At 55.4% G+C, this 57,671-nt stretch carries 47 protein-coding genes and 1 tRNA gene (2 of these 48 only partly in view); 16 read left to right on the forward strand and 32 right to left on the reverse strand.

What is annotated here, in order from left to right; translation table 11 throughout:
• Together FOM92_RS05920 and FOM92_RS05925 are read right to left on the reverse strand one after the other, a co-directional pair.
• Positions 1 to 127 carry the 5' end (the start) of an ACP S-malonyltransferase gene (locus FOM92_RS05920; RefSeq protein WP_143775842.1) on the reverse strand. Its footprint begins 908 nt before the window's first position, so the window shows 127 of its 1,035 coding nt (coding positions 1-127); its start codon is at positions 125 to 127; its stop codon lies off the left edge, out of view.
• The gene (locus FOM92_RS05925; RefSeq protein WP_143775843.1) at positions 124 to 2,316 is read right to left on the reverse strand and encodes a thiamine pyrophosphate-dependent enzyme; all 2,193 of its coding nucleotides are present in this window, start codon (positions 2,314 to 2,316) and stop codon (positions 124 to 126) included. The genes FOM92_RS05920 and FOM92_RS05925 overlap by 4 nt, the downstream gene beginning before the upstream one ends.
• 221 nt (positions 2,317 to 2,537) lie before the next feature.
• Between FOM92_RS05925 and FOM92_RS05930 the strand changes: the two genes are divergently transcribed.
• Positions 2,538 to 5,120 carry a TonB-dependent receptor gene (locus FOM92_RS05930; protein WP_170226795.1) on the forward strand — a complete coding sequence of 861 codons (2,583 nt, stop codon included), beginning with the start codon at positions 2,538 to 2,540 and terminating at the stop codon, positions 5,118 to 5,120.
• 170 nt (positions 5,121 to 5,290) lie between these two features.
• On the opposite strand, the gene FOM92_RS05935 is transcribed toward FOM92_RS05930, so the two are convergent.
• The 4 genes from FOM92_RS05935 to acs form a co-directional block, all read right to left on the reverse strand.
• Positions 5,291 to 7,486 (reverse strand): 3-hydroxyacyl-CoA dehydrogenase NAD-binding domain-containing protein, encoded by a 2,196-nt coding sequence (locus FOM92_RS05935; protein WP_143775845.1) that lies wholly within the window; start codon positions 7,484 to 7,486, stop codon positions 5,291 to 5,293.
• A 13-nt stretch (positions 7,487 to 7,499) separates the two neighbouring features.
• Positions 7,500 to 8,714, reverse strand: a complete 1,215-nt coding sequence (locus tag FOM92_RS05940) for an acetyl-CoA C-acetyltransferase (RefSeq protein ID WP_143775846.1) — start codon at positions 8,712 to 8,714, stop codon at positions 7,500 to 7,502.
• Between the two features lie 9 nt (positions 8,715 to 8,723).
• The gene (locus FOM92_RS05945; protein WP_143775847.1) at positions 8,724 to 9,872 is read right to left on the reverse strand and encodes a CaiB/BaiF CoA transferase family protein; all 1,149 of its coding nucleotides are present in this window, start codon (positions 9,870 to 9,872) and stop codon (positions 8,724 to 8,726) included.
• Positions 9,873 to 9,966: 94 nt separating this feature from the next.
• Positions 9,967 to 11,919: an acetate--CoA ligase gene (acs, locus tag FOM92_RS05950; RefSeq protein WP_143775848.1), complete on the reverse strand. Its 1,953-nt coding sequence runs from the start codon at positions 11,917 to 11,919 to the stop codon at positions 9,967 to 9,969.
• Positions 11,920 to 12,081: 162 nt separating this feature from the next.
• On the opposite strand from acs, the gene FOM92_RS05955 reads away from it, so the two are divergent.
• Positions 12,082 to 12,864, forward strand: coding sequence for an SDR family oxidoreductase (locus tag FOM92_RS05955; protein ID WP_143775849.1), 783 nt, complete (start codon positions 12,082 to 12,084; stop codon positions 12,862 to 12,864).
• A gap of 67 nt (positions 12,865 to 12,931) precedes the next feature.
• Here the strand turns inward: FOM92_RS05955 and FOM92_RS05960 are convergent, their stop codons facing one another.
• The 3 genes from FOM92_RS05960 to FOM92_RS05970 all read right to left on the reverse strand — a co-directional run bounded on the left by FOM92_RS05960 (position 12,932) and on the right by FOM92_RS05970 (position 15,900).
• The gene (locus tag FOM92_RS05960; protein ID WP_143775850.1) at positions 12,932 to 13,657 is read right to left on the reverse strand and encodes a hypothetical protein; all 726 of its coding nucleotides are present in this window, start codon (positions 13,655 to 13,657) and stop codon (positions 12,932 to 12,934) included.
• A gap of 96 nt (positions 13,658 to 13,753) precedes the next feature.
• The gene (prfB, locus tag FOM92_RS05965; protein ID WP_143775851.1) at positions 13,754 to 14,881 is read right to left on the reverse strand and encodes a peptide chain release factor 2; all 1,128 of its coding nucleotides are present in this window, start codon (positions 14,879 to 14,881) and stop codon (positions 13,754 to 13,756) included.
• 89 nt (positions 14,882 to 14,970) lie between these two features.
• A complete protein-coding gene (locus FOM92_RS05970) occupies positions 14,971 to 15,900 on the reverse strand; it encodes a DUF3137 domain-containing protein (RefSeq protein ID WP_143775852.1) in 930 nt (309 codons plus the stop codon).
• A gap of 63 nt (positions 15,901 to 15,963) precedes the next feature.
• Between FOM92_RS05970 and FOM92_RS05975 the strand changes: the two genes are divergently transcribed.
• Positions 15,964 to 16,521, forward strand: coding sequence for a LemA family protein (locus tag FOM92_RS05975; RefSeq protein ID WP_143775853.1), 558 nt, complete (start codon positions 15,964 to 15,966; stop codon positions 16,519 to 16,521).
• A 33-nt stretch (positions 16,522 to 16,554) separates the two neighbouring features.
• Here FOM92_RS05975 and FOM92_RS05980 read toward each other — a convergent pair whose 3' ends face one another.
• Both FOM92_RS05980 and FOM92_RS05985 read right to left on the reverse strand, forming a co-directional pair.
• Entirely contained in the window at positions 16,555 to 19,074 is a 2,520-nt protein-coding gene (locus tag FOM92_RS05980) for a penicillin-binding protein 1A (RefSeq protein ID WP_143775854.1), read from the reverse strand.
• Between the two features lie 71 nt (positions 19,075 to 19,145).
• Complete coding sequence (locus FOM92_RS05985) at positions 19,146 to 20,228, reverse strand: N-acetylmuramoyl-L-alanine amidase family protein (RefSeq protein ID WP_143775855.1); 1,083 nt, start codon at positions 20,226 to 20,228, stop codon at positions 19,146 to 19,148.
• 344 nt (positions 20,229 to 20,572) lie between these two features.
• Here FOM92_RS05985 and FOM92_RS05990 point away from each other — a divergent pair, with 344 nt between their 5' ends.
• The 3 genes from FOM92_RS05990 (at position 20,573) to FOM92_RS06000 (ending at position 25,516) form a co-directional block, all read left to right on the forward strand.
• Positions 20,573 to 23,155, forward strand: coding sequence for an Rne/Rng family ribonuclease (locus FOM92_RS05990; protein ID WP_143775856.1), 2,583 nt, complete (start codon positions 20,573 to 20,575; stop codon positions 23,153 to 23,155).
• Positions 23,156 to 23,271: 116 nt separating this feature from the next.
• Complete coding sequence (locus FOM92_RS05995) at positions 23,272 to 24,639, forward strand: M48 family metalloprotease (RefSeq protein ID WP_143775857.1); 1,368 nt, start codon at positions 23,272 to 23,274, stop codon at positions 24,637 to 24,639.
• 55 nt (positions 24,640 to 24,694) lie between these two features.
• On the forward strand, positions 24,695 to 25,516 hold the full coding sequence (locus FOM92_RS06000; RefSeq protein WP_143775858.1) for a DsbA family protein: 822 nt from the start codon (positions 24,695 to 24,697) through the stop codon (positions 25,514 to 25,516).
• Between the two features lie 30 nt (positions 25,517 to 25,546).
• Here the strand turns inward: FOM92_RS06000 and FOM92_RS06005 are convergent, their stop codons facing one another.
• Positions 25,547 to 26,233, reverse strand: coding sequence for an RlmE family RNA methyltransferase (locus tag FOM92_RS06005; protein WP_143776342.1), 687 nt, complete (start codon positions 26,231 to 26,233; stop codon positions 25,547 to 25,549).
• 1 nt (position 26,234) lies between these two features.
• Positions 26,235 to 27,263, reverse strand: a complete 1,029-nt coding sequence (locus FOM92_RS06010) for a Ppx/GppA phosphatase family protein (protein WP_246087218.1) — start codon at positions 27,261 to 27,263, stop codon at positions 26,235 to 26,237.
• Between the two features lie 365 nt (positions 27,264 to 27,628).
• Between FOM92_RS06010 and FOM92_RS06015 the strand changes: the two genes are divergently transcribed.
• Positions 27,629 to 27,702: transfer RNA gene (locus tag FOM92_RS06015), tRNA-Gln, on the forward strand.
• Between the two features lie 1,140 nt (positions 27,703 to 28,842).
• Here FOM92_RS06015 and FOM92_RS06020 read toward each other — a convergent pair.
• The 7 genes from FOM92_RS06020 to FOM92_RS06050 all read right to left on the reverse strand — a co-directional run bounded on the left by FOM92_RS06020 (position 28,843) and on the right by FOM92_RS06050 (position 36,508).
• Positions 28,843 to 29,565: a hypothetical protein gene (locus tag FOM92_RS06020; RefSeq protein ID WP_143775860.1), complete on the reverse strand. Its 723-nt coding sequence runs from the start codon at positions 29,563 to 29,565 to the stop codon at positions 28,843 to 28,845.
• A 676-nt stretch (positions 29,566 to 30,241) separates the two neighbouring features.
• Positions 30,242 to 30,688: a hypothetical protein gene (locus tag FOM92_RS06025; RefSeq protein WP_143775861.1), complete on the reverse strand. Its 447-nt coding sequence runs from the start codon at positions 30,686 to 30,688 to the stop codon at positions 30,242 to 30,244.
• A gap of 51 nt (positions 30,689 to 30,739) precedes the next feature.
• Positions 30,740 to 31,339 (reverse strand): hypothetical protein, encoded by a 600-nt coding sequence (locus tag FOM92_RS06030; RefSeq protein ID WP_143775862.1) that lies wholly within the window; start codon positions 31,337 to 31,339, stop codon positions 30,740 to 30,742.
• Positions 31,339 to 33,489 carry a peptidase domain-containing ABC transporter gene (locus FOM92_RS06035; protein WP_143775863.1) on the reverse strand — a complete coding sequence of 717 codons (2,151 nt, stop codon included), beginning with the start codon at positions 33,487 to 33,489 and terminating at the stop codon, positions 31,339 to 31,341. Before FOM92_RS06035 ends, FOM92_RS06030 begins: the two co-directional genes overlap by 1 nt.
• A complete protein-coding gene (locus FOM92_RS06040; protein ID WP_143775864.1) occupies positions 33,486 to 34,730 on the reverse strand; it encodes an HlyD family secretion protein in 1,245 nt (414 codons plus the stop codon). The genes FOM92_RS06035 and FOM92_RS06040 overlap by 4 nt, the downstream gene beginning before the upstream one ends.
• Before the next feature lie 378 nt (positions 34,731 to 35,108).
• Positions 35,109 to 35,837: a hypothetical protein gene (locus FOM92_RS06045; protein WP_143775865.1), complete on the reverse strand. Its 729-nt coding sequence runs from the start codon at positions 35,835 to 35,837 to the stop codon at positions 35,109 to 35,111.
• 92 nt (positions 35,838 to 35,929) lie between these two features.
• Positions 35,930 to 36,508 carry a hypothetical protein gene (locus FOM92_RS06050; protein ID WP_143775866.1) on the reverse strand — a complete coding sequence of 193 codons (579 nt, stop codon included), beginning with the start codon at positions 36,506 to 36,508 and terminating at the stop codon, positions 35,930 to 35,932.
• Between the two features lie 376 nt (positions 36,509 to 36,884).
• Between FOM92_RS06050 and FOM92_RS06055 the strand changes: the two genes are divergently transcribed.
• The 3 genes from FOM92_RS06055 to FOM92_RS06065 all read left to right on the forward strand — a co-directional run bounded on the left by FOM92_RS06055 (position 36,885) and on the right by FOM92_RS06065 (position 39,346).
• Complete coding sequence (locus FOM92_RS06055) at positions 36,885 to 37,499, forward strand: hypothetical protein (RefSeq protein WP_143775867.1); 615 nt, start codon at positions 36,885 to 36,887, stop codon at positions 37,497 to 37,499.
• A gap of 54 nt (positions 37,500 to 37,553) precedes the next feature.
• On the forward strand, positions 37,554 to 38,423 hold the full coding sequence (locus FOM92_RS06060) for a Clp protease/crotonase-like domain-containing protein (protein WP_143775868.1): 870 nt from the start codon (positions 37,554 to 37,556) through the stop codon (positions 38,421 to 38,423).
• A gap of 182 nt (positions 38,424 to 38,605) precedes the next feature.
• On the forward strand, positions 38,606 to 39,346 hold the full coding sequence (locus FOM92_RS06065) for a hypothetical protein (RefSeq protein ID WP_143775869.1): 741 nt from the start codon (positions 38,606 to 38,608) through the stop codon (positions 39,344 to 39,346).
• Between the two features lie 240 nt (positions 39,347 to 39,586).
• On the opposite strand, the gene FOM92_RS06070 is transcribed toward FOM92_RS06065, so the two are convergent.
• Positions 39,587 to 39,814 (reverse strand): hypothetical protein, encoded by a 228-nt coding sequence (locus tag FOM92_RS06070; protein ID WP_143775870.1) that lies wholly within the window; start codon positions 39,812 to 39,814, stop codon positions 39,587 to 39,589.
• Between the two features lie 256 nt (positions 39,815 to 40,070).
• Here FOM92_RS06070 and FOM92_RS06075 point away from each other — a divergent pair, with 256 nt between their 5' ends.
• Positions 40,071 to 41,393, forward strand: a complete 1,323-nt coding sequence (locus FOM92_RS06075; protein WP_143775871.1) for an MFS transporter — start codon at positions 40,071 to 40,073, stop codon at positions 41,391 to 41,393.
• Between the two features lie 8 nt (positions 41,394 to 41,401).
• Here FOM92_RS06075 and FOM92_RS06080 read toward each other — a convergent pair whose 3' ends face one another.
• The 7 genes from FOM92_RS06080 to FOM92_RS06110 all read right to left on the reverse strand — a co-directional run bounded on the left by FOM92_RS06080 (position 41,402) and on the right by FOM92_RS06110 (position 49,744).
• Positions 41,402 to 42,523, reverse strand: a complete 1,122-nt coding sequence (locus FOM92_RS06080; RefSeq protein WP_143775872.1) for a DUF1501 domain-containing protein — start codon at positions 42,521 to 42,523, stop codon at positions 41,402 to 41,404.
• Positions 42,524 to 42,527: 4 nt separating this feature from the next.
• Entirely contained in the window at positions 42,528 to 43,967 is a 1,440-nt protein-coding gene (locus tag FOM92_RS06085) for a DUF1800 domain-containing protein (RefSeq protein WP_143775873.1), read from the reverse strand.
• A 159-nt stretch (positions 43,968 to 44,126) separates the two neighbouring features.
• The gene (locus tag FOM92_RS06090) at positions 44,127 to 45,566 is read right to left on the reverse strand and encodes a S41 family peptidase (RefSeq protein WP_143775874.1); all 1,440 of its coding nucleotides are present in this window, start codon (positions 45,564 to 45,566) and stop codon (positions 44,127 to 44,129) included.
• Between the two features lie 43 nt (positions 45,567 to 45,609).
• Complete coding sequence (locus FOM92_RS06095; RefSeq protein WP_143775875.1) at positions 45,610 to 46,047, reverse strand: response regulator; 438 nt, start codon at positions 46,045 to 46,047, stop codon at positions 45,610 to 45,612.
• Positions 46,032 to 47,987, reverse strand: a complete 1,956-nt coding sequence (locus tag FOM92_RS06100) for a sensor histidine kinase (protein ID WP_143775876.1) — start codon at positions 47,985 to 47,987, stop codon at positions 46,032 to 46,034. Before FOM92_RS06100 ends, FOM92_RS06095 begins: the two co-directional genes overlap by 16 nt.
• Before the next feature lie 3 nt (positions 47,988 to 47,990).
• Positions 47,991 to 48,671 carry a response regulator gene (locus FOM92_RS06105; protein ID WP_246087162.1) on the reverse strand — a complete coding sequence of 227 codons (681 nt, stop codon included), beginning with the start codon at positions 48,669 to 48,671 and terminating at the stop codon, positions 47,991 to 47,993.
• A complete protein-coding gene (locus FOM92_RS06110) occupies positions 48,638 to 49,744 on the reverse strand; it encodes a sensor histidine kinase (protein ID WP_143775877.1) in 1,107 nt (368 codons plus the stop codon). Before FOM92_RS06110 ends, FOM92_RS06105 begins: the two co-directional genes overlap by 34 nt.
• 192 nt (positions 49,745 to 49,936) lie before the next feature.
• On the opposite strand from FOM92_RS06110, the gene FOM92_RS06115 reads away from it, so the two are divergent.
• Complete coding sequence (locus tag FOM92_RS06115; RefSeq protein ID WP_143775878.1) at positions 49,937 to 50,521, forward strand: phosphoribosyl-AMP cyclohydrolase; 585 nt, start codon at positions 49,937 to 49,939, stop codon at positions 50,519 to 50,521.
• A gap of 92 nt (positions 50,522 to 50,613) precedes the next feature.
• Positions 50,614 to 51,294 carry an OmpW/AlkL family protein gene (locus FOM92_RS06120; protein ID WP_143775879.1) on the forward strand — a complete coding sequence of 227 codons (681 nt, stop codon included), beginning with the start codon at positions 50,614 to 50,616 and terminating at the stop codon, positions 51,292 to 51,294.
• Between the two features lie 88 nt (positions 51,295 to 51,382).
• On the opposite strand, the gene FOM92_RS06125 is transcribed toward FOM92_RS06120, so the two are convergent.
• The 3 genes from FOM92_RS06125 to FOM92_RS06135 form a co-directional block, all read right to left on the reverse strand.
• Positions 51,383 to 52,138: an SDR family NAD(P)-dependent oxidoreductase gene (locus FOM92_RS06125; RefSeq protein WP_211347352.1), complete on the reverse strand. Its 756-nt coding sequence runs from the start codon at positions 52,136 to 52,138 to the stop codon at positions 51,383 to 51,385.
• A gap of 55 nt (positions 52,139 to 52,193) precedes the next feature.
• Entirely contained in the window at positions 52,194 to 53,090 is an 897-nt protein-coding gene (locus FOM92_RS06130) for a haloalkane dehalogenase (RefSeq protein ID WP_143775881.1), read from the reverse strand.
• Between the two features lie 85 nt (positions 53,091 to 53,175).
• Positions 53,176 to 53,784, reverse strand: coding sequence for a TetR/AcrR family transcriptional regulator (locus FOM92_RS06135; RefSeq protein ID WP_246087163.1), 609 nt, complete (start codon positions 53,782 to 53,784; stop codon positions 53,176 to 53,178).
• Positions 53,785 to 53,897: 113 nt separating this feature from the next.
• Here FOM92_RS06135 and FOM92_RS06140 point away from each other — a divergent pair, with 113 nt between their 5' ends.
• The gene (locus FOM92_RS06140) at positions 53,898 to 54,161 is read left to right on the forward strand and encodes a hypothetical protein (RefSeq protein ID WP_143775882.1); all 264 of its coding nucleotides are present in this window, start codon (positions 53,898 to 53,900) and stop codon (positions 54,159 to 54,161) included.
• Positions 54,158 to 54,787 (forward strand): hypothetical protein, encoded by a 630-nt coding sequence (locus tag FOM92_RS06145; RefSeq protein ID WP_143775883.1) that lies wholly within the window; start codon positions 54,158 to 54,160, stop codon positions 54,785 to 54,787. Before FOM92_RS06140 ends, FOM92_RS06145 begins: the two co-directional genes overlap by 4 nt.
• 17 nt (positions 54,788 to 54,804) lie before the next feature.
• Here the strand turns inward: FOM92_RS06145 and FOM92_RS06150 are convergent, their stop codons facing one another.
• Positions 54,805 to 57,147, reverse strand: a complete 2,343-nt coding sequence (locus FOM92_RS06150) for a transketolase (RefSeq protein ID WP_143775884.1) — start codon at positions 57,145 to 57,147, stop codon at positions 54,805 to 54,807.
• A gap of 131 nt (positions 57,148 to 57,278) precedes the next feature.
• Between FOM92_RS06150 and FOM92_RS06155 the strand changes: the two genes are divergently transcribed.
• Positions 57,279 to 57,671, forward strand: the 5' portion of a protein-coding gene (locus FOM92_RS06155) for an Lrp/AsnC family transcriptional regulator (protein WP_143775885.1). The gene runs 87 nt beyond the window's last position; 393 of the gene's 480 nt are visible here — the first part of the coding sequence; it begins with the start codon at positions 57,279 to 57,281; the stop codon falls past the right edge of the window.

Below are 57,671 nucleotides of genomic sequence, written 5' to 3' on the forward strand. Positions count from 1 at the left end.
AACGGCGGAGAGCGTCGAGCTGCTCAACCATGGCCCAGCGGTCGGCATGATGGGTTTTCAGGTAACCCAGTTCCGGCGCATTATAGGTTCCACGCCCGGGGCAGACGACAAGTGCGGTCTCTTTCATGCGACGGCTGCCATTGCTGCTGCGATGATCGATTCCCGGCTCGGCAAAACCAGCTCTGCGGCGGGACCCAGGGGTATGAAGCAATCCTCTGCGGTAATCCGGTGCGTCACATCGCCGCGTCCGGCTTCGGCCAGGATCGTCATCAGTTTCTCGCTCAAGCTGCCCGTCCGGCGGCTTTCGTCAACGATCAGGATATTCTGGCAATCCGCGATAGCCGCAACAATAGCGGCATCGTTCAGCGGGTGCAGCCAGCGCAAGTCGATAATCCGCAGATCAATGCCCGCTGCACGCAGTTCAGCCTCCGCCTGCCGCGAAAGAAAATAACCATTTCCGTAGGTTATGATCGCAAGTTCCGAACCATTCCCATGCTGATGCAACGCACCGAAAGGAATGCTCGTCGCTTCTGCCGGCGCGACATAGGGCGCTGTCCACGCCCCGTCATTTGCCTCTGCCAGATCCGTTGTGTGATAGAGCGCAATGGGTTCGACGAATATGACGACCTTGCCATCCTCATGCGCCATCCGCACGGATTCGCGCAGCATAGCGGGCGCATCGGCGGCATTTGACGGACAGGCAACGATGATGCCCGGAATGTCGGTCAACACTGCGAGGCTGTTGTCGTTATGGAAGTGCCCGCCAAAGCCCTTTTGGTAGGGAAGTCCTGCGATGCGGACGACCATCGGGTTGCGATATTGGCGGTTGGAGAAGAAGGATAGCGTCGCCGCCTCCCCGCGGATCTGGTCCTCGGCATTGTGCAGATAGGCGAGAAACTGGATTTCCGGGATGGGAACAAAGCCATTATGTCCCATGCCGATCGCAAGGCCCAATATGGTCTGTTCGTCCAGCAATGTATCGAACACCCGCGCCGCGCCGAACTTCTCCTGCAAGCCCTGCGTTACCCCATATACACCGCCCTTGCGCGCCACATCCTCGCCAAACAGCGCGATATTCGGGTAGCGCTGCATGAGGTCGGCAAGCGCAAAGTTTATCGACTTCGCCAGCGTTACAGGCTTGGCCAAATTACGCTGGTCCTTGGCGAACAGAGCGTCACGGGCCGGTTTATCGGGCAAAGGCGGCGACGTTTTGAAACCTTCGACGGGGTCAATCGACGCCATGACGTCAGTCGCCGTCTCGATCCGCGGCTTTGCCAGCGCATCCTGCGCCACATGGTCGACACGGGCGCGCATATCCTGATAGCGGTGGACTATCTCGTCCCCTGAAAGCCCCGCCTGTTCGTGCAAGATGCGCGCGCTGTGCAGCAGGGGGTCCTGCGCCTCGGCCGCCTCGATATTGGCGAGTGCGGAGTAGCTAGCCTCAACATCCGCGCCGGCATGCCCCATCAACCTGACGGTGCGCATATGCAAAAATACCGGTTTGCGTCGCGCCCGCGCATAGTCAACCGCCTCGCGGCACCCGCGCAGCGCATCGTTCAGGTCCGCCCCGTCGCATTGGATATAATGCAGAACCGGACGGTGCGCGAAGTTCGCTTCGATCCAGCCACCGGGTGTACGCACCGATATCCCGATGCCATTATCCTCGCACAGGAAGATGATCGGCATCGGTAAATGCTGATAGGCAGCCCAACAGGCCGAGTTGAACGCCCCTTGCGACGTCGAATGGTTTGCCGAGGCATCCCCGAAGGAGCACAGGATCACCGCATCGTGTGGCAGGATAGCGTCCTCAAGCTTCAACCGCTGTGCCATCCCAAGGGAGTGCGCCGCACCCACGGCCTTGGGCAGGTGCGAGGCGATGGTGCTGGTTTGCGGCGGCACGAACGTATTGGCGCAGCCCAAAACCTTGTGCCGGCCACCCGATATGGGATCGTCGGCAGAGGCCGCAAAGGACAGCGCCATGTCATATAGCGGAGTCAGGCCGCCGAACTGCTTCTTCCGCTGGATAAGGAACGCTGCGTCGCGATAATGCAGGAAGGCCATATCGCCCTGCCGCGTCGCGGCGGCCATCGCCGCAGTTCCTTCATGGCCCGAACTGCCGATCGAATAGAAAGTCTTCCCCTTGGACCGCCGCGCCCACAAATCGAGATGGCGGCTCATGATCTGGCTGTCGAACAGATCGACAAGTTGATGGGCAGGTGCAGTAACGGGAACCGAATTGCTGCGCGGTGCCGGAAAGTCATGGGCGGCGACGCGGCGCACAAAGGCTTCGTCAATGATGGCGGGACGGTCAAACATGACCAAGGGCTATAATATGCTGCGCGACGGAAAAGCCACAGTTATTTGGCAAATTCAATCGCGCGATTAAATTGCTGGATTTGCCAAAATTCGTTGATAGGATGGTGCCTGAGAGAGAGCTTATTCCCCAGGAAGTTATCCGAGTGAATATGTAATTGGCGGTTTGGCAAAGATGAACAGGAATGTCGCCACCCGATCCGCCGCTTAAGGAGGAGAGAGAAATGCGTCGATTTAATCAAATACTTACGGCTGCCTTGTGCAGCACGATGTTCGTTCCGGCTGTTTATGCCCAGGAAGCCCCACAGGCTGAAGAGGATAGCGGCAACGAACCGATCATCGTGACGGCTACGCTGCGCGCGATGGATGTTCAGGACATTCCATTGGCCGTTACCGCAGTCGCCCCGGAAGCGCTTGAGCGCGAAGGTGTCTCCGACATCAAGACGCTCTCCTCGATCTCGCCAAGCTTCAATATCCAGTCTTCACAGACTGAAACACAGGGCACGTCGATCAAGATCCGCGGCGTCGGTACCACCGGTAACAATACCGGTCTGGAAAGTTCGGTCGGCGTATTCATCGACGGGGTCTATCAATCACGCCCTGGTGTCGCACTGGGCGACCTTGTCGATCTGGAGCGTCTGGAAATCCTGCGCGGACCGCAGGGCACCTTGTTCGGCCGCAACACATCTGCCGGTGCATTGAATATCTCCACCAAGCGCCCCAGCCTTTCGGAATTCGAAGGTTTTGTGAACGCCAGCTATGGCAATTACGACTTCATGAATCTGCAAGGCGGCGTCAGCGTTCCGATTGCGCAGGATGTGGCCGGTATCCGCCTGTCCGGTACGTGGCGTAAGCGCGATGGCTATCTCAAGAGCACAACGGGTGCGGAAAGCAACAACCGCGACCGGTACATGCTGCGCGGACAGCTCTATATTGAACCCAATGCTGATGTCAGCATCCGCCTGCTCGCCGATTATTCGAAAGTCGACGAAAACTGCTGCGACGCAGTTGTCGTGCGCGAAACAGAGCTGGCACCCTTCTTCGCATTCCATGGCTTGACGACGGATGGTGTGGACGTATCGGGCCCGAGCGCGCTGAAAGGTCTCGATACCAACAGCCAATTGTTCAAAAATGGTGCCGAACAGTGGGGCGTATCGGCTGAACTCAAGTGGGATTTTGGTGGCGCGAAGCTGACTTCAATTACCGCTTATCGTGATTTCCAGTCCAGCTCGACACAGGAATCGGACTTTACCAGCCTGAATATATTTACCTCGGGTGCTGGTGGCTCCAATTCGCGACCCGGCATCCTGCCCAATGGCGACATCATCAAAACCTTCACGCAAGAACTTCGCTTGCAGGGAACCGCTTTTAACGACCACCTCGACTGGTTGGTCGGTGCCTTCTATTCAAAGGAAGACATCACATCGAACCAGTCAATGACCTTTGGTGCAGATTATCAGCGTGCAAATAGCGCGTTCAACTTTGCAAATGCCTTGGGCGTCAACCCGCTCTTTGCGCTGACGGCTTTGGGCAATGGTGGCATTCCGGTGAATTCGGCGGGGTCGTTTGCAGAAAATGTCTTCTCACAAAGTGCGAAGAGTTTTTCATTCTTCACGCATAATGTCATCAACTTCACCGATAAACTGAGCCTCACACTCGGCGCACGTTATGTCGATGAAAAGAAGACTGCATCCTTTGACCAGCTCAACGCCAGCAACGGCGCATGCCAAGCAAGCGTCAACGGTGTTCTGACCGGTGCCTTCACGGCAGCCTTGCTGCCCGGCGCCGTGCAGTCCGGCGTGGTTGGCCTGAACTGCTTCCCCTTCGCGGCACCGGTCACTTTGACCGCACCGGCCGGATTGGGCGGCGGTCTTGCAAGCCGCTTCCTGCCGCTGCCACGCGAATGGGCAAACGTCTTCAAGGATGACGAAATCACCTACACCGCGCAGGTAGGTTACAAGGCCAATCCGGACCTGCTGATTTACGCCGGTTACAGCCACGGCTTCAAATCCGGTGGTTTCAACCTTGATCCCACCGCTGCGAACCTGACCAACTCGGCTGCTGTTTTGGCCGGCGGTGGTACCGTTGCACCGGTCTTTGCCGATCCACGCTTTGAATCGGAAAAGGTCAACCAGATCGAAGTCGGCGTCAAAGCGACCTTCGGCCCGATCAAGGCGAACCTCGCCCTGTTCGACATGAAAATGAGCGACTTCCAGGTCCTGGAATTCACCGGTGTCCAGTTCCTGACCTTCAACGTCAATTCGGCCCGTTCCACTGGCGCCGAGCTCGAACTGTTCGGTGATTTCGGCAACTATGTAACCGGTAATCTTGCCATGACATATGCCGATGCCCGCTATCCGAGCGATTGCGCCGTTGGTGTTGCCCCGGGAGCATTGGGTTCGGTCACCCGCCTTTGCGGTCAGGATCTGACCAACGCACCGAAGTTCACCAGCGTGGTTGGTTTGACCTATGACGGCCCACTCAACAACTCCGGCTGGGGACTGCTGGTCAACGGCAGCATGAACTATTCGGACAGCCGTACCACACGGACAATCGATCTTGATACGAACGGTCTTCCTGTCCCGCTCGCGCGGCAGGAAAACTACTTCAAGATGAACGCACGCATCGGTCTCACAACACCGGACGAGCGCTTCACCTTTGAATTGTGGGGTACCAACCTGACCAACGAAATCACACGCGGCATCACTGCCAACACCCCGCTCCGCGGTGGTGCGGGCACACGTTCGCTGATCGGTTTTGTCGAAGAACCCCGCATGTACGGCCTGACCGTCCGCGCCAAGTTCTAAGAATCCAAATCAAAAAGGGGCGGCCTTCCATGGGGAGGCCGCCCCTTTTTTGTCGATATTCCGTTCGGGAAATTGTCGCCCTGCCACAGGTACAGGGTGACGGGAAACACGTTGACGGGGTGAGAGGAAGACGGTTTTCAAAAACCGCCGCCCTACCCTGTATAAAAAGCTTACGCCGCCGCCTTGTATAGCGTCGCGCCCTTGTCGGCCATTTCCCGGAAGCTTTTGGGCGGCGCGAAACGGCTGCCGAAACGCTGGGCGAGGCTGTCGGCGGTGCGGACAAAGTTTTCGAGGCCCACCGTGTCGATATAGCTCATCGGTCCGCCGGTATAGGGTGCAAAACCCCAACCGAAAATCGCTCCCAGATCCGCGCTTTGCGGGTCGCGAACGACTTCTTCCTCATAACATTGCGCGGTTGCAATCAACTGGATGTAGAGAAGGCGCTGCTTGACCTCTTCCACGGTTGGCTGGTTTTCCGCGAGCGGATAATGGTCGGCCATTCCCTGCCACAGGGACAGGCGCTCGCCCTTTTCATCATAGTCGTAGAAACCCGAGCCGAAGCGGCGGCCTTTGCGGCCCAGCTTCACCACCATCAGTTCCATGAACTCTTCGGTACCGCTCGGCTGGTAAGCATCGCCCAGTTCTTTCTTGGTCGATTGCATCACATCATAGCCAAGCTGCAAGGTGGTCTCGTCCAGCAATGCAAGGGGACCAATGGGCATACCGAGCGACTTTGCCGCATTTTCGATCAGGGCAGGCTTCACGCCTTCGGTCACCAGCTTCATCGCCTCGCCCATATAGGGTGGGAAAACGCGGTTGGTGAAGAAACCGCGTACGTCTTTGACGACGATCGGGGTCTTCTTGATCTTTGCATTATAGTCAAATGCCGCGGCCAATGCGCGGTCGCCCGACAATTCGCCCGGAATGATTTCGAGCAACGGCATCTTTTCGACCGGCGAAAAGAAGTGCAGCCCGATGAAAAGCTCCGGCCGGACGGAATTTTTCGCAAGTCCGGTAATGGGCAAGGTCGAGGTGTTGGAAGCAAACACGACGTCCGGACGAATGACGGCCTCCGCCTTTTTGATAACATCTGCCTTCACATCCGGGCGTTCGAACACGGCCTCGATAATCAGGTCAACATCCTTCAGATCGTCATAATTGTCCGTCGGTTTGATGCGGGCCATGAATGCCTCGCCTGCTTCCTTGGACATTTTACCGCGACCAACGGCCTTATCGATAATCTTGCGGCTGTAATCGACCGCCTTGTTGGCATCTTCCAGGCTACGATCAAGAACAACGACATCCATGCCGCCCTTCACCGTGACATGGGTGATGCCCGACCCCATCAGGCCGCCGCCCAATACGCCGACTTTCCTGATTTCCACAGGTGGCACATCCTTGGGACGACCCGCGCCCTTTTCCGCGGCCTGCTTGTTGATGAAAAGCGTGCGGATCATGTTTTTGGCCTGGCTGCCCGACAGCAGCTTTGTGAAATATTTGGATTCCACGCGAAGTGCCGTGTCGAAAGGAAGAATCGAGCCTTCGTACAGGCAGGACAAAATGGCCTTTACCGCGTCGAAATTGCCCTTGCTTTCCTTGTGCGCCATGGCGTTGAGGCCGATGAAAAGCTGGACCGAGCGTGGGTCCATAGCCCCTGCACCGCCCGGGAATTTGAAATCCTTCTTATCCCAGGGTGCGGTCGCCTTCGGATTGGCTTTCACCCATGCCTTGGCATTGGCGATCAGGTCCGCAGCAGGAACCACCTCGTGAACCAGACCCTGCGCCTTTGCCGTTGCGGGGTCGAGCGACTTGCCCTGAATGATCATCATGGCTGCATTTTGCAGGCCGATCAGGCGTGGTGTACGCTGGGTACCGCCGCCGCCGGGCAGCAGGCCGACCAGCACCTCAGGCATGCCGAGCTGGATTTTCGGATTATCGGCCACCACGCGGTAATGGCACGCGAGCGCGAGTTCCAGACCGCCGCCCAGTGCTAGGCCGTTCAGTGCGCAGGCGACAGGCTTGGCCGACGCCTGACCGCTGGCCAATGCCTTGGCTGTCTTGCCGCCCGACTCCATCTTGCGCAGCAAGGCATTCAGGGCAAATGCCTGATCAAAGGCTTCTTTCGTGCTGTTCGCCTTTGCGCCGCCCAGCATGGTAAGGTCCGCGCCCGCCAGAAATCCGGTGGGCTTGCCCGATGTAATGACAGCCCCCGTAATCGCGTCATTGGTGGTAAAATCATCCACCCATGCGCCGAATTCGGAGATCAGGTCACCATTCCAGACGTTCATGGTCGCGCCGGGAAGGTCGATGGTGACAAGCGCAATGCCGTCGCTGTCGATGTCGACTGAAAAACTTTTGTAGGTCATGTCTAAATCCCGATCAATTCACGCGTTCAATGATGGTCGCAGTGCCCATGCCTGCGCCGATGCACAGGGTGGTCAGTGCGGTCGATTTGCCGGACCGTTCCAGTTCATCCAGAACGGTGCCCAAAATCATTGCACCGGTCGCGCCCAGCGGGTGACCCATTGCGATTGCGCCACCATTTACGTTGATATCGCTATGGTCGATATTGAGCGCTTCCATGAAGCGCAGGACAACCGAAGCAAAGGCTTCGTTCAGTTCCCACACGTCAATGTCGCCCTTGTCCATGCCCGCACGTGCCAGCGCCTTTTGCGCCGCAAATTCGGGGCCGGTCAGCATAATGGCGGGTTCCGAACCGATGGATGCCATCGAAACGATCCGTGCGCGGGCCTTCAGCCCGTATTTCTCGCCAGCTTCCTTGCTGCCGATCAGGACAGCGGCAGATCCGTCCACAATGCCCGAGCTATTACCGGCATGGTGGACATGGTTGATCTTTTCGACTTCGGGATAGCGCATGATGGCAATGTCATCGAAACCGGGCATCATTGTGCCCATCATCTGGAACGCCGGAGCGAGAGAGCCCAGCGACTGCATATCGGTCTCCGGACGCATCAGTTCGTCATGATCCAAAACGATTTCGCCGATGACATCATGGATCGGCAGGATGGACTTGGCGAACCGCTTTTCGCTCCATGCCTTGGCAGCGCGCTTCTGGCTTTCGACGGCATAGGCGTCCACATCATCACGGCTGTAGCCATATTTGGTGGCGATCAGATCGGCAGAGATACCCTGCGGAATGAAATAGTTGGCAATCGCCGAACGGGGATCGATCGGCCAGGCGCCGCCATCGGACCCCATGGGCACGCGGCTCATCGACTCAATACCGCCGCCAATGGCCAGATCGCACTCGCCCGACTTGACCTTGGCCGCCGCGATATTGGACGCTTCGAGGCCCGAACCGCAAAAGCGGTTTACCTGAATACCGCTGGTCGTATGCGGATAACCTGCAGCCAGTACAGCGGTGCGCGTGATAACTGCGCCCTGTTCGCCGACGGGAGACACGCAGCCAAAGGCCACATCTTCGATTTCGTCGCCCGCAAGACCGTTGCGGTCGCGGATCGAGGCGAGCACTTGCGCGGCCAGATCCACCGGTGTGATTTCGTGCAGCGCGCCATCGGGTCGCCCCTTGCCCCGGGGGCTACGCACCGCATCATAAATATAGGCTTCGGTCATGGTATCTTCCTAGTTGGCAATTACGGCGCCTGCCGCAATCAGTTGGGATATATCGCTCTCGCCAAAGCCTGCTTCGGCAAGGATGGCAGCATAATCGCTGCCTTTTGTTGCAATTTCGAAATGGGTAGCCAGCGGCTGCGTTGCAAGACGTGGCGCGATTTGCGGATGCAGCCAGCGACCGTCCTGGACGACTGCCTGCCGTTCCGCGTTGGCGGGGTGAGACGCAGCCTCGACATAATCCAAGACCGGCGTCACGCAGGCGTCGGTACCGGCGAAAATCGCCTCCCACTCGTCACGTGTCTTGGTCGCAAAGACATCTTCCAGCATCTCGTGCTGCTTTGCCCATGCACCGAAATCAAGTTGCGCCCCGAATGCGTCGGCATCGATGGGCAGACGCTCCATCATCGCTGCAAAAAACTGAGGCTCGATGCAGCCCACCGCCATGAATTTCCCGTCGGCCGTCATGTAGCAGCGGTAGAAAGGAGCCGCGCCGTCGAGCAGGTTGGATTCACGCTTGGTCTGCCACTGGCCAACCCCGGCCATGCCGTGGACAAAGCTCATCAGGCTGTGCGTGCCGTCGATGATGGCTGCATCAACCACATTGCCCTTGCCCGTCCGTCCGCGCTCGATCAGCGCGGCCAATATGCCCGTCACAAGGAACATCGATCCACCGCCAAAGTCACCGACCATGTTGAGCGGCGGCACAGGCGGCTGTCCGTCCTTGCCAATGGCGTTCAGGACGCCGGTCATGCTGATATAGTTGATGTCATGGCCGGCCATCTGGCTCCACGGCCCGCTTTGGCCCCAGCCGGTCATGCGTCCATAGATCAGCCCCGGATTGATGGCGTGGCACGCATCGGGTCCGACACCCATGCGTTCGGTAACGCCCGGACGCAACCCTTCGATCAGGACATCCGCCTTGGCGACCAGTTTCAGCAAGGCGTCGACCGCCTCCGGCTTTTTCAGGTCGAGCACAATCGACTTCTTTCCGCGACCGTCCACAGCCTTGGGCAAGGACCGGCCCGGCCGGTCGATGACGACTACATCGGCGCCCATATCGGCAAGCAGTTGTCCGGCGTAGGGGCCGGGACCAATACCGGCGAGTTCAACAACCATGATGCCGGCCAACGGGCCGGTCTTGACAGGGGAATCAGTCATGGCATCCTTCCGTTACGGAATAGCGGCAGAGATATTTAACCGCACGATTAACCGCGGCCTTCTACTCCGTCCCGCAGGTTGACGCAAGCGTCAACTAACGGTTTTGACGCCCCTCAATCAGCGCGTCAACCACCGTCGGATCGGCCAACGTCGACGTATCACCCAAAGCAGCGAAATCATTCTCGGCAATCTTGCGCAGGATGCGCCGCATGATCTTGCCCGACCGCGTCTTGGGCAAGGCCGTGGTGAAGTGGATATGGTCGGGCGAGGCAATGGGGCCGATCTCGGTCCGGACCTGCTGCCGCAACTCGGCGTGCAGTTCGTCCGAAGGCTCCTCCCCCATATTCAGTGTGACATAGCAATAAATGCCCTGCCCTTTGATATCATGCGGAAACCCGACGACCGCCGCCTCGGCGACCTTGTCATGAAGGACCAGCGCGCTTTCGACTTCGGCGGTGCCCATGCGATGGCCGGACACGTTGATAACGTCGTCCACCCGTCCCGTAATCCACCAATAGCCGTCTTCGTCCCGGCGACAGCCATCGCCGGTGAAATATTTGCCCTTATAGGTCGAAAAATAGGTCTGCACAAAACGGTCATGGTCGCCATAGACGGTGCGCGCCTGCCCCGGCCAGCTATGTGTAATACACAAATTGCCGCTGGTGGCGCCGCCAATCTGTTCGTCGGCGAGCACTCCGCCTTCGGCATCGACCAGTTGCGGGCGGATACCGAAAAAGGGCCGGCCAGCGCTGCCCGGTTTCATGCCATGCGCACCGGGCAGGGTCGTGATCATCACGCCGCCGGTTTCGGTCTGCCACCAGGTATCGACGATGGGCAGTTTCCCCTCACCCACGGTCGCATGGTACCAGCGCCATGCTTCGGGATTGATAGGCTCGCCAACCGTACCCAAAAGCCGGAGCGATTGCCGCGATCGTGCCTTTACCGGCCCATCGCCATCGCGCATCAGAGCACGCAACGCCGTCGGTGCGGTGTAGAAGATATTGACCTGATGCCGGTCAATAATATCCCAGAACCGCCCGCTGTCAGGATAGCTCGGAATTCCTTCGAAGATCAGGCTGGTCCCGCCATTTTGCAGCGGGCCGTAGACAACATAGCTGTGCCCCGTGACCCAGCCGATATCGGCCGAACAGAAAAACACCTCGCCGGGTTTGTAATCGAAAACATAATGGAATGTCGTTGCGGTCCAGACCGAATAGCCGCCCACCGTATGCAGCACACCTTTGGGCTTTCCGGTCGAACCCGATGTGTAAAGGATGAACAGTGGGTCTTCCGCATTCATGGGTTCGCAGGGACAATCGCCCGAAACCTGCATGTCGTGGAACCAGTGATCACGACCCTCGCGCATGGCGATGTCCTCGCCAGTGTGCCGAATGACCAGCACAGCATCGACACCGGTCACCTTTTCAAGCGCAGCGTCGATATTCGCCTTCAATGGAACCGACTTGCCGCCCCGGACGGCGCTGTCGGCGCAAATCACAAAACGGCTGGCACAATCTTCGATGCGCCCCGCGATCGCTTCGGGCGAAAAGCCGCCAAAGACCACGCTATGCACGGCGCCGATGCGTGCGCAGGCAAGCATGGCCACCGCGCCTTCGACGCACATGGGCATATAGATTGTCACCCGCTCGCCCTTGGTAACGCCCAGTTGCTTCAGCGAATTGGCCATGCGGATGACATCGGCCTGCAAATCGGCATAGCTGACGCGGCGGGCATCTTGCGCGGGATCGTCCGGTTCAAAGATGAAAGCCAGTGCATCCCCGCGCCCTGCGGCAACATGACGATCCACCGCATTGTGGCACAGGTTCAGGACGCCATCTTCATACCATTTGATGTCGACCGGGTCATAAGACCAATTGGCGATTTTGGAAGGAGCGGTGAACCAGTCGAGCCGTTCGGCCTGCCTCGCCCAGAATCCGTCCGGGTCCGTAATGCTTTCGGCATAGAGACGGTCATAATCGCCTGCGGAACAATATGTGTGCTCGGTTGCGCTTTCGGGGACGGGAAACCAGTCCTGTTGCTCACTCACTTGCTCTCTCCTGCGCTGGGCCTTATGCTGCTGTCTGCTTAAGTGGAGTATGTCCGGTGATTCAAGGGTAAAGAGCAGAGCGCCTCTCGAAAAATCGTCCGTCGGTCTGAACCGGATTCGGCACGACGGTCGCCTTGAAGTCGAGTTTACAGGATTACCCCTATGCCCAAATTACAGAATAAATCCGCCCTCGTGACAGGGGGTGCACGCGGAATTGGCGAGGCCATTGCCCGTCGCTTTGCCCTTGAAGGTGCCGATGTCATCATCGGCGATATCGATGCCGAGACAGGATCTGCGCTGGCTGCCGAAATCGGCGGCCGTTTTTTCCCGCTCGACGTGGCATCAGAAGCAGACTGGACCAGTCTCGCAAGCACATTTCCCACGATCGACATTGTCGTGAACAATGCCGGTATTACCGGTTTCGAGGACAGCCCCGGACCGCACGACCCCGAACATGCAACATTGGCCGAATGGCACCGCGTCCACGCCGTCAATCTGGACGGTACTTTTCTGGGATGCCGCTATGCGATCGGCGCGATGCGGGCAAAGGAGGCAGGATCGATTATCAACATGTCCTCGCGCTCCGGCCTTGTAGGAATACCGGGTGCCGCGGCCTACGCCTCGTCAAAGGCGGCCATTCGCAACCACACAAAATCCGTCGCGCTTTATTGTGCGCAGCAGGGCCTCAACATCCGCTGCAATTCAATCCATCCGGCGGCCATTTTGACGCCCATGTGGGAAGCATTGATCGGAGACGGCCCGGACCGCGAGCAACGCATGGCAGCGATGGTAGCGGATACGCCGTTGAAACGGTTCGGTACGGTAGAGGAAGTCGCCACCATCGCCCTGATGCTGGCATCGGATGAGGCCGCCTATATGACCGGCAGCGAGATTCATCTGGACGGCGGACTTCTGGCCGGCTCAGCAGCGTCGCCGGGCGGGTAACGGACTTGTCAATGTAACGGGAGCGAACGGATATTATTCCGGCCGCTCCCGCCAACAAAATGGCATTTTATTCCATGCGCTCTGCGAAGCATTTTTTCAAAGCTGCCTGTTCCAGCTTCGCATCGCCCAGACCTTTGGCGGATGCACGGCATCTGCGGAACGGAGTGCTGGCATCAGCCAATTTCATCGCGGCAGCAGCGTCGTACCTTGGGGATAGCTTGCCATCGGCACCAAATGCGACATTCTGCGCAACTTGTGCCATCAGTTCACGGCCAACGGGCAGACGTGCACGCTTGCCGGTGATGAATCCGGCAAAAACCCCGATGGCGATCACGCCAACACCGGTTGCGACTGTGTTGCCTTCACCTTCCTGCCGGAAACTGCCGGACAAGGGAACTTGTGTTCCGTCCAGATAGATGCTCCGGAGCTCAAATTCCATTTTGCCGGACTTTCCAAATGCCCCCTTGCCTGTCCGCCAGGTAATTTCCGCGGTTGCCGGTGTCCCGCGCGGGATCACAACAGTTTGTCCAACAGTTACATCGTTCAGAACGGTCAGGCGAAATTCGTCGCCTTCCTTATGCGTACTGCTGTTGACTTCTTCCGTTACGGCGAGAGTGATGGGCGTTCCCGCATTAAGGACAAGATCCTTGGGCGCCTGTGGTTCGGCAATTATTTGAGCCGGTTCCGAATTTGCCTGTGCTGTACCCGGATTTACTTCCTGGGCGGAAGCTATTGTGGACAACGCACAAAGACTGACCGCGCACAAATAATGTGCCGCAAAATTGAATTTCATAAATTTCCCCATTTTTACACTGGATGATCCAGATGTTTAACGGGATAGACGGCCCCGGTTAGCTGTCAACAACAGACTGTTTGGACGCTGTGTAAATTAATCCACATCCTCGACCGCAACCGCCTCGCCTGTCACGCGTTGTGCCAGCGCGGCGGCGATGAAATTGTCGAGGTCCCCGTCAAGCACGTCCGACGGCGTGGGCGATGTGACGCCGGTGCGCAAATCCTTCACCATCTGATAGGGTTGCAGAACATAGGACCGGATCTGGTGGCCCCAGCCGATTTCGGTCTTGGCCGCATATTCCCCGCTCGCCGCCTCTTCCCGCTTGCGCAATTCCGCTTCGTACAGGCGGGCCTTTAGCATGCCCATGGCGGTCGCGCGGTTTTTGTGCTGGCTGCGGTCGTTCTGGCTGGCGACGACAATGCCCGAAGGTTTGTGGGTGATACGGACCGCAGAATCGGTGGTATTAACATGCTGTCCACCCGCACCCGATGCGCGGTAGGTGTCAATTTTCAGGTCACCTTCATTGATTTCGATATCGATATTGTCGTCAATGACGGGATAGACCCAGACGCTCGAAAAGCTTGTATGCCGCTTGGCCGCGCTGTCATAGGGCGAAATGCGAACGAGACGATGCACACCGCTTTCGGTCTTTGCATAGCCATAGGCGTTTTCGCCCTTCACCAGCATCGTGGCCGACTTGATACCCGCCGTGTCGCCTGCCTGATAATCGACCATTTCGACCTTGTATCCGCGCTGTTCGGCCCAGCGATAGTACATACGCTGCAGCATTTCGGCCCAGTCCTGGCTTTCGGTGCCGCCGGCGCCTGCGTGGATTTCGATGAAGGTGTCGTTGCCGTCCGCCTCGCCCGACAACAGGGCCGAAACCTTGTCGCGGTCGGCACGGTCGGCCAACGCCTTCAGCGATGCCGCGCCTTCATCGGCAAGGGCGGTGTCGCCTTCCATCTCGGCAAGCTCGATCAGCTCTACCGTACCACTTTTGTCGGCGTCGATTTCGCGCACGGTCGCGATGGCCGCATCCAGACGGCGGCGTTCGCGCATTACCTCTTCGGCTGCCTTGGGATTGTCCCAAAGAGTGGGATCTTCGACCTTGGCGTTTAGTTCGTCCAGACGACGCAGGGCGCGGTCCCAATCAAGCGACATCTTGACCAGATTAAGGGCAGCATCAATGCGGGCAACATAGCCTTCTGCGTCGGCGCGCATGGGGAAACTCCAAAAGGGAATGAAATCAGGTTGGCGGCCTTTAGCCGATTAGCGGCCCAAGTCAAAGGTGGCTTGACTAATGTTGAGGGTCAGGACCTTGGCCTTTCATTGAGCAGTTTGACCAATTTTGTGATCGAACCGAATTGCGCAATGGTTTTACCCAGCAATTCACGGTCGCGTTTGGGGTTGAGCGTAGCGCTTTCAAACATGTTGCCCGTCTGCAGGGTCACAATCAGGTCACCGCCCAGAAACAGCGCGGCCAATCTGTCACCTTCAAATTCCCGCTCCAACTCGATCAGCCGTTCGCAATAGGCAGGGTGGACAAGATAGCGGGCCTCCACCTGATCGGTGCCGTAGACGTCGAACGCATCTTCGAACCGCGGATCGACCATCTTGATCCGTTCCAGCGTCTGGCCATTATAACTTTTGCTGTCCCCGAACAGGGTGATCTTGAACCCGTCGCGGCGGACAAGGGTTGTACCCATGAAAGGCCGTGCAAACTGGAACCGCAGCACGACGCCTTCGAATTTGGTGACGGTGCGCCGGTTCTTTCCCGACCCCTGCTCTTCGGTCAGCTTGGCTTCGTATAAAAGGAAGTCGGTGCCGTCGATTGACCCGTGCCACTGGTCTTGCAGATATTTGCCGTCATAGGTCGGCAACAAGCCATAGGTCCGGGCATTTTCGAATTCCTGTCCGGAAAAGGCGGCGACCGAATAGTCCAGTTGCAAGCTGCGGGCGAGCGCGCCGTTCATTTCATGCTTGAGCGAATTGATCATCTTCTGCCGGATGTTGCTGGCCCACGCCAATGCGCCACCCCCCACGACACTCGCCGCAAAATAGCCGATTTCCGACAGCCCGAAGATGTGGAAAATAAACCCGACCAGCACCGCAGAAACAATGCCGCCCGCGCCGGTCCAGATCATCTTTTCCTTCGCCTTGGCCCGTTCCGCCATCAGGGAATCAAGCCGACCCTGCAGGCCGTCCGCCATCAGCGTGTCGACATCGGGCAACGCTATCATCTTTGCTTTCCCCCTTTCCCCGTGATAACCGATGCTATCGATCGTTACAGGGGGAGTAAAGCGATGGGATTGGTCATCATTGGTATTGTCGTTTTTTTGGGGTTGATTGCAATCCTGATCTATAACCGGCTGGTCGGTTTGCGGCAAAATGTGCGGCAGGGTTGGGCCGATATCGACGCCCAGTTGCGCCAGCGGCACGACCTGATTCCCAATCTGGTCAATACGGTCCAGGGCTATGCCACGCATGAAAAATCGACACTGGATGCCGTAATTTCCGCCCGCAACTCCGCCTTGGGCGCCGCAAACCCCGCTGCTGCGGCGGCTGCGGAAAACGGACTTTCGGGTGCATTGAAAAGCCTGTTTGCCTTGGCGGAAAACTATCCGGACCTGAAAGCCAACCAGAATTTCCAGACCTTGCAGCATGAACTGGCTGATGTGGAGGACAAGCTGGCGGCGGCACGCCGGGCCTATAATGCCGTTACGGCCGACTATAATGGCGCACGGCAGGCTTTCCCCGCCGTGCTGTTCGCCAGTGCGTTCGGTTTTGGCGAGGAGAAATTCTGGGAATTGGGCGCAGAAGAACGCCCAACGATCAGCGCCGCTCCGGAAGTTAAATTCTAGGCAGTCTGTATAAATACCGGCAAGGGGCGGTTATCAGTAAATCCCGCCTTCTTGCTGGATAAATTCCTGATCGCGCTTGGTTGCCGAGCTTGGCCCCTGCCCTGTGTTGGCATTGCCGGAACCGCTCTTGGAATCCGAAGATTCCTTCTTCTTGGGCTTATCGCCGCGGGCCGCCAGTTCATCCTGCCTTATGGAGCGTTTGGGCTCCGTCTCCGCCTTGAACGCTTCCCAGATCACTGCGCTTTTGGGATCATCCCCCGGCCATGCGCCATAGACGCGCTTACCGCTTTTGCGGTCGATCCGCACGAGGCGCGTGCCTGCGGGCGCAATGAAGGGCGTCTTGGGCATGCCGGCCATGGCGACACGCGCAAATTGTTTAAACACAGGCGCCGCTAAGGATCCGCCCTGGGCATAGCCGCCCATATTGCGCGGCTGATCAAAACCCAGATAGAGCCCCGCCACCAATTGCGGTGAGCCACCGATAAACCACACATTGGTCGGCCCGGTCGTGGTTCCGGTTTTGCCGAACAGGGGACGGTCGAGATCGCGCAAAATCGTCGCTGTCCCGCGCTGGATGACGCCTTCTAACATATGGACGGTCTGATAGGCGGTTATCGGATCCATCACCTGCTTACCCGACGCAGCAAAACGCGGCATGGGCTTGCCATCCCAGTCTTTCGCCCGGCACCGGTTGCATGGTTTCCAGTTCTCCGGAAAGATAACCTTCCCTTTCCGGTTCTGCGCATAATCGATCAAGGTCGGCTTCAGTTCCCGGCCATGGTTGACGAGCATCGAATAGGCGTTGACCATCTTCAGAACGGTCGTTTCCCCTGCACCCAAGGCATAGGACAGATAGTCGGGATAGTCGCCGATCCCCATCGCCCGGAATGTATCGGTCACATTATCCATCCCGGAATCCGCCGCGGCACGGACGGTCATCAGGTTGCGCGACTGTTCCAGACCCCAGCGCATCGTCTGCGGCCCTGCCCCGCCACCACCAAAGTTGCGGAAGCATTTTTGGCCCAGCGATGCGCCTTGCCAGACACAATAGGGGCCATCGACGATGATCGAGGTCGGAGTCATACCGTTGTCGAGCGCAGTCGCATAGACGAAGGGTTTGATCGTTGAGCCCGGCTGGCGCTGCGCCTGGGTTGCCCGGTTAAAGCTGGATATCCGGTTATCGAAACCGCCCTGTATGGCAAGCACCCGGCCGTTCAGCGGGTTTTGCACCACCATACCGCCGCCCACTTCAGGCACGGAACGGACGGAGAAGCTGTTCGCACCATTGGGCACAACGGCGATGACATCGCCTGCCTTCATGGCTGCAGGGCCGCCGTTCAGCAGGCCGACCGTACCGTCTGCAAAGCCGACCCGGCCTTTTCCAAGCGCAACACCTGCGCGCCAGTTGGCGTAATCGATGCTGATATTGGTTGACGCAAACCGCGATGCCCATTTGTCATCGGACACATCGATCGTGCCCATATTGGCTTTCCATGCCTTGCCCGCATTATAACGCAGCAGCCCATCGCGCAGCGCCTGTGTCGCGGCCAACTGATATTCCGGGTTCATGGATGTACGAACCCATAAGCCACCGGCATAGACGCTATAGGGACCATCCTTGTCGGTCTCGCCGAATTTCTCGATCAACTGGCGGCGGACTTCTTCGGTGAAATAACCGCCGATATTCTTGTAACCCGTCCCGCGCTGCGCAATCAGTCCCAGGGGCATGGCCCGGGCATCGGCCATCTGCTTTTCGGTGATCCAGCCATTGGCGAACATTTCGCCCAATACCCAGTTGCGTCGCGCGATTGCCGCGTCCGCATTTTTGGCGCGGCCATAACGCTCCGGTGCCTTTGGCAAAATGGCGAGAAACGCCATTTCATGCAGTTGCAACTGGTCGACGCTCTTGCCGAAATAGGCCTGCGCTGCCGCTTCAACGCCGAACGACTGACGTCCAAGCGCAATTTCGTTGAGGTAAAGCGACAAAATCTGCGGCTTGGTCAGCGCGCTTTCGATCCGCTTGGCAAGGATCGCCTCCTTCACCTTGCGTGTGTAGCTATATTCATTGGTGAGAAGCAGGTTTTTGGCCACCTGCTGCGTAATTGTCGACGCCCCGCGCGAACGGCCACTGCTGAACATATTATCGAAAACCGCCGAGGCGATGCCCGGATAGTCGATACCGCCATGGCTGAAAAAGGTCTTGTCCTCCGCCGCCAGATAGGCGCGGATCAGCAACCGGGGGAAATCGGCATATTCCAACTGGACCCGGCGTTCGCGCGCATAGCTTTGAAAGGGTTCGCCATGTATATCGCGCACTACGGTGGGCAACGGCGATTCATATTCGATCAAAGCATCCGCATCAGGAAGGTTACGTGCAAAAACCACCCAGAAAAGCAAAAGCAGAAGAAAGGCGGCACCCGCGGCGTAAACCATCCAGCGGAAACGCTTGCGCTGCCACCATATTTGCCATTTGCCGATAAAACCATCGACGTCGCGCTTCAGTTTGTAACTGATGTTTGTCGGTTCTTCGGGCGGGGTCACGGCTTCGGTCATTACCGGCTCTCTCTAGCCGATTTGTTGCCAAGGTCCAGAATGTTAATCTGGAACCCGGCCTGTTTTTACCTCTATTGCGACGCAAGCCGACGGGCGAAATGGATCTGGATCGCGTTCGCGACACTGCGGGCAACCTTTTGCCTTCCGGATTCAGAACCCAAAAATTCCACATCCTCTTCATTGCTGAGATAGCCTGTTTCAAACAGGACCGACGGCGTGTCGGGTGCTTTCAGCACAACAAATGAGGCAAAGCGGTGCGAATTGGTTCGTATTCGCATATTTGGCCGCGATTCGCGCAGCAGCAATCGGGCAAATTCCGCAGACACGTTCATCGTTTCGCGCTGCGTCAAATCGATCAGGATCGACGACACATCCGCATCCGCACCGCCCAGATTGACGCCGTTGATGATGTCGGACTTGTTTTCACGGGATGCGAGCCGCTGCGCCTCACGGTCCGAAGCGACTTCGGACAATGTGTAGACCGTTCCCCCGCCCGCCTCGGGATTTTCGGCGCTGTCGGCATGGATCGAGATAAACAGGTCCGCGTTCATTTTCCGCGCGATTCCGTAACGGTCCTGCAGCACCAGAAACTTGTCGGAATCGCGGGTTAGCGCGACGCGGATGCGCCCGCTTTTCAAAAGCTCGCTGCGGATTGCCCTTGCAATCGCCAGTGTCACGTCTTTTTCGCGCTTCCCGCCATGCGGGCTGATCGCGCCCGGGTCATGCCCGCCATGTCCGGCATCAAGCACGACCAGAGGCAGGCTTTTGTCCTTGGGGCCGCTGATAACCGGCAACCCTTTGCCGATACGCGAAACAATCGGTGCTGACACTTCATAACGCCGTTTCGGCGGCTCGGCGCGAAAAGCCTGCTTTTGGGTGGACAACAATGTTTGCGGCGCAACAACCGGCGCAACCTGGTCCCGGACAGGATGTACCGGCGGGAAAGACATGGCCATATAAAAGGCAGGCAGGATCGCTACGGAGAGCATGTCGGCCTTATGCGTTTTTGACAGGCACACGGTCCAGAATTTTCTTTCATGCACGATTGTCCGGCATGAATATCCCCGGAACAGGCGGGGTTCCTGTCCCAATCGGTTGCAGAAGTCGAAGCAATCCTGCATCCAATCACATTCGCGCACATGGATTTCACGCATTCCCTTGCCGTTAGGTCAAACGGGTGCTAGCTATGCGGTGTGGGGCTTATATTCTTTGGTCCCTTTTATCGGGGCCACATCGTTTCGTGGCCGTTTAACAGGTTGACGCTGCATGAAGCATGATATTTCCGCCACCGCCGCCCTTGAAGGGAACGGCGTATGGGCTGGAAATCAAGCGCGCGCGAAATTCGCCCGCCATGCGCAAGCAGCAGACGCAATTTTTTCTTATCCACCATATCGCCATGCCGACGCCGACGCCCCGCGTCCGATGCGGCCTGGCATCAACAATAGGGCGGGCGGCCGACGGCTGACAACCGGAGCGGTCACTCGCTGGAGTAAATTCAATGACCACGCGTATGCTCATCGACGCGCGTCACCGGGAAGAGACCCGGGTCGCCGTCGTTACAGGAAACCGGATTGAGGAGTTTGATTTTGAGTCAGCCGAGCACAAGCAGCTCAAAGGCAATATCTATCTCGCAAAAGTAACCCGGGTCGAACCGTCGCTTCAGGCGGCATTCGTCGATTATGGCGGCAACCGCCACGGATTCCTGGCTTTTGCCGAAATCCATCCTGACTATTACCAGATACCGAAAGAAGACCGCGAGCGTCTCTTGGCCGAAGAAGCCGAGGCTGCTGCGGAAGAAGCCGCACTTCGCGAGCAGGAAGAGGAAGAGAGCGAAGAGCCTTCCGACATCATGCAGGGTTCGGAAGAGCGCGAAGACGAAGTATCCGATTTCATCGAGATCGAGAGCGACGACAGCGTCGAAACCATCGACATGAGCGAGGGTGAAGAGCCTGATCTCAGCACCAATGGCGACGATACCGCAGAAGAAAATGCGCGTGACGAAGCCGGTTCGCGCAACAACCGCCGCCGTCGTGGCCGCGGCGGACGCAATGGCGGCGAAGGCCGTGCGCCCAAGGCGAGCGACGAAGTACGTGCCAAGCGCATGAACCTGCGTCGCCGTTACAAAATCCAGGACGTTATCCACCGCCGCCAGGTGTTGCTGGTCCAGGTCGTCAAGGAAGAGCGTGGAAATAAAGGCGCGGCGCTGACCACCTATCTCAGCCTTGCAGGCCGCTATTGTGTCCTGATGCCCAACACCTCGCATGGTGGCGGCATCAGCCGCAAAATCCACAGCGCCGCCGACCGCAAGCGCCTGAAGTCGATCATTTCCGACCTCACCCTGCCCGCGACCATGGGCTGCATCATCCGCACCGCCGGACTTGCCCGGACAAAACCCGAGATCAAACGCGATTTCGATTATCTCGCACGTTTGTGGGATGAAATCCGTGAGCGTACGCTGCGCGGTTCCGCGCCCATGCTGATCCACACCGACAGCGATCTGATCAAGCGCGCCATCCGCGACATCTATAACAAGGATATCGAGGAAGTTTTTGTCGAAGGCGCCGAAGGATATAAGGCGGCCAAGGATTTCATGAAGTTGCTGATGCCAAGCCACGCCAAGCGTGTGCAGCATTATGCGGACCCCGTTCCCTTGTTCCAGCGCTACCATGTCGAAGACCAGCTGAACGCCATGTATCAGCCGATCGTGCAGTTGAAGTCGGGCGGCTATATCGTCATCAACCCGACCGAAGCGCTGGTGTCCATCGACATCAACTCGGGACGGTCAACCAAAGAGCATGGCATTGAAGCCACCGCGCTTTCCACCAACCTTGAGGCCGCGCGCGAAATTGCCCGCCAATTGCGTTTGCGCGACATGGCCGGTCTGGTCGTTATCGACTTTATCGACATGGAACATCATTCCAACGCCCGCAAAGTAGAGCGGGCAATGAAGGAAGCGCTGAAACACGACCGCGCGCGGATCCAGGTTGGCCGCATCTCGGGCTTCGGCCTGATGGAAATGAGCCGCCAGCGTCTGCGGACCGGCGTGCTGGAGGCATCGACCCGCCAATGCCCGCATTGCGAAGGCACAGGCCTTGTCCGCACCGCATCGTCCGCCGCCTTGTCCGCCCTGCGCCTGATCGAAGAGGAAGCCGCAAAGGGCAATGGCAGCCAGATTGTCCTGCAAGCCAGCCAGGAAGCGACGATTTACTGCCTCAACAACAAGCGCAGCGAACTGGCAGATATCGAGGAACGCTATCATGTCCGCGTTCTGATCGTCCCCAATGGCGAAACCGAAGGCGCGAAGCTGGCTGTCAGCAGTTCCGGCCCGCGGCCGGAAGCTCCTGTTGCCTTGCCGCCTATTGTCGACCTCGAAGAGGATGATTTCGAAGAGGAAATCGACGACACCGAAGGTGACGATGAAGAAGTCAGCGAACCGCGCCGTGCACGCGACGACCGCCCCCGCGAAAATGGCGAAGGTGGCGAAGGTCGCCGTCGCAAGCGTCGCCGTGGCCGCCGGGGTGGCAAATCGCGCGATCGCGAGGAGCGTCCCGAAAATGGCGAAACCCAGAGCGATGCTGCTGCGGAAAGCACCGAACAAAATGATGCAGCAGAAGCACCGGCATCTGAAGAGTCGAAGCCAAAGACGCGCCGTGGCCGCAGAGGCGGACGCGGCCGTGACCGTGGCGAGGCCGAAACGGGTGTAACCGAGGCGGAAACCAGCGAGGCACCGGCCGTCGTTGCGGCAGAACCGGAAGCTGCCGAACCGGTTGCCGACGAAAAGCCGAAGCGCCGTAGCCGGGCAAAGCCGAAAGCCGAAAAGGCTGTCGCAGCGGAAGCTGCCGAAGCGCCGGCAGAGGCCGAGCCTGCCAAAAAGGCGGCGCCGAAGAAGCGCGGTAAGGCAAAAGCCGAAACGCCCGCCGCTGAACCGGAGGCCGTTGCAGAAGAAGCAGCGCCTGCAAAAGCCAAAGCGCCCCGTAAAAAAGCCCCTGCAAAGGAGGCGAAAGCAGAGCCCGCCGCTGAATCAGCGGCAGAGAGTGACGCACCGCCGCGCACCGGCTGGTGGCAGCGTACATTCGGTTGATTAAACCGGCCCTACACAAAGATTACCCCGCCTGTGACAACCGGCGGGGTTTTCTTTGTGGTGCCCAAACCGATTCTTCATTGCCTGTTCACTTTGTTGACGCCACAACGGCGCACATGTTGAGCATATCACTTCGCCATCTGCGGGCACTTTTGGCGTGCATCCTCGCCCTGACCCTGTGCGTGCAGCCAGCGATGGCGCAATCCATTCTGCGCGATGCCGAGACCGAAGCCTTTTTCGAAGAAATTTCAGCGCCGCTTATCCGCGCGGCTGGCCTTGATCCTGCCAATGTCGACATTGTCCTGATCAACGACCGGTCGATCAACGCCTTTGTCGCGGGCGGGCAGATTGTCTATATCCACAGCGGTCTTATCGAGGCGGCCAAAACGGCCAATGAAGTGCAAGGCGTTATCGCCCACGAACTCGGCCATATCGAAGGTGGCCATGTTATCCGCTATTCCGACGGTGCAAGTGCAGCCGGCGGGATCAGCATCGCCACACTGATCTTGGCGGCCGCCGCCATTGCCGCAGGTGCGGGCGAAGCCGGCATGGGAATCATGGCCGCGGGACAGCAGGCCGCTCTAGGCAAGTTTCTGGCGTTCAGCCGTGCGCAGGAAGGTACCGCAGACGCCTCCGGTGCGCGCTATCTTTCCGCCGCCGGGATTACGGGCAAAGGTTCGATCAACTTTTTCAAAACGCTCCAAAATTATGAATTCCGCCTCGGCATTCCGCAGGAGGATAGCTACGGCCGCACGCACCCCTTGTCGGGCGAGCGTATTTCGGTGCTGGAAGATACCTATTCAAAGGACCCCGCCTGGAACAAACCGCTCAACCAGAAATGGGAAGATGACTTTAAACGCATCAAAGCCAAACTGACGGGCTTTTTGGCGGATCCCAAGGCAACGATGCGGGACTATCCCGAAAAGGACAAGAGCGTCCCTGCCCGCTATGCCCGCGCCTATGCCTGGCATAAGGGCGCCTATCCGCAAAAGGCGCTGGAGGAATCCTCGTCGCTTGTCGCAGCCGCGCCCAATGATCCTTATTTCCTCGAACTTCATGGCCAGATCCTGCTGGAGTCCGGAAAGCCGGCCGAAGCGGTGCAGCCGCTCCGCAAGGCGGTCGAACTGACAGGTAACCAGCCGTTGATTGCCGCGATATTCGGCCATGCGCTGATCGCCACCGAAGACAAATCGAACCTGGATGAGGCAGCGACCGTTTTGAAGGCTGCGGTCACCAAAGATAACCAGAACCCCTTTGCCTGGTACCAGTTGGGCGTTGTCTATGAACAAAAGGGCGATACCGCACGGGCCGCGCTTGCCAGCGCCGAACGGTATCTGATGGAAGGTGCACCCCAATTTGCATTACCAAATGCGCAGACGGCGATGGCGGGACTGCAGGAATATACGCCCGACTGGATCCGTGCGCAGGACATCAGCATGGTTGCCGAAGCACAACTGGCGCAACTGAAAAAGCGGCGGCGTTAAATCCCGCACCCTGTGAACCCTGGCCAATTTTCCCTTTTCGCGTAAAGCCCCCGACATGAACGACACCGTTAAAAACAACCGCATCCCCCTGATTATCGCAGCATTGGGGGCTCTCGTGCTGATCATCGTCGGCCTGTACCTGTTTGACCGTCCATCACCGGACACCTCTGCCACCGCCGGGGCAAAGGCAGAGCTAGCCGCAATCGCCGCAGATTCCGCCGTAGCCGCAGCCGGGATGTCGGATGCGCAGCGCGAAGCGACCAAGGCGCTTGTCCGGGCCACTTTGCTGGAAAATCCCGAAATCATTACCGAAGCGGTCGAAATCCTGCAGCAACGCGAATCTGCCAAACGGCTTTCATCGGTTCAGGACAAGGTGACCACGCCCTTCCCCGGTGCCGAAGCGGGCAATCCGAAGGGTGATGTCACATTGGTCGAATTTACCGACTATAGCTGCGGATTTTGCCGCGCGAGTGTCGCCGACGTGAAGCGTCTTTTAAAGGATGATGGCAATATTCGCCTGATTTATCGCGAGCTTCCCATTTTGTCGCCCGCCAGCCGCGAAGCAGCGGCATGGGCCCTCGCCGCCGCGGCGCAGGGCAAGCATCAGGCGTTTCACGACGCGATGTTCGCCGCAGGCCCGCCAAGCCCGGCCACGATCAGGGCTGCCGCAACAAAGGCGGGGCTGAACATGGCCGCGGCCCAAAGCTTTGCCGCATCACCCAAGGTCAAGGCCGAGATAGAAGGCAATCTGGCGCTGATGCAGCAGGTGGGTTTCAACGGCACGCCCACATTTGTGATCGGTAGCCAGATCCTTGAAGGTGCCTTGGGCTATGATGCGCTGAAAGACGCGGTTGCCAAGGCACGCAAACAGAAATGAGGATGACGGCTGACGCGTGAAAGACAGGCGTCAGGCTTTCTTCCCCTGCGCAATCACATACCATTCGACCGAGCCCTTGCGGCTGGCGGGTGGTTTGGCGTGTTTCACCGTCGTGAAGTTGTTTTTTAGGATCGACAGCAAGGCAGGGTCGGTGCCGCCTGCAAAAACCTTGGCAACGAAATCGCCACCGGGTTTCAGCACGTTGACGGCGAAATCCACAGCCGCCTCGACCAGCCCCATCGTCCTCAGATGGTCGGTCTGCTTATGTCCGACAGTATTGGCCGCCATATCCGACAGGATCAGGTCCGGCGCCCCGCCCAGCGCCTCGATGAGGCGATCGGGCGCGCTATCGTGCATGAAATCCATCTCGAACAGGGTAACCCCTTCCAGCGGTTCGACGGGTAACAGGTCGATACCGACAACAGCCGCTTTCGGGATCTGGCGACGCACGACCTGCGCCCAGCCGCCCGGTGCAACGCCCAGATCAACCACCGCGCGCTTACCGCGCAAGATATGGAATTTCTCGTCCAGTTCGATCAGCTTATAGGCTGCGCGGCTGCGAAAGCCTTCCGATTGGGCGCGGCGCACATAGGGGTCGTTCAACTGTCTTTCCAACCAGCGGGCCGATTGCACGGTGCGCCTTTTGGCTGTTTTGACCTTTTGCCGGCCCGCAACGCTGCGGCCGGAATTTTTCCCGCCAAAGAGATTGTCCGCCATATCAGTTACGCCGGTTACGACGCTTGGCATCGCTCGCCATCAGGGCGCGCAATATGCCTTCACGGATCCCGCGATCCGCAACGCCCAGACGTTCACCGGGCCAGATATCAAAAATGGATTCCAATATGGCGCATCCCGCAACGACGAGGTCGGCCCGTTCATGGCCGATTGTGGGAAACTCCGCGCGCCCCTTGATTGGCCGGCTCGCCAGTTCACGGCTGATGGCGCGCATCGCCTCTGTGGGCAGGTGCAGCCCGTCCACGGCACGGCGGTCATAGCTTTGCAGTTTCAGATAGACGCTGGCCAGAGTCGTGACAGTCCCCGATGTTCCAAGCAACCGATGATGCCCGCCGTCCTTGGGCAGCCGCGCGGCAAATTCCGCAAAGCTTGCGCTCACCTTGTCCCGCATCGCCTGATAGGTTGCGGCGAGACTGTCCGGATCGTCCGAATCCTGCCGTTCGCTTTCGGTCAGCGACACGACACCCCACGGCACGCTGACCCAGTCCAGTATTTCGGGTACAACACCGTCGGTCGACACCAGGACAAGCTCGGTCGAACCACCGCCTATGTCAAAAATCAGGGCAGGCCCCTCGCCTTCCTCAAGCAGGGCGTGGCAGCCCATCACCGCAAGGCGCGCCTCTTCCTTGGGGCTTATGATATCAAGATGTATGCCGGTTTCACGCTTTACGCGCTCGATAAACTGCGCTCCGTTCACGGCCTGACGGCATGCTTCGGTCGCCACCGACCGCGCAAGAACGACATTCCGTTTTTTCAGCTTTTCCGCACAAACCGATAAAGCTTCAACCGCGCGATCCATGGCCTCGTCGCTCATCCGTCCGGTCGAGGTCAGGCCTTCGCCCAAGCGGACAACGCGGGAAAAGGCATCAACCACCGTAAAGTCATCACCGCCAGCTTTGGCGATCAGCAACCGGCAGTTGTTCGTGCCAAGGTCAAGCGCGGCATAGGCCGTCCGTTCAAACCAGTTACGCCGGGAAAGCGCGCTTTCCTTCGCCTCTTCGGCGCCTGCCATTTCCGGCTGGGCCTGATAGGCTGCGTCTGCTGTAGCGCGTGCATTTTGGGATGGTCGCTTTGCGGAACGCGCAGCGACATTGGCCGAAGCCGGCTGCCCATTAGCAGCCCTTGGTGCCGCTTTCTTGCGACGGGGCGATTTCCTGCCTTTACGCCCACGTGCCTTATGCGGCGATGGTGCGATATTTTCGCCCATGGCCGTAACTCTCTTCTTATTTTCTATCCGGTTCGGATAACCCGCCGGTACCTGACGCCAGTGCTACGCTGAACAGGTTAAAATATCAAGATTTTTGCAAATCTCGTGCAAGGCCAGTGATTCAGCGGGTTGACCGCCCCCCGACGTCGGCATATAGGCCCGCCCACTGTTCCCCGGTCGTCTAACGGTAAGACTACGGACTCTGACTCCGTCTATTGAGGTTCGAATCCTTACCGGGGAACCAACTTCCTCTCTAAAACCCTACAAATCCTAGGAAGCCTGCGTACATGCGCAAAGATTCCGGCTACGAACGATTGTCATTTTAACTATCCCCTGCCGTCCCGCCCGGGTTTTTGCCTTCCTTGCCTTGCGGTTAGGTCATCAAACGTCAGAAGGCAGTCGTAGACATTGGTGGTAGAACAGCTGATGTAAGCACAAGCCCATCAGTTCGGAACTACACTGGCGGATTAAGTATTGCAGACCGTTTCACGCTCACTTTCGGCGACCCTGTAGCGAGCCTCTACAACGGAGGAATTATCGCAGTTGATGTGACGGAATATTGAAAAGGATCCTGCGGGTTTGTGGGAAGTTTCCCCTGATGATCAACGAATTTTGCAGTTGAGAATTTAAGCACCATTCTTGGGAGAAATATTTTCATAGTCATGGCAAAAATAGGCCCCAAATAATACAAGTCTTCATCTCAATTTTTTCACAACAAGTAACGCCATAATTTGCCGAACAAATAATACGACATCATTATAAATGAAAACAAAGATATAAAACGGATGAAATATTTCATATAAATTCCGAAATTGAAATATTTTAATTTGATGATTTATCCCGACCGGGACTGCAATTTTATTTTATAAATCCATAACTCATATCATTGGTTTGCATGAGTACGCCGCTATAGATGGCTCCGAAGTTGTTGAAATTTCACGATTGCAAGTCAATGTATCTCTTCCCGAGAGTTCATTTTTTTGCGAATATACTCTATTCCACACCATGCTATAACTACAGCACTACCAGTGAATGAGATTAAGCTATACTTGATATAGCTTAGGCCAACCTGCTGAATAGCAACGAAAAATGCCACAGATTTCGCTAATGGATATGCGGAAATCAATAATAAGAAAATTGCTCTCGTGCTCTTCTTGTAAATAAAATATATTGATATTAATATAAAATATATAATAATATTAAGAATTAATATGTAAAATATACTTATAAAATTGTTATTTAGATATGAAAATAATACACTAGATACAGTAAAACATAATATAGAAATGTGAAACGCAATTTTCAATTAATCATCCTTTATCGACAGATATACATTTCTAATGAATGATAGCTCTTTTTTGACCAATATTGCACGACGCTGAAATCAGGTTGCTGGGCACTTCGAAACCGTTTTAAATGGTCTCCAAATTGCCTCGTCTTCGGTGATTACAGCCATACTCACGCTCTCCGGGATATGCCGGCTCGAACTATCAATGACATCAGATTTTGTATACGCAAAGGAGCCAGTGTAGCCTTTGCCTATCCAGCTTTTATACGTATCCGGCGAAGGAATAAAGAAGGCCCACTTACTAGCGATCGCAGCACGGCCGTTCTTTTTTGTGTAACATAAGATATCCAAATAATGCAGCGGCTGCGTTGCAATATCTGTTTTCAGATTGATATGCCTGAAAAACTCTTCTTCTTTTTTTGCCAGATCAAAATCCAATTGATCGATATTGACATTCTGTCGTTCATAGAAATTACGGATGGATATTGGACTTTGATGCAATCCAACTATTGGCTTGTCGACAAACTCTATGGTTTTTGCACTCGGCAAAATATATTGAGCGCATGCCGACAGGCAATATTTTTCCACTCTTATGTGGATATGGTGATCATAAATCAACCTAGCCAGATCCATTGCAGATGAAGAATCGCCACCTTGACTAGTGATAACAATACTATGTATTCCGTCTATATTCTTTGAAACTTCCGCTAACATCTGTTCATTAATTCGACCGGTCAAAACGGCATAGTCTGTTTTCGATACTGCGGAGTTTCCGCATCCGGTCAGTAGAGCGGATAGTACGACCACTTTAAACTTCATAGTTACAAGGCCTGTTTAACCTGTCGGCGTGACTGGCGCCGGTAGGCAGTTTGGAATGGTAAAATACCCACCCAAAGCAGCTCCCGTTACCAATACGATAAACCCCGCCCGGGCGGGAGGAAATTAGCCAAAGCTGCGCATCTATTGATATTTGCAACTACTCGGCATTTTGTGAAATAGATGGTGGCGGACTATGATTTCCTAACCGTAGCTTGGAACTAAATTCCAAACGTTCGAATGGCAAAAAACCGCACACGCTATCTAGGCCAACGAAAGCTTAAGGTACATTGGTACGGCAAAGGCCGCTCCAAGCGCAATATACCTTAGGTTGATATCAATTTGAAAAACATATATCACAAACAAATAAATAAGAAACAATACCGGAAAAAAATAAAATATCAGCATGTTAATATTAACTATCCTATCTTTATTTCCATCAATTGGCACAACATCCTTTCGAAAAGAAAAAATAGTTGAAAATAGTATAACAAACAAAATGCTTAATATATTGTTAATCGAAGTATTTTTTGATGTTAAATAACTTATAATTATTAAAATACAAATTACCAACGAAAATATATTCAATTTTTTTTCACTCATGGAATTTTCCCAGATGAATTATTAAATTGGGATGGGCGTTTTTCATTTCCGACAAAACGCCCATCTTATTTAAATTCTATCCATCAACGGTTTGAGGAACTTGGAAACCACCGCCGTTACCGTTGCCTACATCCATGAGTAAAGATCTGATCCAATCAGATATCCAGCTAGCACCGTCCACCAACTCATCATAGAAGCCCCCTAGAGTATTCAAAATATCGTCACCATATTCGGCGATCAGATCATCTATTGCCGCTCCAATCTCGCCGCCAAGGACCGCTCCCGCAGTTGCCCCAGCAATCGTTCCGTGGTCTCGACCATAAAAATATCCAACAGCTGCACAGCCTGCGGAAGCCTCAGGGCCTAGAGGGGCACAAACAGCTAATCCAATTTCGGCTCCTACAACAGCGCCACTTTGGCTGCCTGCTGCTCCTCCAATCGCGCCGCCGATAGTACTGCCAGCTGTCTCAAACACTCCGGTGCCAGATACACAAAGAACTTCTAAATCATTTAATTTTCTCATTTTTATTCTCCATCAATTTTGAGTCTAAATATCTAATTATATCAAACCTGCTTAACCTCCTTTCAGAATGGCCGGTTGACGAATGTTTTGGAACTTACCTCTGAGCAGCGCAGTTAAATGTTTTGCGTAAGCGATCGCAAAAGGCTGGCGTGAGCAAATCAGCTTCGCGATGTTCAGATCTACAAGCGGCTTGATCAAGGCATGCTCCATTATGGGGGCGACGTTGGGGGCTGCGTTGCAGATGCCTGTTAATTCATTCAACGTGGCAAGCGCGCAGGGTACGGCCATGTCTGGCATCGCCAACGATTTAACTGAGCCCATAAAGTGCCTCATGCGCCTAATGATAGTATCACTACGTATGACACATGGCAGCTTTTTGGATTGTATAGAATAGCCAAATTTGGATATTTCTGAACCCGGTTGATAAGTTAGTGCAAATTTTTCTAAATCATATCCGTCAGCGTCGCTTCGAGGAGCGCGGGCCGTCAACCCGTTTGCCACAATCGTGCGGTTATCTTCATTGTCTATGCTATTAAGGCTGCCGTCACCATCATAGTCACCATCTGCTGCCCAATTCTCGCTGAGCATTTGTTGATTTGTCCCTGCAAGTTGACAAAAATCAAATGCGGCGGAGTTCGTGTTTAAGTGCATTACGGTGCCGTTCGCTCCATTATTTTTGCTGCATTATGCTCCACCAATTGCCCACCCAGCAGTGCAACGAGGCGCTGTGCGTGAGATATTGCCGAAGGCTGGTGGGAGCAGATCAGGATCGCGATGTTCAGCTCGGCGAGCGATTGCATCAGCCCATGCTCCATCATAGGATCGATGTTGGCTGTGCCTTCATCGAGAATTAACAAGGCAGGTTTGCGGTATATGGCGCGTGCGATGCATACGCGCTGTTTTTGCCCACCGGATAGTGTCGAGCCCATATCGCCGACAAGCGATTCATATTGCATCGGCATCGCCATGATGTCGTCGTGAACATGAGCGAGCTTCGCCGCGGCGTGAATGTCAACCAAGGCTGCGTAGGGATCGAAGAATGAGATGTTTTCTGCGATGGTCCCTGCATATAGCGAGTCATCCTGCGCCACATAGCCGATCAACTCGCTGAGCTTTGTCGGCTCATAACTGTTTAGCGATCGACCGTTCAATAGCACTTGCCCCGTGGTCGGCTCGACCAGGCCCTTGATAATCTTGATTAGCGTCGTCTTGCCGCCACCAGACGGCCCTGCCATGCCGAGAACCTCGCCGGACTTAATCGACAGATTTACGCCTTTGAGAACTTCCGGATCGGCATGTGAGTAGCGAAAGCGGACGTTGCGCAGCTCAAGTCCGGTGCCAAATTCAGGAGTGGCTGCAGGCGATTCCAGCCCTTCGTTCTTCTGCTTGGATAAAGCGATGTCCGATATCCGGCTCAAATGAACCTTGATGATACTGAAGTTCATCGCCTGTTCTATGAGCCTGACGCCAGTATCGAGAAATTGCTGTTTGTAAGCTTGTAAGGCGAAGAGCATACCAATTGACATCTGCGCATCTAAAGCCAGCGATATCGCCAGATAGACAAACAGCACCCGCTCGACGGCAAGGGTCAACTGCGCGGCTGCATCGAACCCGGCACTTAACCGCCCCAGCTTGATTTGGGCATTGACCGCGTCGGCCTTGGCCTTTTGCCAGATCCGTTGCCGATTGCCTTCCTGACCGAATGATTTGATCGCGGAAATTCCGCGAATGGATTCGATGAAAAGCGTGTTTTCCTTGGCTGCCGTCGTGATAGCGTCGATGTTACGGAACCGAAGCGCCTGAAGAAAACCTGCGCGCAGGCCAGCATATAGTAGCAGTGCCCCAAACGCGACCATGCCCAATAATGGTGAATAGACAAACATCAAGGTAAGGGTCAGCAACGCCATTACGCCGTCGATGAATGCGGCGATCATACCTTGAGACAGCAATTGTGTGATCGGTAATGTCGAACCGAACCGCGATACGATGTCGCCGACATGCCGTTTTTCAAACCACGGTAACGGCAAACGCATCAGATGACGGAACAGGTTGACTGTCACTTGATAGGAAAGTGCGTTATTGAGTGTGACCAGCACAAGTGATCGCAACCAGCCTGCCAAAAAATTGATGATAGCAAGACCGCCGAATCCGAGCGCTAACATGAGTAGCAGATCCCGGTCAAAACTTGGGAACACAGTGTCGATGGAAATTTGCAGGAAGAACGGAGTTGCCAGCGCCGCCAATTGAAGGACGACCGAGAGCATTACGACTTGCCAGATTGTCGACCAGAACCCCGACATTGATGACCAAAGCTGCGAAATTCGCAATTTTGACTGTTCAATTTTAGGGCGAAACGATTCAGACTTTAACAGGTCCAAAATAACACCCGTAAAATGACGTGAAAATTCGTCTCGAGTTAACAACAATGCACCGCGAGCCGGGTCATGGATGTGAAAGCGGACACCGCTAAAGCTTTTGGTTATCTTTGTAAGAACTACGAAGTGGTTGAGGTTCCAGTGCAAGATCGATGGCAATGATAAGTGGATGAGGTCATCAATGTCACCGCGCAGTGGACGGGCGCTAAATCCCAAGCGTTCCGCCACTTCCATCAAATCTTTGAGTGTTGCACCTTTAAGCGACGTCCCGTAGCGCTGGCGTAATGCCAGCAAGTCCGTCTTGTAGCCGTGGTAACTTGCCACCATGGCAAGACAGGCTAAGCCGCATTCACTAGCTTCATTTTGGGCGATATAAGGCGTCCGCCTTGCACCTTGAAACTCGATCAGATCAAGTATCGCGGTCATGCTGTCCGCTTTTTCACGGCGTTTAGCGGGGTAAGGATCCAATCCAGAAATGATTGGCGTTCCAGCACTATATTTGCCTTTAACGTCATGCCGGATTGCAATGGAATGCGTTTGCCGTAACCGGTCACTTGCTGCTGCGAAATATCTACAGATATTCGGTAGACCGCGCTCTCCAGCTTGATAGGAACATCCGTTTCGCGCGGGTCGAACACTGTTTGCGACACAGATGAAACTTTGCCCGCAAAACTCCCAAAGCGTTGATATGGGAATGCATCGAAAAGTAGCCGCGTTTCTTGCCCAGGCTGAACAAAACCTATGGCACTTGTTGGTGCGTAGAGTTCTGCTCGCAAGATGGTGCCTTGCGGAACTATCACTAACATAGGGGCTTGGCCTGTCGCAACGCGGCCAATCGCAGTTTGCACTGCTGTGACGCGTCCCGAAATAGGAGCGGTGACAACATAGCTGCGTTCACCTTCAATTTGCGTTCGTTCCTGTTCGAGTGCAAATTGTTGCGATCTAATTTCGCCTCTGCCTCTCGCCGCATCGATTGGAAGCACTGCAATCTGGGATGCGGCTTGTGTAGATTCTGACTGCTTCGATAGGCGCTGCTGTTTTAAACTTTCAAGCTGTTGCTCTGCTGCAATAAGTGTTTGGCGTCGACGTTCAAATTCGACTTTGCTTACAAAGCCACGGTCTACGACCTTAGCAATTTGTTCGAAGATTTGACGGTTTGATGCGACGACCTGCTCTTGCAATTCGATTTGATGTGCTAAGCTAGCGACCTGCTGCGTAGATGATTTTATGACAGCGTTGAGACGCTTCCTTTCAAATCCGACGCGCTGCTTTGCTATGCTGATTTGCTCTTCGCCCAAGCGTAAACGCTCGTCGACGGAAACCGCGCTTTGATTCAAAATATCGAACCCATTTTCGCTTTGACGGTCTAGCTTTATTACTGCGATCCGATCACCTTTTTTGACGAGGCTCCCGTCGACCACAGCCAAGTGCGTCACAATTCCAGGCTGCGAAGCATAGATTTTAGATGTTGGCTGGTCCGTAACTAATATGCCGGGGACCGTCTCAACACGCGAATAAGAGCCTTGCGTTATCCAAGCTGCCGCAATTCCAATTACGGCGATAAGAGCGCCGACCATGATTTTGGTTGATAATGGTTCGCTTAGGACAATCTCGCCATAAAGTCTTTGTTTGCGAGCTTCAAATACCTCGTCACGAAATAGCTTCATTTACAAGCGATTAGCAGCAGGCTCTGACGATGCAAATTATAAATTGCAATACTATGTATAAATGCTCAAACTAGGGCTTAGATGCTGTTGATTATTAGTACGGATTTAACAGGATTGACTCGTCTATGCCTTGCTTGGATTTGGCCCTTATGCTCAGATGTTCGATTTTATCGTTTAACCAGAAATTATGCCATGGTGTGTTTTGGAATGAAAAAAATTAAATATATGTCAGCTGCAGTAATAATTTGTAATATTAGCTCATTATCTAAATCTTGCATAGAAAACCAAGAATTAATAATAGAACAATTAATTGCTAATGTGTTATTAGGAATTGTTTTAGGACTGGTTTTCTTTTAAATTAAATATAGATAGCATATTTTATCTACAATTTTGTATAATATTTTTCAGATAAATTTTGTTATTCGATCCAAATTTATATTTGGTGCCACTGATATTGTGCTGATTTACTAAGTGATCTGCCTCATCTATATTTCTAGGCCAAAATCCTTCAAATTTGAAACCTGAAATTGATAGATATTCAGAATTTGGTATCCAAAAGTCGTATTTATTTATCAATTTTTCACCAAGCTGGCTACGTTCGATGCAAATTGGTTCCACTTGATACGTGGAATTTTCTAAAAGACTTAACGATACGCCTTTTCTTAAATATAAATCTTTCGCTCGATTACTATTGCTCTCAATCTCTTTGAGATTAAATATTCTTATATCTTCTGTCCTGACAATCTTTAATATGCCGAAGCTATTTAAATGAAAACTTACAATAGAATTCTCTGAAATTCTAACCTTTGATGCCGCGACCATCAAATATTGTGCGCATGCCGATGTGCAAGCTCCTTTGATTATTAGGTTCATTTTATTATTTTCTATAATCTCGGAAATGTCTAGCGCGATTGATTCTCGTCCTCCTCGGCTATTGATGATTATGTTTTTCACTCCTAAAGACGCTGCATTCTTGATTTTGAAAAGCATCTTCGCATCAGTAGGCCCTGAAACAAAAATATGATTTGTTTCAATTCCTGATGAACTGCATGAGTATAGCATACTTATGATCAGAAAGTATTTTATTGAGTTCATTAGTAAAAGCATAAATGGCTCCATTTAAATTAATATATTGGCCGATAACAATTACCGGCCAATATATTTTCTATTAATGCCAAATAGATTATTTAAAATGTAGGTTATTGTTGTGTATTATGCTTTTCGAATATGGGCAGGTAAATGCCTGCATTTATCCCTATGCCAATTGTGAAGGGGTCGAAATCGAAGGCATAAATTATATCAGGGGATTGCAGTTGGGTGTTGTCTCCATTGTTTTGTGCCGTGGCGCCATCGCTACTATACCCAATAAAATAACCACCCCCTAAGCCGACACCCGCACTAGCATTAGTTTGTCCAGTTGCGCCACTAACGCTGGCTCCAAACACGCCAGCGATCCAACCACCTCCATACCAACTACCCGTGTCTGATGGCACCGAAGCAATTACGACGATCTCCGGAGAGTCTAGAACGCCGTCATTATCGGTATCCACCCATCCCAAATCCCATCCCTCGGGAAGCGTCAGGTTGCCGAAGCCACCGTTTCCGGCAGGTCCAAATACACCTGACCCAAATCCAATGTCTTGTTGGAAATCCCAAATCAGCGTGGAATCATAATAGAGCTTACTGCCACTCACGGTGATTATGGGCTCTTCGTTATCACTGTTGCCCCCAAATACCGCTCTGCATTCATCGACACTAATTTCACGCAAGTTACTCATTACCTTTACTCCTCGTACGTTGGCCATCTGGCCATATGCCCCAACATCATCCCCATACTTTCGCCGAATGGCCCTAAGAATGAGAACGTGCCGAAGGTTGGTGAGAGCAAATCAGGATCGCTCTACTCAGCTCGGCGAGCGACTTCATCACAGTGCGCTCTATCATAGGATCGATTTTGGTGGAGATCGGTTCGCGTAGAACAACTTCACCATTTAACTTTTGCTTGCGAGTTTCGAATACCTCATCACGGAACAATTGCATGCCCAGGAAATAGCAGCCGCCAACGCCATTGCCAATTATAAATTGTAATACTATGTATAATTGGCCGATCAGCGGTATTTGATCGGTTGTAGGCTGTAGGAGGAGAGCAAACCTATGTTGCGCGAACTAAATAAGGAAGAACTTGATTTCGTTTTCGGTGGTGATGGTCAACAGGGTGGAGAAATCATCGTAAATGGGCAACGTTTTCGCACCAGCGAGGTCGGAAGTGCCTTAACCGGTTCAGAAATGGGCACCGTCTTTATAGGCGGCACAAATCAATACTTGCTCGTTGATAATGGACCCCAATATGACGGAGAGGAAATCCTTGTCCAAGCATTAACCCGCACTGATCCATCTTCGAGTTCGATGGAAACGGCCCTAGAAAGAAGTTTCTTTAACTTCGGCGGCGGCTATGGAAACGCTGAGCAAAATGCTGATGGCTCTTGGTCCATAACTGCTTCGCTTTTACCGACCGACGATCAAGTAATCTATGAAGCAAATTATACGGCTGTAAACACCTTGTTGATGCAGCAGCTTATACCCGATGCCAGCGCCAGAGTGTCGCTCGCAATAGCTTTGACGGAGCGCGGATACTATCCTTCGGCTAACGGCATGAATATGGCAGGTCTCTATCAAACTTATAACAATCTTCTGAATTCTGGTGCTCAAACCGACCGGAGCGTTAACGGATTTGCCAACTGGGTTGTCGGGCCATCGGTCGCGAACTAGCAAGAGTGGCTTGTTAGTTTTGAGCCCACATTAGGCTCTGGCAAGGGGACGCAAATGTTCGTTATTTCAACAGTTGCCGCATTGTCAGTGATTTCCGCTGCAAATCTGGAAAGCCTCCAGTTGGCGGAGCCCGGACCTCAAACACTAAGTAACGAAATTCGGTGCAGTGACAAATCCAATACAACTGAAATTACTGCAAATGGAGTGGCCTGTGTAAGCGGCATAATTTCCGTAGAAAGCTACAAAATATTTCAAAGATATAAAGGCAGGATAAAAAAGGTAATTGTTAATAGCAATGGAGGAGATGCGGATAGTGCCATGCAGATCGGACGGCGCATCCATAAAGATCAGGCAGAGGTTGAAGTTCGGGAAAAATGCATATCTTCTTGTGCTAATTATATCGTGCCTGCGGCAAGTACACTAAGTGTTTCAGATGGAAGCCTCATCATAATTCATGGAGCAATTCCACGGGGCGTGATAGAATTCAGTCAAAATCGGAAAAGCAATAGAACCAGAGCCAAAAATTCAACTGTGGATCTACACCTTGAATTTTCGAAGGTTCGGAAGGGAATACTGAGACGGGAGCAACTATATTTTGACGAAATATCTGTAGATGATGCCTATGTTACGCGTTATAGAGAGCAAGTAAGAAGCATATTAATAATGAAAAAAACCAAATGCTTAAGTTACAAAGAATTCTTTTTGGTGTTGGATCGACCATATTTAGAGGAATTTGGAATAAAGGTTTCGAAATGGCCCGATGCATCCGATGAAGAACTTTTCAATGTCGCGCGCTCAAGATATACTCACTCAAACATTGTTTTTGGTATCGACTCCTATTTTGTCCGGCTCCTGCACCCCATAGGATTGGGATGTGTTGACCGAACCAGTAGGGCGCTAAATCAAAATGCAATAATATTTTGAAATGGCCGCTTTAGCTCAAAATACAGAACAGTTCATCTTTGATTTTTAACATAAGTTGTATTATTTAACTTAATTTGCCAATTGGTTGTTTGTAGACCTAGACGAGACCACTGCGCTTGAACTCGTAAAATTAGAGCGGCAAGTAAGGTGGTAGAAAAATGTGAGGGAACAGCGGGATAATAGTGGTACGAACATCGTTATATTCAATAGTTGCTTTAATACCAACACTGGGCAGTTTTCCTGCCGAGGCAGCGGGCAAAGAAAATGACACAGCGATAAGATCGCTTTCCGCTGATTATGCCGACTGTGTTCTGGGATATCAAACGCGGGTGGTTTTGGCGCGCGAATTTCTCGTCAACGATTTGCCATCGGAATCTTTGGTGAAGGGCAAACTTAGCCGCCTTATAAACGGTGAATGCTTGGTGAAAGTCGCAAAACCTGAAAATGGAATCAGGATGACGTTTCCCGGTGAGCTATACCGTTACGCTCTGGCGGGAGCGCTCATTCGCCAAGATTTCGGACAGGCTGCATTTGCTGATTTTTCCAAGGTACCGCCCTTGGCGCATCGTCCATTGCCCGTCTTGGATGAGGCAGCCGTCCCTAAGAAGAAAAAGAAGGCCGAAGAATTTCGTGAAGCGTTCAGGCTTGCATGGCTCGATGGCTTTATGGCCCGTTATGCGGAATGCGTAGTGCGTCGAATCCCGCAGGAAAGTCGCGAACTGCTGGCTAGCGAAGTAGCTAGCGTTCAAGAAAAGCATAATTTTGGCCTAATGGGTGATGCATTATCAAAATGTATGCCGGAAGGCCGGACTGTACGCTTTGGCAAGGAAATGCTGCGGGGCTCCCTTGCTGTGGCATATTACCGCTTGGCTGATGCGGCCGTCAAACTCGACAAGGATATGAAAGAGCAAGTGCCGAGTTAGTTTTAGCATCTTTTTCGGTGGTGAGCGTTATGTTCCTCATCTTTCTCCTACCAACTATTTTGATGATAGCTGAAATTTTGGAACTGTCCCTAATTCTATCTTATGCTCGGCGATGAGCTCCGTTCACACACTCAATCGATTACCGACACAGTGTAGATCGCGCCCGCAGAGCCGATGTTTCCGTCAATATGGTCAATGTCTGCATCGGATAAATCTACTCTCAACGTTAACACCAAAATTCTACAAATCTCTGCGAAGGTCGTTCAGGCAGTCATCCCGGATACCCGAAATATCAAAATCTTCTCCGACTTGTCCCAGATATCCTTTGACATCGAATTTAACTTGTAATTTTCGTTCGCTAGGGCCCGTACTGATCAAATTTTGGACCTCTTCAACTACCGTAGGAATAACGTTTGAAGGTTCCGACTGGTCGAAAGAAATGATCTCAGGTCCGAGTATACGGTTCATTTTCTCCTCCTATTAAAAAAATCGTTAGCGCCGATTGATTAACCGTGACGTACTTCACGGTTGGGTTCACCGATCAATAATGTATCAATACGATTAACTTCTACTCGGAGTTTCGACCAAGTCTCATGCGGTGGTTAGCCGTTAGCTTGCTGCACGCGAGGCGCTTCCTATTTTCGGCCCTCTATCGCATCCCCCACATCCTTTTGGGGACGAGCGACTGCTTGCGCCAGAGCGCTGGCTGAAGGATAGCAAGGCAATGCGCCGGACCAACCCGTTCCATCTGATTCTTGCAAACAATCTTTTGCAGAACATCGTCAATTTCACGGTGTGGTTTGCAGTGACATTCTGGGCGTTTCTCGAAACGAAATCGGTATTTGTCACAGGAATGCTTGGCGGCATTTACCTCGTCCTGACCGCGGCCTTTGCCTTATGGTTTGGCAGTCTTGTGGACCATCATCGCAAGAAACGGATAATGCTGCTATCCAGCGCCGCGTCCTTGCTTCTCTACATCGTGGCGCTGCTGTTCTACTCATTCGTTCCGGAAACGGAGCTGACCCGGTATACCGATGCCAGCCTGTGGGGCTTCATCCTGATCGTGATGCTGGGCGTGATCTGCGGCAATTTGCGCACCATTGCCTTGCCCACCCTTGTCACCATCATGATCGAGGAGGACAAACGCGATAAAGCCAACGGGCTGGTCGGCATGGTCGCCGGTATCGGATTTCTGCTGACGTCGGGAATAAGCGGCCTTCTGGTCGCGTGGGACGGTATCAGAGGCACGCTTTTTCTGGCCATCGGCTTTAGCCTTGTTGCCTTTGTCCATATGCTGGTCCTGCGATTTGACGAACCCGACCCCTCTCTTTCCACGCCCGAAGAACATCGGCGTGTTGACTTGCGCGGCACCATAAAGGTTATCCGTGCGGTACCCGGGCTCGTCGCGCTGATCATTTTTGCAGCGTTCAACAATTTGCTCGGCGGCGTGTTCATGGCGTTGATGGACGCCTATGGTTTGTCCCTGATGAAGGTCCAGCAATGGGGGCTGCTCTGGGCTCTGGCATCCAGCGCATTTATCGGGAGCGGATTGGTGATATCGCGGAGCGGGCTCGGCAAAAACCCGGTTCGGACCTTATTGTGGGTAAATCTCATCACCTGGGCCGTTGCCAGCCTGTTTACTGTGCAATCCTCAATCCTGCTCCTCGCCTTGGGTTCGGTGATCTGGATGTTCCTTGGCCCCTTCATGGAGGCGGCCGAACAAACGACGTTACAAAAGGTTGTGCCCTATGAACGGCAAGGCCGCGTGTTCGGATTTGCCCAGTCCGTCGAACAGTCCGCCGCGCCACTTACCGCGTTTCTGATCGGTCCGCTTACGCAGTTTCTGGCAATTCCGTTCATGACCAGTGGCCTTGGCGCCGAAATGATCGGCGACTGGTATGGCACGGGTCCGGAACGTGGAATGGCGCTGGTTTTCACGATTACCGGCCTGCTGGGCGTCCTGTTGACAACATGCGCGCTTGCATCCCGATCCTACCGCCTGTTGTCCGCGGCCTATGCCGGCCATCGGGACGACGCCGAGAGCTGAATTCCGCCTCAGGCAAAGTCGGGAAAAAGCTTTGCCCTCGTCTTTACAGGATCAAGTCCGTAATGCTGCGCTACCGCTTCACTTGCAAACAGCTCAAACCGCATCGTCGGTTTCAGGTCGCGCCCTTCATATAATTGTGACGGCTTCAGCCCCGGCCAGTCCGATTTGATCCGGCCACCATTTGTCAACACTCCACCAAACAGCATTGCCGCCGACGCTGTCCCATGGTCGGTGCCGCCGGTTCCGTTGAAGGCAACGGTCCGTCCAAATTCGGTTGCAACCATGACCAGCGTATTGGTCCACTCGGCACCAAGGCCATCGCGAAGGGAGCCTATCAGCGCATCGAGTTGACCAAGCGCGCCGTTTAGACGTCCTTTTTGCTGGAAATGGGTGTCCCATCCGTTTGTTTCCAGCATCACCACGCGCGCGCCATTTGGGCCTTGCATAAGACCCGCCGTCATTTGACCAAGCGCAGCGCCGCCTTTCAATGTCTGGTCCGCAGGCGCACCGGCCATGGATTCCGTTGCTTGCGCCCCGTCCCACAGGGCCGAAAGCTGCGCATCCTCGGCATAAAGACCGGTTAGCCGTGTCATGAGATCCGGGTCGACATCGGGCAAACGCGACGGTGCATAGCTGTTCGCACTGACGGGACCGCGCATTGCCAGGGGCACCGCCGGGGCTACCGCCAACCCCTTGGCATCATCTTGCGGAAGCAGCGTCAACAGCCGCCCGAGCCACCCGTCTTCCCGGCCGTAGGGGCGGTCAGCGCCCGATTCCAGGATATTCTGTGCATCAAAATGCGACCTCTCCCGATATCCTGACGCAAGCGCATGGGCAAAGCTTGCCTGTTTGAGGACGAAAAGTTTGGCGCTTTCGGTCATGGCGGGATGGAGCGCAAACATGCTGTCGAGTTTTGTCCCCGCTGCTGCCTCTTCCGCCTGCTCCCCGCGCGCACGCAGGAAGTCCGGATCGCCGGTCGGCGCCAATGCTGCCAGTCCATCAGCCGCACCGCGCTGGATGATGAAAACGAATTTCTTGTTGGTGCCGGGTGCAGCCCAGCCAACACCCGGAAAGACGGCAGCGCCCAGACCAAGGACACCCGATGCCACAAAGAAACGACGGTTCAGCATGGCCTTATCTCCGCAAAAATTCTGGGGACAGTAAAAGCAGCGCGAGACCCTGCGACGGGCTTTCCGCCCGGGCGATGCTTTCGGTGGTTAACTTGCCGATTTGTCCCGACAAGATGCGCGGTGCGAGCTGACGTGCATCCACGCGGTTGGCGCTGCGCTTTGCGAGCTGGCTCGCGATCTCCACACGCCGCATCAAGGCAGCTCCGCCCGCCCAGTTTTCAGTTGTGTCGCTATATCCCGCCGGTGATCCAGGCCTCCAGATCGGTTGGCCCATCTGTGCCATAATGTTCGCACTTTGCCGGTTGTTCGGCAGTTCCCGCACATTCAGGGCGCGCAGCGATGATACCGCCCAATCCCATGGCGATTTGAACTTGGCCTGCTTGGGAAGCCACATTTCGGGCGATTCAATCAATGTGCGATACAGCTTCGGCAAATCACCACCGCTTTCCAGAAAAGTTTTTTCCAGCCGCGCAACCAGTGAGGGCGAGGGCACGTCAGCGGCGAAATGCTGTGCCAATTTTGTTGCAATATGCCGCGCCGTTGCTGGGTGGGTGGCAATGTCGGAAAAAATCGCCCGTGCCTGCGCTTCGCCCTGCTGGCTATAGCGCCGGCCAATAACCTTCCGCTCGCCGGGTTCGTGAATGCCAGGAAAGAACTGGCTGTCGCCATCCTTGCCATTTGCGGCAAGAAAACGCTGCAAGGGTCCCTTGGCCATTCCGCCAACCGTAAATCCGGTTAAGGCCCGGGCGAATTCGGTAACATCATCCTGATTATAGACCGTTCGGACACCCAGCGTGTGCAGTTCCAAAATTTCGCGCGCCAGATTTTCGTTTAGCCCCAGCTCTCGATTCCGCCGCGCCGCCACCCGGACCGCAAGTGCGCTGTTCGGCCCGATCGACTGTGCCTGGTCCAGATAAAGCAGCATCGCAGGATGTGTCGCAGCGGCAAAAAGCAGATCTGAAAACTTGCCCATGATATGAGGGCGGATCGCCGTAAATTCATGGTCACCGGCCAACGCAAGGACAGGCAGCTTGTCGACAGATACCGCGAAATGGTTCGACCAGAAATGCACCAGACGCTCGGCAAAATCGGTATCGGTCGTGATTGCCGATTCCATCCGCGCATCCGCCGCGGCTACATATTGAGCCCGTAAGCTGTTCACGACTTTCTCGATTTTGGCAGGATCGATCTGCGGCGTTTCGTCCTCCATCCGGGGCGAAGCAGCGCTTTTTACCGCTGCCCGACGATCTTTCCGATCCAGTTGATATTCCCGAAAACTGGCAGCGATATCGGCCCGGCTTGGCTGGCCTGCCAAAGCCGCCGGTTCGGGATTATACTGACCGAGTTGCGATTTGAGCCAGTCTTTCGGGCTGTCAGGTGCCGTGCCAGAGGGCCGCGCGCCCAAACCGAAACGGTTCATCGCGATTGCAGTTTCTATCGTCATCTTCGCTCCAGAACATCTGGTGATGCATGACTAGGATAGGCTGGCGTGCCCGATGCACAATGCGCAAATTGTATATAATTGTCGCAAAGACCGACCGGGGCCGGGCCACCAATTGGCGGCATCGGGCCAGCGTCGGCAGGCGGATGCGGCTCCGGTTGCTTAATAGGCGCCCGGAACCTCACGCTGTGCAACATTGGGGGCATCCGGCAAGGGCAGAACGCGACGTTCCCTTTGGGATGAGGTGCTTTGCGCGCTTTGCCCCGCAATCACCGGGGTGCAGCTTCGTCCCGCCAGGAAATCGAGAGCGGTGCGCAGCGATGCTTCCTGCGGGTCGCCCAAAGGACGCGTAATGTCGTCTGCGGCGGCACAGGTTGTACGCATGGTTTGCGCCAGACCGGAATAATAGTCGCCCTGCCCGGCCGCATTCTCCTTGGCGAAGGCGACGACGCGGATACGGTCATCGCACGCCGTCTGATCCAGCGCGATCTGGCCGACGGGTTTTCCGAATGTATTGCTGCCGACCAGCGCGGCATTCACGCCCAGAAAGGGTACGAAGCTGTTCATGACCAGCTCGCTCGCCGACGCGGTCGCATTGGTCGAAATGAAGGCTATTTTTACAGGCGACACCGATTGCGACTGGACGATGAATCGGCGGGTTTCATTGTTGGACGATTTGGATGGCCGGAACCGTGTAAAGGTGAAGACATCGCTGCTGAGGCGGTTGCCGCCAAGTAGATCGCTCATCAGTTCGGCCGTGGATACCAGACCGCCACCATTGTAGCGGAAGTCGATCACGAAATTGGTGATACCTTGCGCCCGGAAATCGGCAAATGCGGTCCGCAACTGGTTGTCTGCGGTCGTAATGAATGTGCGCATATTGATATAGCCGACGCGTTGTCCGCCATTATCAATCGTCTTGACCCCATAACGCGTGGACAGGGGATCAATGTTGAAATTGGCCTTCGTTACGGTCACATCCCGCGTGCCGGAGGCATTGGAGATGCGCAGCACCCTGCTGGTGCCTGCCGTACTTGGTCCTAAAGCATCGGTAACGCCGTTGGCACCCTGCGTCGCCAGAATGTCGCTGACATTGACCAGATTTGCGGTTGTCGTTCCGATGGCGAGGATTTCGGTACCGCGGTCAAGCCCGGCGGTAAGGGCGGGTGCGCCTTCAAAAGCTTCGATCACAAACAGGCGGTTGCCCTGATAGGCGAAACGGACGCCAAAGCCAGCGGTCGACCCAGATGAGAAAAAGGCATTCTCTTCCTGAATGGACGTCACATAGGTGAAGAACCGGTCCCGACCCTGCGCGCGTGCCGTCGCCGTCAGCGCGTCAATATAGGCCTGAACTGTCGTGTAAGGTGCTGGGCTAAGGCTGGAGGGCAGCAATTCGGGAAACAGATACCATTCATTGAGAACGGCAAAGGCGAAATCCTGACGGTTACGCAGGCTGCAGGCCGCCGTTGTGGGCGGAGGTGGTGGCGGGGTTGCGCTGGTGGGCGGGGCCGATCCGCCACCGCCGCCGCCACCTCCGCCGCCACAAGCTGTGGCACCTGCGGCCAGAATGATGATGACGTTTTTGAGCTTCCCCAATTTCATACCGGACATCTTTCGCGATTTTAATTGTACGTGCCGCCGGGACTCACCCCTGCCTGAGGCGTTCATACAATATGCGGGTCTCCAGCAAATTGGAAATCCGTAAAGCGACTTCGATGACGTCGAACGGTTTCGCGACAAAGTCCTTGGCACCAAGTGCAAGGGCACGCCGACGTGTCTGCAGGGTGGTATCCGCGGTGAGGACCAGAACGGGGCGGAATTCATCCGGCTGATCATGGCGCGAGAAGGCCTCGAGCAACTGGAAACCGTCGACCTTGGGCATCATCAGGTCGAGCAGCACCAGATCGGGCGACAATTTGATATACATTTCCAGCGCCTCTTCCGGATTTGTCAGGCAATGGACATCCCGATACCCTTCCCGGTCGAGCACATTTGCAAGCAGGAGGACGTTGGTTTCCTCGTCATCAATGGCCAATATGCGCCGACTAAGAAGTTCCTTATTGCTGATCAGTCTGGCTGGCATGGATTTTCATCTTCCTTGATAGCTTTGGCGGCAGGCAGCGTGAACCAGAAGCATGCGCCCTTTTCACGGGCGTCAAAGCCGATTTCGCCGTGCATGGATTCGACCAGCCTTTTCGACAGGGCGAGCCCCAGTCCTGTTCCCTCAACCTTCGCGCGCGTCTGCTGGCCGAGGCGGTCGAAGGGGGTGAACAGGCGCGGAATGTCGGATGGGTCAATACCTTCACCATCATCTTCAACCAGCACCTGAACCATATCGTTCAATGACCGGCAGGACAGACGGACCAGGGTTCCGCTGCGGTTATATTTCGCCGCATTGGCGACCAGATTCAAAACCACTTGTGTCGCACGCCGACGGTCGGCCAGCGCGACCAGATTGGGCGCAGGCAGGTCGAGAACAAATTGCAAGCTGGCCGACGCGACGATCGGTGATGCAAATGCGTGCACCTCCTGCAGCAATTCGCTCATATCGACATCTTCGGTCGAAACCTCGGTACCGCCGGCTTCGATACTTGAAATATCGAGAAGGTCGTTGATTAGGGAGAGCAAATGCCGTCCAGCCTTCATGATCTGGTGCACGGCCTCCTGATGCCTTGGCGAAAATTGTTCTTCGTCCAGTTCCAGCAACTGGCCGAAGCCCAGAATGGCGCTCAGGGGCGTGCGCAACTCATGACTCGTCCGCGACAGAAACTCGCTTTTTGCAAGACTGGCGGCAACCGCTTCTTCCCGCGCTATGCGGAGGGCTTCTTCCGATCGGCGGCGTTCCGTCATGTCGCGGGTCACTTTTGCAAAGCCCCTGAGATCGCCGCGATCGTCGTAAAGCGCGGTAATGACGACATTTGCCCAGAAACGTGATCCGTCCTTGCGGATACGCCACCCTTCATCCTCTGCGGTGCCCGCCTCGCTTGCCCGTTCAAGCATTTTCGAGGGCAGATAGTTGCGCGTTTCCTCCGGATAGAAGCGGCTGAAATGCTGTCCCAAAATCTCTTCGGCAGTCCAGCCCTTGATCCGCTCGGCTCCAAAGTTCCAGCTTACCACCACGCCGTCGGGATCAAGAACGAAAATCCCGTAGTCCCGCACCCCTTCAATGACCAGACGGAAGCGTTCCTCACTATCACGCAGCGCCTGTTCGCGTGCGCGCAAAAGGGCGCTCGCCCTGTCCATACGCTGCCCCAGAGTGCCGATTTCGTCGGCATCATCGGGCATCGCCGTCAATGCCTCGCCCCGGGCCAGCAGTTCCGCATTATGTTCGAGCGTGCGGACACGGCGGACGATACCGGTGGAAAACAGATATACGGCGGCCAGACTGCCCAACAATCCGATCATCGCGCTGATCGCGGTCAGCAGCAGGAAACGGTTGCGCACCTCGTCCACCTTGGCCTGCCTCTGGTCAAGCAGGACGCGCTCGCGCCGCTGGATATTCTCAATCTCGCGCCGCATTCCGTCCAGGACGATCTTGTTCGAAATCAGTGCTTCTTCGATGGCAATCGCATTGGAAGACCGGACAGCGGGCGTTCCTGCAAGGGCGACGATTTTCTTCAGACCTTCGCGTTTGCGCACTGTGGCCTGACGGATACGTTCGAAACGCTGCCTCACTTCGGCATCGCGGATCTCGGCATCAAGGCGCTCCATCGTCGCCGGCAATTCCGCCTCTGCCTTGCGGTAGGGTTCCAGAAAACGCGACTGGCTGGTGAGGACATAGCCGCGCACACCTGCCGCCGCTTCGGCCAGCAGCGCATGGACCTGATAGGTGTCGCGCTGGATTGCGAAGGCGCGGCGGACATCGTCTTCCGCCCGCGATTCCGCATTACTTGCAAGATAAAGCGAGATCAGCGCACCGAACAAAATGCCGAGCGGCAGCGCGACCACGACCAGCCCTTTGAACGCAAGCGGCCTGTCGGTCCAATAGCTGGTTATGGCCCAGCTGGATTTTGCCGCCGCCATGGCTTAGGCGTCCTTTGCGCGGTCTTGGGTGGCAACGACCGCGGCCTGCGTACGATCGGAAACGCCAAGTTTTGCAATGATCCGCTCGACATGCGCCTTTACCGTCGCAGGGCTTATGGTCAGCGTCCGTGCGATCTGCTTGTTGGTCATGCCTTGCGAGACCAGCATCAGCACCTCATGCTCACGTTCGGTCAAAACCGCTTTTGTATCAGCTGTGCGTGCGACACGTTCCGGCGCGCGCAACGCCGCATTCATCAAGTCCAGCGGCACGGCCGTATGCCCGTCCAGCACCTGCGTTACCGCACGGCGCAGGTCTTCGATGGCGGTATCTTTAAGGACATATCCCGCGGCGCCTGCGGCCAAAGCTTCCCGCACATAGGCGGGCATGTCGTGCAATGTCAGCATCAGCACTCGGGTGGGCAGACCCAGCGCGACAATCTCCCGCGTTGCCTGCAGTCCGTCCATGCCGGGGCCCAGCCGGACATCCATCAGCACGATATCGGGCACGGTTTCCTGGACGAACGCAACGGCTTCTTCGCCGGTCGCCGCCTCTCCTACAATTTCGAAGCCTTCGCCTGCCAGAACCGCTTTCAAACCTTCCCGCGCAAGCGCGTGATCGTCGACAATCAATATACGAGCGAGCGCCATGATCAGATGGTGACCGGAAACTGCGCGACCACGCAAACGCCGCCCTTGGGCACCGAAGTCCAGCGCAAACCGCCACCTATGGCCGTCATCCTTTCACGCATGACCTCGATACCGACATGGCTGCCGGCATTTTCGGAATGGCTTTCCACCAGCGTCGACGGGCAACCTTTCCCGAAATCCTGAATGCGCAGGATAGAACCGTCGGCTTTTTCGGAAACCGCAAGCTCTATCTCCACCCGGCAGGAGGAACCTGCATGTTTGCGGATATTTGCCACAGCCTCCTGCGCCACCCGGAACAGCGCGGTTTCGAGATGTGCGGGCCATGCAACCGGCTGCTTTGAAAGAGAGACGGAAACATCATAACCATCGGCACGAAGCGCGTCGGCGAGTGCAACCAGAGCGGCCTCCAGACCAAGATCATCCAGCAAAGTTGGCCGCAACCCGCCAATCACGCCGCGCAGTTCCGTCACCAAATCCCGCGCAATCGCCGCAAGCTTGGCACGTTCGGCGGCGGGAATGTCGGCATTGGGTTTTGTTGTCGTCCCTTCAAGTATCCGGACCAGAGCGGTTGCGGTCTGGGCCACACCGTCGTGCAGTTCCTGCGATACCCGGCGGCGCTCTTCCTCCTGCGCGGAGATCATACGCCCTACCAGATATTCAAGGCGCAGTTCGCGTTCCTGCAAGGTGCCGAGCAGCCGGTCGCGGTCATGCGCATCGTTCATCCGCGCAATGGTGGCCCCCATCAGTTCCAGATGCATGCGGAACGCCTCGGCATCTTCCCGGTCAGCAATCTGTTCCAGACCCGTCAGCCCGTCGATGTTGATCCGCCCGACGATATGGTTCCCCTCGCCCGGTGCATATATGGCGATGCCCGCATCTTCCGCGCGCATGCTGATTTCGGCGCGCGACTTGCCTACAAAAAAGGCCAGCCGCTCGGCGCAGCGTTGCAGGACATCCACGCTATTTTCAGGCGTGGCCTGTGCCATTTCGCGTCCACTCGTCGACAGCAGGCGTAACCGCGCACCACGTGCTTCGGACGCACGATACAGCTCGCGCAGTTCCGTGATCGTATCGATCTGCTGGTCAAGAAGCGGTGACGAGATTCGCATCGCGCCGTTGTAGACACTCCGTCACGGAGTGCATAGGCCAACCGGCCTAGGCCGCGCGGCGGGCCATCCGGCCAATTTTGGCACGCACCCAATCGCTCTATCTCCTCGTCATGGGCACCAAGTCCATTATTCGTGCCGCGCGCCCTGCAAACCAGCAGACTGCCGCGCGGCTTCAAATCGGGAGTGCAGATTATGAAGAGTTTTCGTTTGAAGATGGCAGCCGCAGCGCTGCTTCCCCTATCGCTGATGGCTGCGCCTGCTGTCGCAGGAACGCAAACCGTTCACGCAGCAACGGCGCCCTATGCGCCGATTACGCTTGCCGAAGTGGAAGCCGCCCAGAAAGCATGGGGCGATGCGCTGGTTGCTATTTCGACCGAATATGACCGCAAGGGCTATGCCGCTGCAAAGCGTCTCGCTGAAACCGTTCTCGACACCGCCTATGGCTATAATATGGGTCCTGTCCTGTTCAAGCCGACGCTAACCGTGGCACCGCAGACATTCCGTACCCAGCGTGATGGCGCCCTCGCTTATTTTGTTGGCGGCGACAAAAGCTATCCTAAGGACACCGGCTTCGCACTGAAGGGCTGGCGCTCGTACAAGATCGAAAATGCGAGCGTGCTGATCACTGGCAACTCAGCGACATCGATGGGCAATGTGATGCTGACCGACGCTAAGGGCAATGTGACCACGGTCGACAAGACCTGGGGCTATGTCCGCGACGGTGAAGGCAAGCTGCGGATCGTGCTGCACCATTCGTCCTTGCCCCACAAAGACTAATTTCCCCCAAGATGGTCGCCCCGAAGGGCGGCCATCCCCCTCCCCCCAACAGGGATATTCCTCCCCAGAATTCCCCATAAGGAAATAGAACGATGAAAAGGCATAACCTCCTTTTTGCGGCCTGCTGTGCTGCCGCAATGACGCTTGCGACACCTGCATATGCCGGTGACAGTGAAGGCAAGATCCAGTTGAAGGCATTTGCAACCGGCGTGTTGCCTGACGGCGCGATTACCGATGTCAAAACCGACCTGATCGGCCTGCCTGCCGGGTCACAAACCCGCGCAACGGATTCTTATGTTCCCACCATTGCCGCGGAATATTTCCTTTCGCCCAACTTCTCGATCGAAACCATTTGCTGCATCACACCCCATGATGTGCGTGGATCGGATGCACTGGCTGGCGCGCGTTTGATCGAAAATGCGATCATTCTGCCTGCGACCGTTACGGCGAAATATCATTTCAATCTGAGCGAGGGCGTAAAGCCCTATCTTGGCGCAGGGCCGACGCATTTCTTCATCTTCAGCGAAGATGTAGGCGCTGATGCCGCGGCATTGGGCGCTACCGATGTCAATCTGTCCGATGAACTCGGCTTCGTTCTTCAGGGCGGTCTCGACCTGAAACTGAACGACAAGGGCCTTGGTCTTTCGATTGACGCCAAACGCTATTTCGTAGGCACCACGGCAACATTCCGTGCGGGCGCTGCGACGGCGCTGCAAACAAAACATGACCTCGATCCGTGGGTCATTAGTGCCGGCCTGGCGTACCGCTTCTAACGGTTCACCAGACCGTCGCGTGGAGGCTGTCTGCAACCGTCGATCCCACCGCAGGCAGCCAAAACGCTTTATAGACTTCGCGCAAAAACTATTGCGCGCGCGTTTTCAAACGCAAACTGTTCCAGCTGGCATCGCCGGTCCAGCCCCCGTCCACCGGCAGGCTGACCCCGTTGATGAAATTGTCTTCGGACGCCAAAAAGGCGATCGCTGCCGCCACATCCTCTGCCTTGGCAAAGCGGCCCATCGGAACCCGATCGATGATATCGGTATCATTATAGGCGCCCGTTGCCTGTGACATCACATCCATGTCGGTCTTTATCCAGCCGGGGCAAACCGCGTTGACACGAACGCCGCGTCCGCCCCATTCGGCGGCCAGTGTCCGGGTCAGACCGATCAGGCCATGCTTTGAGGCGTTATAGGCCGCCCGGTGTATAATCCCGTACAATCCGGCAATCGACGCGACATTGACGATACTGCCACTTCCCTGCGCCAGCATCTGGCGCCCAAAGGCCTGCGACAGGAAAAATGCCGCTTCCAGATTGATGGACATCACCTTGTGCCACTCGCTCCGTCCGATCTCTTCCGCAGGGACGATCATGCTGATGCCGGCATTGTTGACCAGCACATCGGCTGCGCCATGTTCGGCCGCAACCTGGGCAGCCAATGCGGCAACAAATTCTTCCGAAGCGATGTCGCCGCTAATGCCCTGAACCGACAATCCGGATGCCGCCAGTTCCGCAACAATGTTTTCCAATGGCTGCAGGTCGGTCATCACGACATGAAATCCGGTAGAGGCCAGTTTGACCGATGTCGCAAGGCCAACCCCCTGGGCTGCACCTGTCACTACTGCTGTCCTCAACGCCCTGCACTCCCCTGATATTTCCGATACTGTTGCCCGGTCATGCCTTGGCGACTTTCAATATGCAGTCAACAAATCCTTTGGGATCATCCTCCTGAATGAAATGTCCGCCTTTCAATGTCGTGTGCGGCTGGCCTTCGGTTCCGGGAACGCGGCCAATCCACCGTGCTTCGCCCCCTCTGGTCACCGGGTCCCCGTCGCTGAAGCAGCAGAGAAAGGGTTTGTCGAATTTCTCGAGAACCGCCCATGCCTTTTTCTGGTCAGAGATCGCGACATTATTTTCAAACGGAACGAACGACGGGAAAATCCGCGCAGCAGCAGTGTAACGGCTGTCAGGGAACGGCGCATCATAGGCCGCGATCTCGGCTTCGCTCAATCCACGCTTGGTCCCTGTGCTCACAATCTTGCCGATCGGAAAGAAGGGGCTCCACTTCGAAAAGGCGCGCCAGATGGCAAAGGCACGCGGCGCCGGACCACCTTCGGGAAGGCCCCCATTCGACAATACAACGCCGGCAAAACGTTCCGGCATTTCGCCCAGCAGACGCAATCCGATCAGCGACCCCCAATCCTGGCAAACAAGGATGATATTGCGCAGATCAAGCTGTTCAAGCCATGCGTGCATCCAGGCAACATGCCGGGCATAGCTGTAATCGCTCTTTTTCGAAGGCTTATCCGATTTGCCAAATCCGACGAGATCGGGTGCCACCACACGAAGCCCCCTTTGCGACACCGGCGGGATCATATGCCGGTACAGATAGGACCAGCTTGGTTCGCCATGCATCATCAGGACCACCTGTGCATCTTTTGGACCCTCGTCGACATAATGAACACGCAGGGCGGTTCCGTCCATCGGATCGGAAATCTCGGCATAATGCGGCTGGAACGGGAAATCCGCGATATCCGCAAATGCGGAATCGGGTGTACGTAGGACCTTCATAGCAATCTCCGCCAATATATTGGCACGGGTCGTGCCATATTCTATTTTCGCGGTCAATCAGATGCGGGATAACGCGCTTTTGCGCTTACCTGTCGGGAAATTGCCGCAACGCATCTGTCAGCAAGCGGTTGATGACCCGACGGGAGTCATCGTCGGACAAACCCTGATCATGGCGTAAAAGACGCCAGGTCTGAAAACTCAGAATGACGTTGAGACTGCGCAAGCCGGCCATATCCTGCTTGACGCTGTCGGGTACCAGGGCCTCTATCCCGTCTACCTCCGCCTTCAGCAGGCGTTTATAATCCTCCATCAGATAGGATGACTGGAAACGCTTGAGATTTGCGGATATCCGGTAGGGCAGGATCGTTTCAAACACGACAGCGCGCCGTTCCGCGACCTCCAAAATGCGCGTCTTCCAATCAGCGCCTGTCAGCGGCGGCGCGATGATCGGCAGCACCCGCGTTTCAATCACGGCCGTCATTTCACGGTAAAGCGTGTCCATATCGTCGAAATGCCGGAACACGGTTCGCAAACCGACGCCTGCAAATTCCGCGACACGTGCCGCGCTGGGCGCGACGTCGCCATTCTCCACCAGATGCAACATCGCCTCGACAATTTTGGACCGACTGGACCGGCTGCGTGCATGGCGGCCATCCAGTTGTAGGCTTTGCGGTGCTTTTTTCTTCACTGTCATGGGCAATGGTTTCGTTTCTTTTGGTTGCTTTTACAAGGCACAAGCCAACTTGCCAAATTCTATTGGCATATATAATGCCAATTTATTGAACAATATGAAGAGGAGCCGTCGCAATGCAAAAAAGGTGGGTTTCAATCATGTCCGGCATGGCGCTTTTGACGGCCGCCCCTGCCCCTGTACATGCAAATGTGCGTGAAGCGTGTATGGCCGATATACAGAAATTCTGCTCCCCCGAACTTGCGACATTCAGCAGGGATAAGGTCCGTGCCTGTCTGATCCGCAATATCCAGAAAGCCTCACCCGGCTGCAAGGAAGCGGCAAAGGCACAGCGTGACCGGCAACGTGCGGTAAAATCAGGCACGGCGGGACAAGAATGATGGCCGTTGCAGTCATCTGGGGCACGGCGCTGGCACTCTATCTATTGTTCCGCCTCTGGTACGATAGCTGGTCAGGTCCGCTGAAAGCACACGAAATCGACGCCTTCATCAATGCAACGCAGGACCGTTTCGAGGCATCGGGCAATGACGCATCTGTTTTGCGCACATTTCTCGAAGCCGATGATGGCCGTGAATTCGTGATGCTCAATCTGGTGAAAGCGCAGATGGATGATGTCAAAGATCCCTCAACCGGCCAGATGGTGCCGGGAATCAGCCTGCTCCAGCGTTACTCCAAACGGTTCATGCCGGTGCTTTTCCGCAATGGTGGCCATCCTGTGATGGTCGGGCGCAAGGTTGGCGGCTATATCGACGCATGGAATACCGAAGGCGATCCCGGCTGGACCATCTTCGGACTGATGCGCTACCGCAGCCGGCGCGATATGATAAAGCTGGTGATGGATCCCGCTTTCAAGGAAGGCCATCCCGACAAGATGCTGGGAACCCTTGCGACATTTTCATTCCCGACCCAAAGGGTGCTGTCGCTCTATCTGGGGCCCCGGGTCTCTGCAGCTCTTGTCATCGCCCTGGCCGCCGCCATTGCGCATATCATCTGGCTCAGCGCCTGAGCCTTTGCCCAACCGGCTTACCGGACCAGAAACAGCTCCGCCATCGCGTCGATCACCGCATCGGCGTCAAGTCTGTAGGTGCGATAAAGGTCGGGCAGGTCACCGGTCTGCCCAAAACGGTCGGTGCCGAGCGGGCTGATACGCATCCCCTTCACGCCGCCAATCCACGATAGCGCACCGGGCGATCCGTCAATTGCGGTCACGATTCCGGCCCCAGGTGAAAGTTCGGACAAGAGCGTCTCGATATGGCTTGTGGCGCCATGACGGCCTGTCCATCGCGCTGCCTTTTGCGCGGACCATTCGCGGTGCAACAGGTCGGGCGATGTGATGTTGAGCACACCCAGACCCGGAATATCATCCGCCAACTGATCATAAGCCGACAGGATTTCAGGGGCAATTGCACCGGTAAAGGCAATTGCCGCCTGCGCGCCCGGTGCAGGTTTACGCAACCAATAGCCCCCTTTCAGGGCATCTTCCTCCCACCGTGTGTCGTCGCGGGTGACTTGTGGAATCTGCCTTGTGCTGAGCCGCAGATAGACCGAGCTGCCGTCCGGCTTCTGCAGATATTCAAACGCCCAGCGCATGAACAGCGCCACCTCGTCCGCATAAGCGGGTTCGAAATAGGCAAGGCCCGGCTGCCCCATACCGATCAGCGGCGTGTTGATCGATTGGTGCGCCCCACCCTCCGGTCCCAGCGTTAGGCCGGACGGTGTCCCCACCAGCAAAAAGCGTGCGTCCGAATAACATCCGTAATTCAGCGCATCGAGCCCGCGGGAGATAAAGGGATCATATACCGTGCCCACCGGTATCAACCGGGTCCCGAAATGTGGCGCGGCCAGACCGAGGGATGTCAGCAGCAGGAAAAAGTTGTTCTCTGCAATGCCGAGTTCAATATGCTGCCCTGCGGCATGGGCTGCCCATTTCTGGGCGGACGGAATCTTGGCCTCGCGAAAGATATCCGCAACCTGTGACCGCCGGAACAGGCCCCGCTGATTGACGAACCCGCCCAGATTTGTCGTTTGGGTCACGTCGGGCGCGGTTGTGACAATATGGTCGGCCAATGGTTCGGATGACTTGGCAAGGTCCAGCAAGACATGGCCGAACGCCGCCTGTGTTGATTGCGTTTCGCCCGTCGGAACCGGCAGGCGCGCGGGCACGGATATCGGTGACGGCGCGGCTTCTTTGTCCTTTTTCGACAGCACGCTCTGGCCGACAAATTCCTTCAGGCGTGCCGCCATATTGCCGCCCAGACCGGCAAAAGGTTCCCACTCCTGCCCGGCCTCGATCCCCAAAGATTCGCGCAACTGTTCGATTTGCGCAGGGTTCATCATGCCGGAATGGTTGTCCTTATGTCCCGCCAGCGGCAGGCCATAACCTTTGACGGTATAGGCAATGAACAGGGTGGGCCGGTCATCGTCCGCGCTGTCAAAGGCATCCATCAGCGAGGCAACGCAATGTCCGCCGAGATTGGTCATCAACATAGCGAGGCCATCATCGTCAAAACTGTCGAGCAGCTTTTTGACATGGGGTTTGTGGCCGATATCGTCGATCAACCGCGCGCGCCAGGCGGCACCGCCCTGATAGGTCAGCACGGCATATTCGGCATTGGGGCAGTTTTCGATCCAGTCCTCAAGCGACTTTCCACCCGGCCGCGCAAAGGCCGCACGCAGCAGCTTTCCATGCTTCAGGGTAATGACACGCCAGCCACAGGTTTCGAAAATGTCATCGAAGCGGCGGAACATGCGGTCGGCGGTTGTGCTGTCGAGCGACTGGCGGTTGTAATCGACCACCCACCAGCAGTTGCGGATATCATGCTTATAGCCTTCGATCAGGCACTCATAGATATTGCCCTCGTCCAGTTCGGCATCGCCCATCAGCGATATCATGCGTCCGGCATTGGCTTCGGCCATGGAACCATGCGCGACCAGATAGTCCTGAACAAGGCTTGAGAACGCGGTGATCGCGACACCCAGGCCAACCGAGCCGGTGGAAAAATCGACGGGGATTTTATCCTTGGTGCGCGAGGGATAGCTTTGCGCGCCGCCCAATGCGCGGAACTGCTGCAACTGCTCAAGCGACTGGTTGCCGAGCATATAATGGATCGCCTGCAACACAGGGCCTGCATGCGGCTTTACCGACACCTTGTCATTGGGGCGCAGGGCGTGAAAATAGAGCGCGGCCATGATCGCCGTCATCGACGCGCAACTGGCCTGATGCCCGCCTACTTTCAGACCGTCACGCTTTTTGCGGATATGGTTGGCGTTATGCACCGTCCAGGACGACAGCCAGCGCAGCCGCGTATCGAGCGCCTCAATCGCCGCTACTTTTTCTTCGCGCGCATCCGCAATTTTGGTCGCCATGGTGATATGTCCCCGCAATCCTGAACGCGCAGAGTTTAGCCGGCAGACGTTAGCATGTCCTTGCGTATAGTCTGGTTATAGGGCATGTTTTTGGCAGAATATCCCATGAAGCGAGAAAATTGAGACAGATAATGCCAGAAAATGCATTGGATGCGATAGACCGCAAAATAATCGACCTGTTGCAGGCCGATGGCCGGATGTCCAATCAGGAGCTTTCCGACCATATCGGCCTGTCCCCCAGCCCGTGCCTGCGCCGGGTACGCCAGTTGGAGGCAAATGGCACAATTGCGCGCTATGTCGCGCTGGTGGATCCGGACAAGGTCGGCCTGTCCGTCACTGCCTTCGTACGCGTTCGTCTTGACCAGCAGGACGACCGCCATTTGCAGGAATTCGAAACGGCTGTGGCAGGATTTCCCGAGGTTATGGATTGCTACCTGATGACGGGCGAAGCCGACTATCAGCTGCGTATATTGGTCAGCTCGCTCACCCAGTTTGAGGACTTCCTCCGCAGACGCCTGACCAAG

This window comes from Sphingorhabdus contaminans (genome assembly GCF_007280415.1).
Lineage (GTDB): Bacteria > Pseudomonadota > Alphaproteobacteria > Sphingomonadales > Sphingomonadaceae > Sphingorhabdus_B > Sphingorhabdus_B contaminans.

What these genes read in the sequence shown, in the direction of transcription:
- FOM92_RS05955 (WP_143775849.1), top strand. Translation starts at nt 12,082, where the DNA reads ATGCCCAAATTACAGAATAAATCCGCCCTCGTGACAGGGGGTGCACGC.
- FOM92_RS06005 (WP_143776342.1), bottom strand. Translation starts at nt 26,233, where the DNA reads ATGGCGGACAATCTCTTTGGCGGGAAAAATTCCGGCCGCAGCGTTGCG.
- FOM92_RS06025 (WP_143775861.1), bottom strand. Translation starts at nt 30,688, where the DNA reads ATGAGAAAATTAAATGATTTAGAAGTTCTTTGTGTATCTGGCACCGGA.
- FOM92_RS06110 (WP_143775877.1), bottom strand. Translation starts at nt 49,744, where the DNA reads ATGCGAATCTCGTCACCGCTTCTTGACCAGCAGATCGATACGATCACG.
- FOM92_RS06120 (WP_143775879.1), top strand. Translation starts at nt 50,614, where the DNA reads ATGAAAAGGCATAACCTCCTTTTTGCGGCCTGCTGTGCTGCCGCAATG.
- FOM92_RS06150 (WP_143775884.1), bottom strand. Translation starts at nt 57,147, where the DNA reads ATGGCGACCAAAATTGCGGATGCGCGCGAAGAAAAAGTAGCGGCGATT.
- FOM92_RS06030 (WP_143775862.1), bottom strand. Translation starts at nt 31,339, where the DNA reads ATGCACTTAAACACGAACTCCGCCGCATTTGATTTTTGTCAACTTGCA.
- FOM92_RS06090 (WP_143775874.1), bottom strand. Translation starts at nt 45,566, where the DNA reads ATGAAATTGGGGAAGCTCAAAAACGTCATCATCATTCTGGCCGCAGGT.
- FOM92_RS05975 (WP_143775853.1), top strand. Translation starts at nt 15,964, where the DNA reads ATGGGATTGGTCATCATTGGTATTGTCGTTTTTTTGGGGTTGATTGCA.
- FOM92_RS06140 (WP_143775882.1), top strand. Translation starts at nt 53,898, where the DNA reads ATGCAAAAAAGGTGGGTTTCAATCATGTCCGGCATGGCGCTTTTGACG.
- FOM92_RS05925 (WP_143775843.1), bottom strand. Translation starts at nt 2,316, where the DNA reads ATGTTTGACCGTCCCGCCATCATTGACGAAGCCTTTGTGCGCCGCGTC.
- FOM92_RS05940 (WP_143775846.1), bottom strand. Translation starts at nt 8,714, where the DNA reads ATGACCGAAGCCTATATTTATGATGCGGTGCGTAGCCCCCGGGGCAAG.
- FOM92_RS05980 (WP_143775854.1), bottom strand. Translation starts at nt 19,074, where the DNA reads ATGACCGAAGCCGTGACCCCGCCCGAAGAACCGACAAACATCAGTTAC.
- FOM92_RS06050 (WP_143775866.1), bottom strand. Translation starts at nt 36,508, where the DNA reads ATGAGTAACTTGCGTGAAATTAGTGTCGATGAATGCAGAGCGGTATTT.
- FOM92_RS06010 (WP_246087218.1), bottom strand. Translation starts at nt 27,263, where the DNA reads ATGGCAGGCGCCGAAGAGGCGAAGGAAAGCGCGCTTTCCCGGCGTAAC.
- FOM92_RS06115 (WP_143775878.1), top strand. Translation starts at nt 49,937, where the DNA reads ATGAAGAGTTTTCGTTTGAAGATGGCAGCCGCAGCGCTGCTTCCCCTA.
- FOM92_RS06020 (WP_143775860.1), bottom strand. Translation starts at nt 29,565, where the DNA reads ATGAAGTTTAAAGTGGTCGTACTATCCGCTCTACTGACCGGATGCGGA.
- FOM92_RS06045 (WP_143775865.1), bottom strand. Translation starts at nt 35,837, where the DNA reads ATGCTTTTACTAATGAACTCAATAAAATACTTTCTGATCATAAGTATG.
- FOM92_RS06070 (WP_143775870.1), bottom strand. Translation starts at nt 39,814, where the DNA reads ATGAACCGTATACTCGGACCTGAGATCATTTCTTTCGACCAGTCGGAA.
- FOM92_RS06075 (WP_143775871.1), top strand. Translation starts at nt 40,071, where the DNA reads ATGCGCCGGACCAACCCGTTCCATCTGATTCTTGCAAACAATCTTTTG.
- FOM92_RS06055 (WP_143775867.1), top strand. Translation starts at nt 36,885, where the DNA reads ATGTTGCGCGAACTAAATAAGGAAGAACTTGATTTCGTTTTCGGTGGT.
- FOM92_RS06130 (WP_143775881.1), bottom strand. Translation starts at nt 53,090, where the DNA reads ATGAAGGTCCTACGTACACCCGATTCCGCATTTGCGGATATCGCGGAT.
- FOM92_RS06035 (WP_143775863.1), bottom strand. Translation starts at nt 33,489, where the DNA reads ATGACCGCGATACTTGATCTGATCGAGTTTCAAGGTGCAAGGCGGACG.
- FOM92_RS05935 (WP_143775845.1), bottom strand. Translation starts at nt 7,486, where the DNA reads ATGACCTACAAAAGTTTTTCAGTCGACATCGACAGCGACGGCATTGCG.
- FOM92_RS06080 (WP_143775872.1), bottom strand. Translation starts at nt 42,523, where the DNA reads ATGCTGAACCGTCGTTTCTTTGTGGCATCGGGTGTCCTTGGTCTGGGC.
- FOM92_RS06085 (WP_143775873.1), bottom strand. Translation starts at nt 43,967, where the DNA reads ATGACGATAGAAACTGCAATCGCGATGAACCGTTTCGGTTTGGGCGCG.
- FOM92_RS05930 (WP_170226795.1), top strand. Translation starts at nt 2,538, where the DNA reads ATGCGTCGATTTAATCAAATACTTACGGCTGCCTTGTGCAGCACGATG.
- FOM92_RS06000 (WP_143775858.1), top strand. Translation starts at nt 24,695, where the DNA reads ATGAACGACACCGTTAAAAACAACCGCATCCCCCTGATTATCGCAGCA.
- FOM92_RS06095 (WP_143775875.1), bottom strand. Translation starts at nt 46,047, where the DNA reads ATGCCAGCCAGACTGATCAGCAATAAGGAACTTCTTAGTCGGCGCATA.
- prfB (WP_143775851.1), bottom strand. Translation starts at nt 14,881, where the DNA reads ATGCGCGCCGACGCAGAAGGCTATGTTGCCCGCATTGATGCTGCCCTT.
- FOM92_RS06040 (WP_143775864.1), bottom strand. Translation starts at nt 34,730, where the DNA reads ATGAAGCTATTTCGTGACGAGGTATTTGAAGCTCGCAAACAAAGACTT.
- FOM92_RS06145 (WP_143775883.1), top strand. Translation starts at nt 54,158, where the DNA reads ATGATGGCCGTTGCAGTCATCTGGGGCACGGCGCTGGCACTCTATCTA.
- FOM92_RS05985 (WP_143775855.1), bottom strand. Translation starts at nt 20,228, where the DNA reads ATGCGTGAAATCCATGTGCGCGAATGTGATTGGATGCAGGATTGCTTC.
- FOM92_RS06100 (WP_143775876.1), bottom strand. Translation starts at nt 47,987, where the DNA reads ATGGCGGCGGCAAAATCCAGCTGGGCCATAACCAGCTATTGGACCGAC.
- FOM92_RS05970 (WP_143775852.1), bottom strand. Translation starts at nt 15,900, where the DNA reads ATGATAGCGTTGCCCGATGTCGACACGCTGATGGCGGACGGCCTGCAG.
- FOM92_RS05945 (WP_143775847.1), bottom strand. Translation starts at nt 9,872, where the DNA reads ATGACTGATTCCCCTGTCAAGACCGGCCCGTTGGCCGGCATCATGGTT.
- FOM92_RS05990 (WP_143775856.1), top strand. Translation starts at nt 20,573, where the DNA reads ATGACCACGCGTATGCTCATCGACGCGCGTCACCGGGAAGAGACCCGG.
- FOM92_RS05995 (WP_143775857.1), top strand. Translation starts at nt 23,272, where the DNA reads ATGTTGAGCATATCACTTCGCCATCTGCGGGCACTTTTGGCGTGCATC.
- FOM92_RS06060 (WP_143775868.1), top strand. Translation starts at nt 37,554, where the DNA reads ATGTTCGTTATTTCAACAGTTGCCGCATTGTCAGTGATTTCCGCTGCA.
- FOM92_RS05960 (WP_143775850.1), bottom strand. Translation starts at nt 13,657, where the DNA reads ATGAAATTCAATTTTGCGGCACATTATTTGTGCGCGGTCAGTCTTTGT.
- FOM92_RS06135 (WP_246087163.1), bottom strand. Translation starts at nt 53,784, where the DNA reads ATGACAGTGAAGAAAAAAGCACCGCAAAGCCTACAACTGGATGGCCGC.